The organism is Chitinophagaceae bacterium, assembly GCA_016713085.1.
Lineage (GTDB): Bacteria > Bacteroidota > Bacteroidia > Chitinophagales > Chitinophagaceae > Lacibacter.
Window position 1 is genome coordinate 288,357 of the sequence record JADJPV010000006.1, and the last position, 44,120, is coordinate 332,476.

The following is a 44,120-nucleotide window of genomic DNA, read 5'->3' on the forward strand; positions in this document are numbered from 1 at the left end:
CTGTTACCCATTTTTTAGATGTGTCTGCATCAACTGTATTCAACTTTACAAAGAACCCGGTTTCTTTCATTGCCTGAACAAAAATGGAATACTCTGGTTTTTCTTCCAGCTGCTGAGCAATTGTTTTAGTGGCAGGAAGCAGCACATTATCGATGATATGAATAATCCCGTTTCCTACCCTGATATTTGATTCCAGAACAGATGCCTGGCGGTTGATAACGTAGCTGGAAACTCCATTCTTGTTATTTACAGAAGTAACAAGATACTGACCATACATAGTTATTACCGGCAGTTTTCCATCAGTAAACGAATTGGTGTAAACCGTATCCTCCAGCAGGTGAAGACGTACCATATCCTTTAGTACATTCATATCTGCAGCATCAACTGAAGCGGCTCCAATTTTTTGCAGATAGGTTGTTACACCAGCATTGGTTGGAGCAAAAAGCGTATATGCGCCATAAGCATTCAGATAGGCAGAGTTTCCTGTTCTGTCAAGAATTTGTTTGAACAAAGAAAAAGAATCAATCCTTTTATCGAGGTAACCAACCATATTTACGTCGTCGGTAGTTGATTCATCAATTTTCAGTTTTTTGCAACCGGGAATAAAAACTAATGCCATGATTAGTGTAATCAGCCCTGATATGATAAACAGATTTTTTTTCATGTGCTGTTTTTATTATTTGTAAAAAGGATTTTGTACTAAAAGCTTATTTGTTTGCAGTTCATATAAGTAAATGGGCAGATAATGACTGTTCAAATCTTTCATTTTAGCCTGTGCCGATTGCTGCATATTTGAGGGTACGCTGATCGATACCATATTCAATAATAAATTCAACCGCTCATAATTTTTTCTTTTGGCATTTCTCAGCACATCGTACCAGCGCTTGCCTTCAAAACAAAACTCTCTTGCTCTTTCCTGCAGAATAAAATCCTGGATCATATTCTTATCAGTTGCTGATGGGCTCAGATCCGTAGCATCTAATGCATTCGCTCTTTTGCGGATGGCGTATACAATATCCAATGCGTCCTGCCCCTGTCCCAGTTCATTCAGTGCTTCTGCTTTTATCATCATGATATCTGCATAGCGGTAAAAAAACCAATGTGCAAAACTCTGATCAACAGTACGGAGACCTGTGGAATTGGCGCCAACATATTTCCATACAGTTGAAGTAGCCGCTCTTACAGAAGCTCCATCTCCACGTATGTCATAATTTTGATCATTTGTAAAATCTACTGTAAATACTCTGTCCATTAAATCGGCAACAGCAGTCCATCTTCTTGAACTTACGCTGGAAGAAAAGATACCGAAGTATGGATTCAAACGCTGAACACTGTATTGCAGTTCAAAAATGCCCTCATTTGAATTCCCGTTGAAGTAAAGTGTATTGAACCAGTTATCATTGTAATCATACACAGGAGGGTTAACGGATGCACCTTTGATTAATCCAAACTTACCTGAGTTAATTATTTTATTGCATTCTGCAACCGACTCAGTATATTTTTCCATCCACAGGTAAACATCTGCAAGGATTGCATTAATAGTGTAAACAGTAACCCTTCCTTTATCTGAAGCTGCATCACCATAGGTTGTTACCGCTTTGGATTCTGCCAGTTTCAAATCACTGACGATCTGTTCGAGAATTTTTGCCTGGGTTGATTTGGCAATCGGGTTAATATTTTCGTCGCTCAGAGTTGCATCTAATTTCAAAGGCACATCACCAAATGTTCTTGTCAGATAGAAGTACATCAATGCTCTGACTGTTAATGCTTCACTGAGATAATTGTCTAACTGCGCCTGGGTAAATGTGTTATCATTTGTAAGTACCTCCGGTGCTTTTTCAATAACTGTATTGCAGAAATTAATGGTTCTGTAAAAAGGTTTCCAGTTTGCATTTACATTGGTAGCCTGTATGTTTACATTCACCAGTGCAATATCATCTGCACTGCTTGCAGTTGCTGTTGCAATATTATCGGCCCTGCTTTCTCCCCATACAAAAAGCAATTCTGCTAAAGATGGAACATACGTTGGCTGAGAATATGAACCTGATGAATACTCCATCATGGAAGAATAAATTCCTATAACAGAAGCTTTTACCTGTTCCTTAGTTTTCCAGAATTCTTCCTTCACAATTCCATCCTGGGGTTTCAGATCAAGCCATTTTTTACATCCTGCAAATGCAAGTGTAAAAGCAATTAATAATGTGTATCGTATAACTCTCATTGTTACGCTTATTTATAATTAAAATCCTACTTGAATTCCCAATGTGATCGTTCTTGCCGGAGGTGTCATTGTGTTATCATACGACACCCTGAACGGATCTGATCCCCTGAGTGTTACTTCAGGATCCTGTCCCAGGTAATTTGTAAATGTGAACAGGTTTTCAGCGGTTATGTAAGCACTGAGTGATTTCATTTTCAATTTGGTTACTACTTTTTTGTCAACGTTGTAACGGGCCGTAATTGTTCTGAACCTTATATAAGAAGCATCCTCTACATACCTGTCACTGCCCAAATAGTTAAAACCACCTGCAATTAATGCCCTTGGCATATCTGTTACATCACCTTCTTTTTTCCATCTGCTTAAAACAGCTGTGCTCTGATTGTCGAAACCAATCATATTGGTGCTGCCCATCTTTGTACCATTGATTACATCATATCCATAACGGAAACTGAAAAACGTTGAAATCTTTAAATTCTTCCAGGTAAGTGAGGGACCAAAACCACCTGACAACTTCGGGTTACTGTTGCCGAGGTAAACTACATCCATATAATTAATATTACCATCGTGGTTAATATCTTCATACATCGCATCACCGGGCTGGAACGTATAATCAGTTCCGGGATAATTAAAGCGCATATAGATAATCTGTCCGTTTGGACCAACAATTGGCTTACCATCAGATCCTGATGCAATGGTTGCATCTTTATCTTTATAAACACCTTTAAATTTATACCCGTAAAAAGAACCAAACGGATTATCAACCTGCAGCAGGCGGAGGTACTCTCCATTCTTTGTTACATCGCCCTTACTGTTTGGATAGAATTCAGAAATTTCACGAATGATATTCTGGTTGGCAGAAATATTGAAATCAAACCCGATCGTTACATTTTTTGTTTTATAAGGTTGTGTCCACACGGCAATTTCCCATCCCTGGTTATCCATTGTACCCACATTCATGAAGATGGAGTTATAACCTGTAGAAGAAGGAATCTGTAAGCCATCAAAGAATAGATCTTTGGTTCTGTTTCTGTAAACCTCCGCATCAATACGCAGTCTTGAACTGAACATGGCAAGGTTTCCACCTACGTTTAATCCTCTCAATGTTTGCCAACGCAGATTTTTTAATTCCATATTTGATGGATAAATACCGGCTTCACCGAGGTAAGAATAATCATACGTGGTATACCTGTTGTAAAACAGGTAATCATAACGTGGTACCTCACCTGCAATACCATAACTGGCTCTTAAACTCAGATCGCCAATCTGTTTCACATCTTTTAAGAATGCTTCATCAGAAACTCTCCATCTTAAAGAAACAGACGGGAATGTACCATACCTGTAATTAGGGCCAAATCTTGAATTACCATCGGCTCTTAAACCAACGTTAATGATGTATTTATCTTTATAACCATACTGCACACCAACATTCGCACCCATAGAACGTGTTTGAGAAACTCCTGAAACTGCCCTTAATTCTGAATTCTGCGTACGGGATGCAACAGATGGATCTACCAGTAAAGAAGATGGAGTATTGGAAGTCATTACTTCCTGGTAAATAGCTTTGTATTCATTTGTCTGGAAACTTAAATAAGTTTGCAGGTCATGGTTTTCATTTTTAAACTGAGGCTGATACACCAGGTTGGTTTTTGTTCCCACACTGAAGGCATCAACATCACCATCATAAGCCCTGTTTACAACAGTTTCAGTATTTGGTCTTCCGGTTGCAATTTGCGGAAGGAAGCTCTTACTTTTTGTATTATTAATATCGAACTGAATATCAAAAGTTGCTTTTAATACTTTTTTGATGATGTCATAATCTAACTGGAATCTTGGAATTACCCGGTCACCCAGTACATCATATTTTGCTTTGGCTGCCATTGCTACCGGATTGTAAATCCTGCTGTACTGCCCCTGCACATTTGAAGCGGGTGAAAAATAATTTGTTGTAAGATTTCCGAGTTCATCATACTCAAATGCACTCATGTTGGGCATTTTAATATAGGCCATGCCACGAATCGTCTGTTCACTGCTGGATGAACTTGAACCCAGGTAATTTCTTGCCTGGTCGTAATGCGTATAGGCAAAACTTGTAAAGAACTTAATTTTTTCAGATACGTTATAATCCAGATTGATACGTGTGTTAAAGCGTTGCAGATCTGTTCCGATGGTAATACCTCTCTGATCAAAAAATCCAACAGAAGCAAAGTATTTTGCTTTCTCTCCACCACCGCTCAAACTTACAGTGTGATCCTGCAGATAGCCTGTTCTTGAAATAGCATCAATCCAGTTGGTATTGTTGCTGTAGTTATGATACCAGTAAGGATCATTGGGGTCGTAGTTAAACTCACGGTTGATGGTAGTATTTAAAGTAGTTCCTATCCTGTTCATAAATGCTTCCGGTATTAATGTAGAATACTGATCGCCGTTTAATAATGGAATTGCTCTTGGAACAAGTGAAACAGAGCCTTTGAATGAATAGGTAATAGATGGTTTACCGATGCTTCCTCTTTTGTTGTTATAACCAGTACACCGTTGGCAGCTTTAGCACCCCAGATGGCAGTGGCAGCAGCATCTTTTAATACAGTAATATCTTTAATATCAGCAGGTGATATATTTAACAGCTGTGCATATCCCTGTTCATCGGCAGTACCAAAGTTAAAATCACTTGGAATTTCTGTTTCATACGGCATACCATCCAGTACAATCATTGGAATACCTGTAGAGTTGATGGATGATACTCCCCTGATACGGATATTCATGGCCGCACCGGGATCACCACTGTTGGCTGTAATATCAACACCGGCTAAGCGCCCCTGCAAAGCCTGATCAATACTTGGCGCCTGCATTTCCTCCAGTTCTCTTCCACTGATTTTTGATACAGCAGTTGTAAGATTTTTTTCAGGAACATTAATCATCCCGTTCGACGAGGATGGCCGTGCAATGATCACCACTTCACCCAGATCAGACGAAAGATCATCGATACTGAAATTAATGACTGTGCGGCTGTTGATCCTTTGTGTAATTGATTTATACCCGATACTGGATACAGAAATCCGGTTTTTGGGGTTTACTCTCTTTAAGATAAAATTTCCTTCAATATCGCTGAGTGTACCATTTACAATACGGTTATCGGCATCCATTTCAGATACTGAAACACCCTGAACAGCTTTACCGTCTTTATCTGTAATTTTTCCTTTTACAACAATCTGTGCTGAAGCTGAAAGCCCAACAATTGTAAAGAATGCTGTAACGGAAAATAGCATCAGTAATTTATTCCACATACGTTGCATTGTTTGGGTGAATATTTAATTATTTTTTAAATAGTTATCTATCAGGTGAATGGTACACCTTGTGCTTAAATTATTACTTGAAGTTGTAATTACATTGGCAGTTCTGCTGAGCATATCATTCAGTGTAATAATATTCGGCACAGTGTTATTCACAAAAATGGTTGAAGGATCGCCATTGGAGAATTTGAATAATGTTTCAAATGTTCCGCTTTCCTGTCCGTCTGTTGCAATATTTCGCTTATTGAGAATATGATAGAAAATGAAATTATTTACTTTCTCTCTATCTGCCGGCAGTGTTGGTGTAAAGTTAGGTATCATATTAGGCGCTGTACCTGTTCCAGGCAGCAGCCCGGCATTTACAGCAGCGACAATTGCTGCATTATCCGGTATTAAAAACGTGTAAAAAGAACCTGAAGCAACCTGCTGTATTTCGCCGGTGGTTTTATTATAAATAGCAGAGTTAAACATGTATTGTTTAAAATTATAAAAAGGAGAAGCAGATGTAAGTGCCAATGCTTCAATATGTTTTCCAATTGTTTTTTCGCTAAACTGCAGCAGTTTGTCAATGTAATAAACAGTACCGTTTTTAGCTGTTTTTTTATCGGTAACATTCGCTACAGTTGCTGCATCGAGATTACCCGCAGCAATTACCTGGTTAGTGCCATACTTAACAAATTCGCCTGATGTTGTTAAAGCAACACCCGGTGCTGATAAATCTGTAATATCTCTTCCCGGAACAACATGCATATTTAAAATACGCTGTAATCTTACCAGTGCAGATGAACCTGTTAATACAGTTCCCCCGCCGGGTGGTGTATAGCGCCATTGCTCATTGATTACATTGCTTACTGTTGGATCGGCAGTAAAACCGGCTGCATTAAAAGCAGCATTACTTACAAGGAACAATGTATACTTCTGATTAATATTAGACACCTGGAATTTCAAATCGAGATTCATCAGGCTGGTCATGATTGAGTAATCGGGATCGAGATATGCCTTACCATACACACTGCTGAATACGTTTGCATCCTGCACTTTGTTAGTACCGTAAAAGATACCGTTACTCAGTACTTTTTTATCAACGATATCTGTTGAGTTGTTAAATCTTGCTTCTTCACCCACTGCATTATAGGTTGAAGAAAACTTGGTAGGCCATACGGCAGTTCTCCACATGTGTGCATTTACAAAATCATAAATTACATTGATAGGTAGTTGATCCACACTGCTGTAGTGCTCCAGCAGAACTGTATTGATATAATTGGTTAAGGCTGTATTATCAGGTACAAACATGGTGTAAGTATCAGCCTGTCCGTCGTTATCCTGCAGTTTTAAAAAGTTTTCGTTATTGGGTGAAAAAGCCAGACTTGAGTTATACACTTTTGTGAAAATATCAACGGAAGTACCGTGGATATTTTTATAGTTGTTTGTAACAGTTGCATTCAGTACATACTGTACCAGGAATTTATCGAGCAGCTTTTTAAATTCACTGTAGTTTGGATTTGATCCGATATACTGATCAATACTTGGTAAAGAAGTAATGACTTTGTTTACAATATGTATCACCCCGTTTTCTGCGGCAATATCTTTTTCCACCACCTGTGCATCAACAACATTAAACCCGGTATAAACTGTGTTTGGATAAAAATAGTTATAGTCTGCAGCAGTAAGTGATTTGCCGGTCATATAACCGGTTTCAAAAATGGGGATGTGTTTATTATTATTGTCAGCATCTACATAAAAGAAGGTCCCGCTGTTATTTCTGTTGGATGCGATTGCTTTAATGGAAGCCCCTGCAAGGTTTTTATCATCATATACACCCGTATAATTGGCTGTTCTTCTTTTAAACGCTGTATTTTCAATCCAGCCGGTATTACTTTGGAAATCAGAAATACGTTCCTGCTTAAATGCATTGTAAACAAGAGAATACGTTACAATTTTACGACAGGCTGCAGAATCAAGTGCATCAACACCACTCAGGCTGTTCTGTGTAAAATATACAGTAAACGCTGAGTCATGGGGCGCAAACAAGGTCCAGTAACCTGCAGACGACAGAGTTACTTTATAACCCGCCTTATCAATTACTTTAAGAAAAGTGGTAAACTTACCTTTTGCCTGCAATTGCTGATAAATAGGATCGGCCAGGGTACTTGGGCGCTCATAGTACTCATCGAATTTCTTATTACAGGAAAAGAGGATGGCAGTTACAGCAAGTAAAAGAAGAATCTGTTTCATACGTTTGTTAATTTCTCTGCAGATCGTTTAAAATATCTTTTGTTGAATAGTTTATTGACAACCGGGTACAACCAGTATATAAATGAGCAGAATAGACAATAAATAAGTAGAAAGAAAGGAGCGTAATACTCAGTAAAAGCAGTGGAAACGTAGATAAATGGGTCATATACAGCAGCAATCTTTCAGTTAAGCAATCAAAATCAATTCCGGGGTCTGAATCAATCGTCATTTTAATTCAGAAATCTAAATTAGTGTTAAACCTACACGTTACTATCCTGTTCTATCCTGAAAGACAATAGATTTTACGCAAACGATGCCGGGTACTGTATTTATTTTAAAAAAAGAGAAAGGCTGTCATTATAGACAGCCTTTTTAGAAAATATGTGGAACTGAAGATTAGTAGCCCGGGTTTTGATAAGCTGCTTTTGCTGTATTATCGAGCAACTTACCATTCTGATCGGTTAATTGCACCAGAAATGCATTGGGCCACGGACGGAAAGTATAAAATTTCTGCACTTGTCCTTTTCCATTTCCATTTTGTCCATTTCCATTATCAATATTTGATGCAACGGGCCATAAACCGGCCTTATCAGATGCCATTTGATTCAGATATTCAATTCTGTCATATAAGATACCTGCATTGTGCTGATCTTCCCACGCAAGACCTTCTGATAAAAATTCCCTGCCTTTTTCGTTATAGATAAACTGAATAAACATTTGATCTTTTGAAATAACAGTTGGAATGTATCCTTCTGCTACAGCTTCAGGTGTACCCGGAGTGAAAATATTTTCAGTTACTGCAAGTTTACTGTACGAAGTTCCATCGGCACTGTAAGGAGGAAGAAGCTCCGCAGGTGTTAATGTTGCAGTCTGAGGTTCCCATTCAACCAGCACCTTTGGTCTTGTTTCGCCTGATTTATAAGCAGCCCTCTGCCGTAATACGTTAATATCTGCTACTGCCGATGCATAATTTCCCTTGCGGCCGTATGCTTCTGCCCTTAGCAGATAAGTTTCAGCCAGACGCATTAAAATAGCATCTCTTGTTCCTGATTCACTGTTGAAGTTTGCTTCGCTTGTACTTCCACCCCTTGATGGATCTACAAGCTTTTTAGATGACAGATAAATATTTCTTCTGGTTGTTGCCAAACCCATAGAAGACCCGTCTATATATAAACGATAATAATATTTACCGGTTACTGCCGATTTTACCCAACGTGCCATAAACTGAAAGGGTTGACTCATTACCGTGGCTGAATCAAGTGCATCATCCTTTTGGTTTTCCAAAAAGATTAATGCTCTTTTTCCATTGGTAATGCGCTTGCTGCCAGATATAACCGTTGGCTCACCAGCAGGTTTATTAGCATTCCACCAGGCTGCCGCTGCTGCACTCCATGTATAAGATGTATTGGCTCCGGTGCTGATATATTCCGGTTGAAATGTTTTATAAAAACGTGAATCATTTACCTTATCATGAAAATTATCGTAAGCCCAGTCGGTAGGTTTGTATGTTGCAAAAGGACGGCCATATGCCATTGAACGGGTAACATCTGTTTGTGCTGTATAGTCTCCTATATGATAGTTGCAGGAACGGTTACCGCCAAAACGTCCATCAAGTGTAAGGTTAATATCAAACTGTGCGGCCCACAGTACTTCTTTATGAGGAGAAGTTTCAGATACAGCCGGGTTAAATAAAGTCCAGTAATCAGGTGCAAGTCCTGAAGCACCGCCGTTACCATTAATCACCTCTGTTGTAAGAGTGATAACAGAATCAAGATCAGTAGCCACATTTCCTTTGAATAACATTTTTAAATGAGTTTCACTGCTTGCCGCAAAGCCTGCAGCCTGTGCTCTGTTTAAATAAAGTTTTGCAAGGAAATGACCTGCTGCCCATTTTGTAGCTCTTCCTCTTTCTGAAACGGTGGCAGGAAGATTTTCATACGCATACTTTACATCTCCAATAATCTGTTTATAAACATCTTCCAGTTTTGCTTTTGGATAATAATAAATACCATTGTCTTCACGCTTTGGGGTAAGTAATAACGGAACATCTCCCAATTGATTGGAGATAAGGTAATAAGCCCATGCACGCAGAAAAAGTATTTCACTCCTTCTTGTTTTACGGTAGGTTTCATCACTTCCAAATTTACCCGGCTTAATATTATCAATTACATCAAGTGCAATATTACAGTTATTAATATGCGGGTAGGTACCCATTGGTGCATAATTTGAATTAGCCCCTCCCAGAAAATTATTGGTATTCTGTGCTGCAATTGTACTCACATTTGAACCGTATGCGGCACTGTTAAAACGTGCAAAATTTGGATCACCATGCATATATGCATCGGTTTCCGGTTCAATTAACTTTGAGCCGTTTCCATCCCACTCATGTTTAACACGTGCTATTACATACAGGCCATTGATGAGAGAGTTTAATCCGCTTTCATTCTTATAATAATCCTGGGTAAGACTTGACACCTGTTTTTCTTCCAGAAATTTTTTACAGGAACTGAGACCCGAAATAATTGCCAGGATCAATCCTGTAGCCAAAAGATATTTATTGAAGCTTTGTTTCATAAAATGATTTTTAATTTTTTTTATTTTAAAAGCTTGCTCTTAAACCAAACACAAAGCTTTGTTGAAGAATGGTATTATTGTTTGTACCTCCCAGCGGGTTGGTATTGGAAGAAGCAATACTCCAGTTTGTTTCATCATCCGGATTGATTCCCCACTTTACAACACCAGGGCCGAATATAAACGGGTTGATCACCTGGAAATTCAACACCGAATCATTAGCCGAAATTTTCTGAAGCAGTTTTTTAGGTATAATATATGATAGTGAAATATTTCTTACCGCTCCAAAAGAGCCATCATTATACTGCATGGCCGCAGTAATGTTTTCTACATTTCCAGAATTTGGCATTGGCCATTTACCACTTGTATTATTCCAGGCCCATACATTATTTTCAACACGGCCATTGGGGAAAGTACCACCGTAAGAATTTGGATAACCACCAAAATAGGTTTGTCCCCAACGGAAATAAATAAATGAACTCAATGACCAGTTTTTGTAACGGAATGTATTGGTAATACCACCAGACCATTTTGGACGGGGTGTACCAAGTATCACCATATCGGAAGCATTGATTCTGTTGTCGCCGTTCTGATCAACCACTTTCACTGTTCCCGGATAAAACCTATGTCCATTGGCGTTGAACTTTGCCATCTCCGTAACATCTTTTGCATCGCTTCCCCAGATACCTGCGTTTTTATATTGATAAAATACCTGTAACGGCTGACCAATAAACCAACCGTTTGCCAGCATATCCTGTTTACCATTAATCAGCTCAACAATTTTTTCAGTATTTGCAGACCAGTTGATGTCTGAACTCCATGTAAAATCACCTTTCTGCACATTGATTGTTGACAGTGTAATTTCAATTCCTCTATTACTTGTTTTTCCAATGTTTTCAAATTTTGATACATATCCTGAAACAGCAGGAAGTGTTTTCGGCATAATCAGATCAGATGTGGTTTGCTGATAATATTCTACTGAACCTGAAACCCTGTTTCCAAGCAATCCGAAATCAAGTCCAAAGTTGATCTGTGCAGTTTCTTCCCATTTTAAATTGGGATTTTGAACAAGCTGCGGAAGATAACCTATACCAGCTGTTGAACCATACACATAAGGGTTGCGACTGAGTGGCCCTGACGTGGTATAAGGTGACACAGATGAATTACCTGTTACACCATATCCAATACGAAGTTTCATTTCATTGATCCAGTTAACGGAACGCAGAAATTTTTCTTCCTGTATTTTCCATGCTATTGCAAATGAAGGGAAGAAGTTCCATTTATTACCGGGAGCAAGTACCGATGCACCATCGTAACGGCCTGAAGCTGTAAGCAAATATTTGTCAAACAATGTATAGTTCAATCTTCCCATGAATGAACTCAATGTATTTTCTGTAAACCCTGTGCCATAACCCGAAGGGCTGCCTACCGTATTCGATCCCAGATCATACCACAAACTGAGTGGGTTGATAGTTCCCGTTACACTGGTAGACGTATTTTCTCTTCTTGATTTTTGTGATGATTGCAATAAGGTTACTCCAACAACATGATTCTTTGCAAATGTTTTATTGAAGTATAACAGGTTTTCCACCACCCATGAGAAGTTATCTTCTGTTCCATATCCTGCTGTACTTGGTCTGTTGGTTAAATGACTGGTGGCATCTGGCCCTGTCCATGTACCTGATCTGAAATACCTGTACTGACCACCCATATTAACACGGTATTTCAACCAGGGTGTAAATTTTAATTCTGTAAAAATATTTGCCAGCACAGCTACTGTTCTGCGATCATTTTTCGATTGATCAATATCAATTAATGGATTCCATAACGTAAGATTACCTCCCGGATTTTTTATCCACGCACCATTATCATCTCTTGGTAATGCATAAGGAAACTGATCAGATGCTCTTGAATACAAATCTTTTGAACCTGTGTTGGAAGTATTCGGTCCCTGTATTCCAAAATTCTGTAATGAAAGTGATGAGATAATTGAAGTACCCAGAGTCAGCCATTTATTCGGTGTCATATCACCACCAATATTGGCAGTAAAACGCTTATAATCCTGATCTTTTTGCACACCTTTCTGATCGTAATATCCAAGCGACATTGAAAACCTTGTTACATCAGTTCCGGATGTAAGTGAAATCTGGTGGTTCTGTGTTACACCTGTACGAACCGCATCTTTTAACCAATCGTAACTGCCGATATTTTTTGAATTGTAAATTGGAACCTGTGCCGGCCAACCCATTGCAATTTCCGCAGGCGTTGTATTGCGCATTTTCACGGTGCCATCCGGGTTCCATTCATATCCTTTCATTACGGAGGCAGTTGCAACCTGATCAGATGCTCCCATTTTACCTGAATCAAATAGGGGCTGGGATACCACATCGTAGCAGGAAGATTTAAATTCCCATTTTGGAATAGTATGATTAAAGGCGTCCGTTCATTAAACTTGCCCTCCACCTGTCAACATACTCGCCACCATCCATCCAGTTTGTTAATGATTTATATGAATCAAAAGAATAGGAAGCATTATAGCTCACATTCACCTTTCCTTTCTTTCCTTTTTTTGTTGTGATTAAGATAACACCATTAGCACCTCTTGACCCATAGATTGCAGTTGATGATGCATCTTTCAGAATTTCAATAGATGCAATATCATTCGGATTTAAATCACTCATTGTAAAAGAGTTTACACCCAATGAATTTACCAGCGGTATTCCATCAATTACATACAGCGGATCGTTGGATGCACCCAATGAACGGTTTCCTCTAACCCGTACAATTGGCAACTCGCCCGGCTTCATATTAGATGACACCTGTACACCGGAAGCTTTACCCTGTATTGCCTGCAGCACATTCTGTGCTGGCCTTTCCTGAATTACATCGGCAGTAATACGGCTTAATGCACCAGTTACATCACTCTTTCGTTGTGTACCATACCCTATTACAACAATATCCTGCAATGAAGATGCAGCAGTTTGTAATGTAATGGCAACTGCTGAACGGTTTTTAATTGAAAACGACTGTTCTGCATAACCAATGGATGTGATAATGATTACAGCGTTTCCATCAGGAACATTGATGGTAAAATTTCCATCAACTGATGTAATTGCAGAAACATTTGACCCTTTCAATGTAACTGTGGCACCCTGCACCAGGTTACCTGAATTGTCTGTTACCTTACCGGTAACTTTAAAATTGTTTTGTGAAAAAGATTGAAGTGAGAAAAACAGCAGGTATACAAAAAAGTATAAGCATCTGCTCAAAGCATTTTTTTTGTCATATAGCAGCAATTAAGATTATGAATACAGATACAAATTAGACAGAATGCAAAAACCAGTCATCCTGTTCTGTGCTGCTTTATTTCTTTGCGGCAAATTACTGGCCAAAAAAAGCCGCCTCATTTAATAATGAGACGGCTTCTTTACTTGTAAAAAACAATTTCACCAGAAAAAAAATAGTTTTTACTAATTAATATCCGGGGTTCTGCATCGCTTGTTTTTGTGTTCCTGTTAAGGCTACTCCGTTTAACTGAATACCATCGAGGAATGTTTGCGGTATTGGGCGAAGTAAATGCCTGTCCTGAATGTTTGGAGCCGCTTCAGGATTAAATTCTTTTGCCCTGGCCACCAATGTTTTGGTACGTGACAAATCCTGCCAGCGCAAATACTCACCTGCAAGCTCTCTGGCACGTTCATTTAATAAAAAGCATAACATACGGTCATAAGGAGTAGTATAGCCCAGTCTTGTAATAATATATTCATCTCCTGCAGGTAACGTAGCAATATCAGTTACAGCTAAACTGGTTGAAGGTGCTGTTGTTGCTGCAATATTATTTGACTCATAATAAGAATTCTCAGGGAAAAACGAAGGAGGAACGGCTTGAGGAGCACTGCTTGGTGCAGCTCCACCATCGTAATAAACAGAACGGCTTTCTCCGTTTTTATATTCTGCTCTACCTCTTAATGCATTGATGTAAACCAATGCATCGCTATAAGATCCGGTGCCCAACTTAGCTGCACGTATTTTTGCTTCTGCAGCAATTAAATAGGTTTCAGCAGAACGGGCCAGCGTAATATCCCGAATGCCTCTTACATCGTTAAAACCTGCGGTACGGGAACCATCCATAAACTTGCTCAGTGATGGAAATTTGCGGGTATCATTCCATCCGCCATCAGCCGTAACGCCATTCTTAAATGCCACATACACATGCGGTATGGTTTTACCGGTTCCGCTATATGTTACTGAATTATTTAAGAGATTTGCAGAAAACCGGGTATCACCGGGTTGGTTGATAACATACATAATACCTAAATCGCCCTGCACATAAGGAGACGTTGGCGAATTCGCATTAACCTTATGCTTTGTTCTGAAAGACTTCCAAAACCTTGAGTCGTTTTGCATGTCGTATACACGGTACATGAAAAAGGTTGGTGACAGGCGGCTGAATGGACGATCACCACTAAGATCTCTTTGCATTTGAACAACATCTTCATAGCGGGAAACATAATAAAGATGTTGTGTATTGCTGCCGCTTGCGGTTAAGTCTACTGTAAACTGCGCAGACAGGATTACTTCACGAAGGTTTTCATTGGCACCATTTGGAGCTGTATATCTCCACAAATCACCAAAGTTGGGGGCCAATGCGTGGTTGGCAATTACAGCATCACATAATGGCCCGATGGCAGCCAGATCGGCCGCTTTTGTAGAAGAATTCCAGGAATCGTTGATTTCGCTGGTACGGCTCAGGTATGCTTTTGCCAGGAAATGCGCTGCTGCATCTTTCGTAATCTTTGCAGGAGAACCTGTATTGCCGAGGAGATTATACGCCTGTGTAAAATCAGCAATTATTACGTCATACACATCTTTGGGTGAGGCACGTGTAAACTCCAATTCAACAGAAACGCTGGACTTAGTTTTTAACGGCACAGCCCCATACTGGCTAACCAACCTTAAATAATTATAAGCACGTAAAAAATAACCTTCGCCTAAGGCGGTTTTCTTAATCGCATCAGCGGTAGATGTACTGGCCGTTGCATTTTCAATAATCATGTTGGCATGACCAATACCGATATATAAATTATCCCATTGTGCATTGGCAGCTACAGTATTACCATTATTGGGAGTTATAAAAGAGCCAAATGTATTACCATAAGAATTATACATGCCGTTTGAAGGATCACCACCAACACGAAACTCATCAGTACCATAACTCATATTGGAAAAGGCCATTTCTCCATTGAAAGGTGTAGCAAATACCTGGTGATAGGCACCGTTAACCAATTGCTGGATACCGGCATCAGTTTGAAAAAAGGTCAACTCCCTTACAGTTTCCAGATTTTCATCTAAGAAAGATTTTTTGCATGAAGCGGCAACCATTGCAATGAGAATGATCGCTATACTTAGTTTAACTATTTTATTTTTCATCTGTATATTTTTTATTGCCGGATAATTGCCTCAGCAACTTACCAACAAGTAATAATCAATTAAAATCCTGCATTAATACCAATCGTGTAACCACGGTTAGAGAACATTGATGCTGCATCCATATCCATGAATTTAATTTGGGAGAACAGCATACCCGGGTTAGCAGCCTGGAAATACACACGCAGGGTAGACATGTGCATCTTAGTGAGAACTTTTGCAGGAACGTTATAGGCAGCAGAAATGTTCCTCACTTTTAAAAACGATGCTTTTTTGTACCCTAAGGCTGCTGAATAGTTATCGCCTGATCCTACAGAATAAAACGGTTTTTGATAATCGCTGTTTTGATTATTCTCTGTCCAGTAACTGATCTGGCGTTGATTTCCCCGTGCCGTTTGAGCTTCACCACCAGTATTAAACCAGTAATTCAAGCGGCCGTAGATAAAGAAAGACAACTCAAAGTTTTTATACGTGAAATTGTTTGTCATACCTACTATCCAGCGGGGCCTTGTATGACCGATAATTACACGGTCATTGTTTGCGTCAATTTTGTTATCGCCATTCTGGTCAATGGGCTTAACCTGACCTGTTGTAAAGGTGTTGCCGTTGAGGCCAAACTTACGCATACTTGCAGTATCGGCATATTGCCACATACCATTGGCTGCAAAACCATAAAGAACTTCAAGAGGCTGGCCGATAAACCAGTTATTATTAATATCATCCTGTTTGCCATTTGACAGGTTGGTTATTCTGTCTTTTTGCCAGGAGGCATTAATATTGCTTGTCCACTGGAAGTCTTTCGTAGTTACATTAACTGTATTGATATTGATATCAACACCCTTGTTGGCAGTTGCACCTACATTTTGGAATGTAAAACTATAACCTGTCACACTAGGTATGTTACGTCTCATTAACAAGTCTTTTGTTTGTGAAGTGTATACATCAATTACACCCGAAATCCTGCTTTTAAATATTGAGAAATCAACTCCCACATTATACTGTGTTGTTTTTTCCCAACGTAAATCCGGATTTGCAAACTCTGAAACCGGTAGTAAAGCAGCATTAACAGCCCCACCTATCGGATAGAAATAAGGATCGGTTCTTCCAATTGTTTTGTATGGATCAATTGCTGAATTTCCTGTAACACCTACACCAACCCGGAGTTTTAAATCATTCAGCCATCCTATGCTATGCATAAAATTCTCCTTGCTGATCCGCCATGCCAAAGCAGCGCTGGGAAATACATCAAACTTCTTTTTAGCTGAAAGCTGCGAAGCACCATCTGTACGTACAGATGCAGTCAATAAGTATTTGTCATCAAACCCGTAATTTAAGCGACCCATATAACTTAATAGTTGCCTCTCTGTAAAATCAGAAACTTTATTAATCGTAAGATTAGTAGAAGGGAGAACTCTGTTATTCAATTCATGCCATTTTTGAGAGGCAAAGGGAATCCCCGTACCCGTTACTCTATTTACAGGATCAGCAACAAACTTTGTTGCACTTTGCAATAAGGTGACGCCAAAATTGTGTCTTTTAATTTGCTTATCGTAATAGATCAAATTATCCAATGTCCATGAATATGTTTTTGCTTCCTGCAATGAGGCTCCGTTAATGCCACTGCTTGCTGCCGATTGTCCGTCAATGTAAACACCATTGGTGTAGTTAGAAAAGTCGGGGCCGAAGTTCAAACGGTATTTTAATCCTTTTAATACAGGATGAATTTTTCCGAAATCCATCTGTGCATGAAGGCTTCCAAATGCACGAAGGGTTGCTCTTTGGTCTTGTGTAAAATTCTGTTCATCTACCACAGTCTTTATGGCCACATCCCCTCCGGGGTAAATAATTCTGTTACCAGCAGAATCATAAGGTTGCGCCCATTTAAAAAGCCCCCTGGCAGAACCATAAATACTTGTAGAAGGAGAACCAACAAATGAACCAATTACAAGATTCGATTGGCCAAATTCCTGAATTCCATAAGTAAAGTTTACAGTAGCCCCCATGTTAAACCAGTCAGTAGCCTGTATATCCACACTTGCTTTGCCGGTATACCTTGTAAACTTTTGCCCGATGGATGTACCCTTATTATTTAAATAACCGAATGAACCATATGCCTTTATGTTTTTTGCACCACCGCTAACGCTGATGGTATTATCAGTAGTAATACCTGTTTGTGATACTAACCCTGTCCAGTCTGTATTGCCAACTTTTGAGCCATCCCATGTACCGGTGGCCCAGCCTTTGGCAATATTTTTCCAGGCAGTTGGGTCAGCAGTAGCCAGAAAAATATCACGATCGTTGGCAATAGTTGGTGCATCGCCTCTTGGGCGCCCTGTTGGGTTACTGTAATAAACTGCCCAACGGCGAAAATCTAAATACTCGGAAGCAGACATTATTGGTGCCCAGTCTTTCACCGTTTCAAACGTAACAGAGTTGTAAAGATTAACTTGCACTTTGCCAACCTTACCCTGTTTGGTTGTAACAATTACAACACCATTAGCTCCCCTTGAACCGAAGATAGCCGTAGCTGATGCATCTTTCAATACATCTATTGATTCAATATCATTGGGGTTAAGATAATCAATACCACCTGTGCTTAAAGGAATTCCATCAACAACAAATAACGGCGTATTAGATGCAGTTAAAGAACGTACACCACGAATGTTGATACTACCAATCTGTCCGGGGCGTTCATTAGAAGTAATATCAACACCGGCAACTTTACCTTGCATGGCCATTAAAGCATTGTCGACTGGCCTTGAGCGGATTTCCTTCTGGTTGATGCCCGCAACAGAACCTGTTACATCACTCTTTTTTCGGGTACCATAACCTACCACCACAACATCTTCGAGGTTGGATACGCCGGTTACTAAGGTTACATTAATGATTGATCGGTTGTTGATATCAATTTCCTGGTCGGTAAACCCAACGGAAGAAATGACCAATATCGATTTACCGGAGGGAACATTTAATTCAAACCCTCCATCAGTACCTGTTGTTGTACCAACAGTTTTTCCTTTTACAGTTACACTTGCACCAGATAGTGGATTGCCAGCATCATCAGTTACCTTACCGGTAATTTTAAAAGTGTTTTGCGAAAAAGAATTGAATGAAAAGAATAGAATAAATACAAGTGCAGGTACGCACCTGCGCATTAGAGTTTGGTTGGACATATGACAGCAATTGAGGTTAAAAAGTAATTCAAAATAATATTCTTCCTACTCACGGTCATCCTGTACCATCCTGTATGCCTGATTATTTTTACGCAATCGTTCCCGACATACAGTTTGACGAGAGTAACAGAAGAAAAATGATTTCCTTTTTTAAAACAGATATTTACAGAAAATAAACTGTTTTTAACATCTGCTCAGGATGCAACAGGACGCACAAAACCTTTTAATGATTTAAACTTGACACTTAAACGCTAAACATTGCTGCATATATGAAACGAATAATGTACACATTGCTGTTGCTGTCCTTAACTGTTGCTTCAACAGCACAAAAAATTCCGGCAAAAAAGAAAATCTTAAAAACACTACGGCTTACCAATCAATACTTCATGAACAAGTGGCCCGATGCCGGTAAAACGATTTTCACCAATATTGAGCGGCCCAGCAACATCTGGACAAGAGCAGTTTATTATGAAGGACTGATGGCTCTCTATCAAACAGATAAACAACAGGCCTACTATGATTATGCTTTGCAGTGGGGTGAAAAACATAAATGGGGTTTGCGTGGTGGCATCAAAACAAGAAATGCAGATAACCAGTGTTGCGGCCAAACATATATAGATATGTACCTGATTGATAACAGGCAGCACCCCGAAAGAGTAAAAGATATTAAAGCTTCTATTGATTCAATGATGATGACTGGAAAAGTAGATGACTGGAACTGGATTGATGCATTACAAATGGGCATGCCCGTATTTGTGAAACTGGGTAACCTGTATAACGATACTTCGTATTTCAGAAGAATGTATGAGATGTATGCCTTCACTAAATACAAACATGGAGGAAAGGGTTTATATAACCAGATAGAAAAATTATGGTGGAGAGATAAAGATTTTGTTCCTCCTTACAAAGAACCCAATGGCGATGATTGTTACTGGAGCCGTGGAAACGGATGGGTAGTTGCAGCATTGGCAAAAACACTGGAAGCATTGCCAAAAAGCGATCCGCATTACAATGAATACCTCCAGGATTTTAAAGATATGTGTGCAGCCTTACTTCCCCTGCAACGTACAGACGGTTACTGGAACGTAAGTTTAAACGATCCTAATCATTTTGGCGGCAAAGAAATTTCAGGCACATCCTTATTTATTTATGGTTTTGCATGGGGCATCAACAATGATATCCTCGATAAAAAAACATATAAGTCTTCCATTGCAAAAGCATGGAATGCCATGTGTAAAGAAGCAGTACATAAAGATGGCAAGCTTGGCTATGTGCAGGGAACCGGCAAAGAACCAAAAGACGGACAACCTGTTACCTACATCAGTACACCTGATTTTGAAGATTATGGTTTAGGATGTTTCCTGCTTGCAGGAACTGAGATATACAAAATGAAATAATTTACATGAAATATCCATAAAAATTATCGTACTACTTTGTATAAACAGCGACCTGCCTGCCGAACAGGCACGGTGATAATTTTTGTGGATATACTATGTGGCCAAAAAGGCAACAAAAATGAACACATGAAACGAATATTGCTGATTGCTGTTGTTCTTTTTACAACATTGAATATACATGCCCAACGAACAAAGTATAATTTCAACCCTGCATGGAAAGTATTTAAAGGTGTTGACTCATCTGCGATACTGCCCGGCTTTGATGATTCAAAATGGAAAGCTGTAACTCTTCCTTATGCCTGGAATGAAGATGATGCTTTTCAAAAAGACATCGTTAATCTCAATACAGGTATTGCCTGGTACAGGAAACATTTCAAACTTCCGCTAACTGCAAAAGGTCAAAAAGTTTTTATTGAATTTGAAGGTGTACGACAGGCTGCAAAGATTTATGTAAATGGACAGTATGTTGGTATGCATGAGAATGGCGTAACCGCATTTGGTTTCGACATCAGCAGTTTGCTGAAATATGGCAATGAAGAAAACATCATTGCTGTAAGAACTGATAACAGCTGGGATTACAGAGAAGAAGCAACCAAAACAAAATACCAATGGATCGATAAAAATTTCAATGCTAACTATGGCGGCCTCAGCAAGAATGTATTCCTGCATGTTGCAAGCACTGTTTATCAAACATTACCATTGAATTTAAATCTTGGCACTACAGGCACATACATCTACGCCAAAGATTTCAACATCAAAAAAAGAACAGCAGTTATTGTTGCTTCATCAGAAATAAAAAATGAATCTGGCAAACAGCAAAGCGTTTTATATAAAGTAACCGTTAAAGACAGGGAAGGGAAAGTTGTCAATACATTTTCATCTACTCCGGTTACCATTCCGAAGGGAGAAACAAAAACAGTTACTGCTTCTTCACTTACAAACAATTTGAATTTCTGGAGCTGGGGTTATGGTTATTTATATGATGTAGAAACTTCACTCATCATCAACGGGAAAGCCGTTGATATCGTCAATACAAAAACAGGCTTTCGTAAAACTGAATTTAAAGACGGTATGATTTATTTGAACGATCGTGTAATACAGGTGCATGGCTATGCACAACGCACTTCAAATGAATGGCCGGCAGTTGGCATGAGTATCCCTGCGTGGCTGAGCGATTACAGCAATAACCTCATGATTAAAAGCAATGGCAACCTTGTTCGCTGGATGCACATCACCCCATGGAAACAGGATATTGAAAGTTGCGACCGTGTTGGATTAATGCAGGCAATGCCGGCAGGTGATGCAGAAAAAGATGTAACAGGTGTACGTTGGGAGCAGCGCAAAGCTGTAATGCGTGATGCCATTATTTATAACCGCAATAATCCAAGCATTATCTTTTATGAATGTGGTAATGAAAGCATCAGTGAACCGCACATGAAAGAAATGAAAGCCATCCGTGATCAATATGATCCTTTTGGTGGCCGTGCAATTGGCAGCAGAGAAATGCTCGACAGTAAGGAAGCAGAGTACGGTGGTGAGATGTTATATGTAAATAAGAGTGCAACGTTTCCTGTATGGGCCATGGAATATTCAAGAGATGAAGGTTTGCGTAAATACTGGGATGATTATTCACCACCTTATCATAAGGATGGCGATGGTCCTTTGCATAATAATCAACCGGCGAAAATATACAACCGCAACCAGGAATCGCATGCTGTTGAAAATGTAATCCGTTGGTATGATTTCTGGAGAGAAAGGCCGGGCACCGGGAAAAGAGTAAGTTCAGGTGGAGTGAATATTGTTTTCTCCGAAACAAATACACATCATCGTGGTGCTGAAAATTTCAGAAGAAGTGGCGAAGTGGATGCATTACGCATCATTAAAGAAAATTTTTATGCCCACCAGGTAATGTGGAATGGATGGGTTGATGTAGAAAAGCATGGTATCCACATTATTGGTCATTGGAATTACAGCGATTCAATTGTAAAAGATATGTTTGTGATTTCATCGGCTGATAAAGTGGAGTTGTTTATAAATGGCAAGTCATTGGGGTTTGGAGAAAAAAGTCATGACTTCCTGTATACATTTAAAAAAATACAATGGCAGAAAGGAACAATCAAAGCCATTGGATATGATGAACAAGGAAAACAGCTTTGCACTACTGAGAAAAAAACCGCAGGTGTGCGGTTGCATTGCGTTTAACATCTGTTACTCATCCAAAAGGAATGCAGGCAAATGGACATGATGTTGCATTGGTAGGAGTGGAAGTGGTTGATGCAAATGGGAACCGCTGCCCCATTGCAATGAACATGATTAACTTTAAACTGGAAGGTGAAGCAGAATGGAGAGGTGGTATGGCACAGGGGGCTAACAATTATATTCTGTCGAAAGAATTACCTGTTGAGTGTGGTGTTAATCGTATTCTTATCCGCTCTACAACAAAACCGGGATTGATAAAACTTATTGCAACTGCTGATGGATTAACAGCAACATCTTTGCAATTGCATTCATCGGCCGTGGTTGTCAGTAATGGACTCAGCAAACAATTACCTTCATTTGGTTTAACAGGCAACCTTGAACGTGGTCCTACTCCACTCACACCATCATTCACACAAAAAAGAAAAGCACTTACGATTGTGAAAGCAACAGCAGGATCAAAAAGTGACAGTGCTTTTGCAAGTTATGATGACAACGAAATGACTGATTGGTACAATGATGGAAATCTTTCAACTGCATGGATTGAATATGAATTAGACAAACCGGCTGTTATCAGCGAAGTAAACTTAAAGCTGAATAATTTTCGCAGTCGCTCTTATCCCATCCGCATTTCAGTTGACGGACAGGAAGTGTTTTCAGGTAATACAGCAACAGGTCTTGGTTACTGCAATATTGTTTGCAAAAGAACAACCGGAAAAAAGGTAAGAATTGAATTACTGAAATCAAGCAGTTTAACCGGCGAAACAACTACAGAAGTATCGGGCAAAAAATTAGATGATGGTGTTACCAGAAACGACGCCAACAGCAAAGGGCGTTTAAGTATTATTGAAGTGGAGATTTATGAATCAGTGAAGCAATAAGCAGATTAAGCATTCAACTATTACCAAATGATTAACAGGTATTTCTCAAATATCCGGTTACTTTGAAAAGCCATTGTTTCAGACATATGAAAAAATATCGGTTGCTTTCTGTTTTACTGTTTTTGTGCTGCACACTCGCTTCAGCACAAAAAATACAATACAGTAAAAGTGTGTTCAGAACTCCCGGTGCCGGCACCTTGCAATTACTGGCAAACATAAACGGGTTTCATCATCTTATTTACTTCAGTAACATAAAAAAGCCGGTGGTTTATATATTCAACAACCAGCTGCAATTACAAAGTACCAAAGAATTAAACATTCGAATTACAGAAAACTGTGATATACGCCTGCTGAAATTGAAAGACTACTATGTTTTATATGCACACACATTGAAACCTTCCCGCCATCAACTCCTTAAAATAAACAGGGATGGTGTATCCAGCGACATTTCGGCACTGCTGAACAAACCAGCCGATTCCTTATGGAACAGAAGCACCGCCACCTACCAGTTATTTAATAACGAAGACAGCATGTTCCTGGTTTCGCACACCTACCTGCATCCCGTAAAAAAAATAAGAACTACTGTTGTTAAATTAAACCCTGAGTCGGGTGCTGCTATTTCAGCACAGGTGTTATTTCCTTTTAATGCATCTTATGATGAGTTAAAAGAAGTGACCCTTCAAAAAAAGCAGCTGTTGATTTTAAAAAACAGCAAGGACGAGGATTTAAAAAATACTCTTACCGTTATGAAAGCAGACCTGTTAAGAGGAACACAGCTTTCAAAACAGTTTGAAAGCGGTAAATATGTTTATTATAATCCTGCGCTCCGGTACAATATCAGCGACTCAACCATTTTCATTTACTCAATGCTTACCACTCCTGCAGGGTACAGAGGTGTAAGGCCGGGATTGTTTATGGTAAGACTCAGCAGCACATTAAATGAGCTAAGCCCGGTACAAACCATTCCAAACATCTTTCGTAACAATGCTGTAACAGCTTTTATTGTTGAGAAAGCGAATACTTATGGATGGATGAGTTTCTCGTATTCACAAAAAAACTTTGGCACAAGTACAAGTACTTTAATGCCAACAAGAGTAACCAGGCCACCTGAGTTTTATCCAATAGAAGCTTCAATTGAAAATTATTATTACTACAACAACGATTATGGCACTGCCCCAACGGCCGTTCTTATGACACTACTGAATAACCGGCTGGAAAAGGCAAAAGACAGTGTTGTAAAAAACAATGGTAACTATTACAAAATACATCCCTCCCCCCATGCACAATTCATATTGAAAAATACGGCCTGTCTTTTGGTGGTAGAGGAACTCGCAGCAAAAAAGAAAGGATTGCTTTTAGTATCGCCAGGTGACAAAGGAAATTTTAATACACTACCGATCCGGGTTTACGACCGTTTCGATTTTATGCTTTCTTTACTGCAAACTGCCGACGAAAACTCGTTCATCATTCCTTTTACAAATAAGAAGGAAATGGGATTAATGAAGGTTACATTAAGTAACTGAAATAGCTTTACATAACGATCAGTAAATAAATTACAAATGAGAACCTCTTTTTTAATAGTGTTTGCCTTCGGCCTGTTAGTTGTTTCAAATACACTTGCACAAAAACCGAATATCATTTTCATTTTTGCTGATGATCTTGGTTATGGCGAAATCGGATGCTATGGCCAACAGAAAATTGAAACACCTAATATTAATCTGCTTGCAAAAAATGGTATTAAGTTCAACCAGTTTTATGCAGGCACAACTGTATGTGGACCTTCACGTGCTTCACTGTTAACTGGTTTGCATACCGGGCACACTGTTATAAGAGGTAATAAACCATTTCCACCCGAAGGACAAATGCCATTATCAGCATCAACCATAACCTTTGCAAACTATCTGCAGCAAAATGGTTATGCAACAGCAGCATTTGGCAAATGGGGATTGGGCTTTAACCAAAACAGCGGCGATCCCAACAAAAAAGGATTCGATCTTTTTTACGGATACAATGATCAAAGTCTTGCACATGATTATTTTCCACCCTCTCTCTGGAAGAATTATGAAAAGATTGATCTGTCTGTCAATAAAACCTATGATTCTATTTATTCTGCTGCGTTGATACATCAACAGGCGATTGACTACATCAAACAGTCAGCAGGCAAACCATTCTTCATCTATCTTCCTTACACTTTACCACATGGTGATGTAATTGGTCCGCATGACACTTTATATTACTACTACAAACAGAAATTCAATGAACAGCCACTTACCGGAGAAGCATTGAAAACAAGACCACACAATATGAAACCGGAGCCATATCCGCATGCACAGTTTGCTGCAATGATTGGCCGACTCGATTTATATGTGGGTGAAATTGTAAAAACATTAAAAGAAAAAGGTCTTGCAGAAAATACACTGATCATATTCACCAGTGATAACGGGCCACATAAAGAAAATGGCGGCGATCCTGTATTTTTCAACAGCAGTGGAATTTTTAAAGGAATTAAACGTGATTTATATGAAGGCGGCATCAGAGTTCCCTTCATCGCTTACTGGCCCGGAAAAATAAAACCTGCTGTTACTGAACAACCGGCTGCACTTTGGGATATCTATCCCACATTCCTGCAACTGGCGGGAGTAAACATAAAAGATAATGTTGATGGTTTCTCACTCATTCCTTTATTGTTGAATAAAGGGAAACAAAAAACGCACAGTTATTTCTATTGGGAATTTCATGAAAACAATGGCCGGCAGGCAGTACGCTGGGGCAACTGGAAAGGTGTACGGTTAAATGTTGGTAAGGACGGGAATGCGCCAATTGAACTTTATGATTTATCTGTTGACCCATCTGAACAAAATAATGTGGCTTCTAAAAATCCGGCGGTAGTAAAAAGATTACTCAGCTTATGAAGCAGGCCCATACCGCAAATAAAGACTGGCCATTACTCAAGGCTGAGCTCGCTCAATAGATGTTTCTTAAATGATAGTGCATCTTATCGCCTATTACCGGAAATCTCAGATTGAAATCTGCGAATCCTCCTTCCTGCAGCTTTTTAAGAGCAGTATTGCCGCTAATTCTGATATGTATCAAGCCATTGCATGACAGTCTTCATTTCACAGCATTACAGATAACATAACTTTGATTTAAGACTACCAAAATGGCTTTATCTCTCACGATAAAGAAATTTCTGAATGAGACCGGTGATACATCCCGGTTTGCAGGTCGCTTCTTCTCACAGGCCTTACGGCCACGCTATGAGTTTTCAGAATTCTTCAGACAATGTTTTATTATAGGCTACAAGTCGCTGCCCCTGGTGGCTCTTACCGGCTTTATCATGGGTCTGGTATTAACCATGCAGCTGCGTCCTGCTTTATTAGACTATGGTGTAGAAAGTCAGTTACCCGAAATGGTGGGCATCGCTATTATAAGAGAAATCGGTCCTGTAATTACAGCATTGATATTTGCCGGTAAAATTGGCAGCAGTATTGGCGCAGAACTCGGCAGCATGAAAGTAACAGAGCAGATCGATGCCATGGAAGTAAGTGGTACCAATCCTTTTAAATACCTCGTTGTAACAAGAGTGCTGGCTACAACATTTATGCTGCCGGTGCTGGTTCTCTTGAGCGATGCTGTTTCATTATACGGTTCTTATATTGGAGTAAACATACGTGGCACAACAAGTTTCAGCCTTTTCTTTAAACTGGTGTTTGACGGATTATCGTTCAGCGATTTTGTTCCGGCATTGATTAAAACTTTTTTCTTTGGTTTTGCTGTTGGATTGATTGGATGTTACAAAGGTTACAATTCAAGCAAAGGAACAGAAGGTGTTGGGCGATCAGCCAATTCAGCTGTAGTATTAAGCTCTGTACTGGTGTTCATCATTGACCTGATTGTTGTACAGATAACCGATCTGTTGGGAATCAACTAAACAACATGCTGTACGAATCTGACATAAAAACAAATCAAACAAAAATCAGGACAGCTGATCCTGTTATCAGTATTTCACATCTGTACAAATCATTTGGAAAAAACAATGTGCTGATTGATTTCAATTTTACACTTTATAAAGGAGAGAATGTTGTTGTGCTGGGAAAATCAGGTTCCGGAAAATCAGTTTTAATTAAATGTATCATCGGTTTGCTGGAAGCTGACCAGGGAGAAATCACCGTGTTAGATAACAGCATTATCGAAATGAACAGTAAGGAACTTGATATTATGCGGGCTAAAGTGGGATTTCTTTTTCAGAGCAATGCCCTGTATGATTCAATGACAGTGAGAGAGAATCTTGAATTTCCACTGCGCCGGCACTGGATTCAGGTATCAGCTGAAGAAACCAATCATAAAGTAATGGAAGTATTGGGCAACGTTGGCCTTGCACATACGGTTGACATGATGCCGGCTGAACTATCGGGAGGGATGCGGAAACGGATTGCACTGGCAAGAACATTGATCCTTAATCCTGAGATTATGTTATACGATGAACCTACCACCGGTCTTGATCCCATCACCGGAAAAGAAATTAATAAGCTGATAGTTGAACTGGGAGAAAAATACAATACTTCAGCAATTATTATATCGCATGATATGAGCTGCATACACATGACAGCCGACAGAATTGTAATGCTGATTGATGGCAAATGTTATGCAGAAGGCTCCTTTGAAGAGCTGAAGAAAAACAACGATCCAAAAGTGAAACAATTTTTTGAATAATGGCAAAGCAAACGATCAACAATATTAAACTGGGCTTTTTTGTACTGGCAGGATTAGTTGCACTCATTATTGCATTGTACCTGATTGGCAGAGACACCAATCTTTTCAGCCGCAATTATACCCTCTATGCAAGATTTGAAAATACACAGGGCCTTACTCCCGGCAATAATATCCGTTACTCAGGTATCCAGGTTGGAACTGTAAAAAAAGTAAAAAATCCTGAATGATACACTGATTGAAGTAACGATGCTGATTGAAGAAAAGATGAAGAAATTCATTCATTTGAACGACCATGTAAGCATCAGCACCGATGGATTAATGGGTAACAGGCTGCTTAACATCACCCCTGCAAAAGATGGTTCTCCCTTAGCAAACGATGGCGATATGCTGGTTACAAAAAAAACAATTTCTACAGAAGAGATGCTGTCAACCCTGGATAAAACAAACAGGAATATTGCCATCATTTCAGAAGAATTGAAAAATACCGTTGAGCGGATTAACAACAGCAAAGCCTTGTGGGGGGTGCTTGAAAATGAAACCCTGCCCGCAAATCTTACCGCTTCGCTTAATAATATCCGCAGAGCAACAGTTAATGCCGATCAGATGGTGAAAAATATGCAGGGCATCATTGCAGATGTAAAAACCGGGAAGGGATCTCTTGGCAAAATAATATCCGATACAGCCATCGCTTACAATCTTAACAGTGCTATTGAAAAAATAAAACTGGTAAGCGATAATGCAGACCTGCTGGCTATTGAGTTAAACAATATTTCCCTTTCTGTGAAAAAAGAAATTAATGAAGGAAAGGGTCCGGTCAATGCAATGCTGAAAGATTCTGTTCTGGTGCTGAAACTAAACAACAGTTTAAGCAATATTGAAAAAGGCACAGCCGGCTTCAATGAAAATATGGAAGCCTTAAAAAACAATTTTCTTTTTAGGGGTTACTTCCGGCGTTTGGAACAGCAAAAGAAAGCAGAGGAAAAAAAGAAGCAGGCAAAAACAAACTGATCAGTGTTTCTCGTTATTTCTTTTATACAATCCAATCATTTCTCCAAAACCAATGATATACTCACTCATTGCTTTTTCAAGCTGAATCTTTTTCGTTTCTGAAGACAGGTTTAACAACTCATTCAGTGCATATACTTTAAAAAAGTATCGGTGTATACCGGAAGGCGGGCAGGGACCGGAATAATGATGTTGCAGAAAATCATTCAGACCTTCTGTACCCAGAACACAATTTTCCTTAATATGATGTGTAACCGGAATATTCCATACCAGCCAGTGCGACCATGTATGTATTGGCGCATCAGGGTCATCAACAATAACAGAAAGACATTTTGCTTCCTCAGGAATATCTTCAATATCTAATGGTGGATTTACATTTATTCCATCGCAGGTATAATAAGAAGGGATTAATTCATTTTCATTAAACACAGTACTGGTTACTCTTAATAATTTATAATCCACTTCTTTTGTTTCGTGTTTCATAATTTTTTATTTTTCCAGAATGTTTATGGCCCTTCGCCTGGTTCAGGCTCTTCATACAATGGTGTTTCAAACAAATCCTCATCAGGAATAATGTCAGATTCTTCTTCAGGCAATAAAGGAATTGCAGGCATAGAAGAAGGATCGGCTTCAGGCCTTATTTCGGGATGTGGAGTTGGGTTTGGTTTAATTGAAGGATCTTTCTTTGGCATGATTTACTGTTTTATCTGTTAAGAAAAAACACTGATTATTATATTCATTTCACTCCTAAACACCAAACGGATAAGTTTCCGGAACCTGATGTGTATCATGCGTAATATGCAAAGGATACAAAGCCCTTGTTTCATCGAGGTAAATAAATGCATCATATCGCAACGGTAAAATACTTGGCACATAATTTCCATACTTTTCATATTGCGGCTGATATACAACTCCAATAGCCCGGTGACCGATATGGTTTTCCATTAACTGATCATTTGAAGAAAAATCTTCCATCAGCAATAATTTATTCTCCTTCCCTGCTGCATGCAGTAAATATTCCCAGCTTCCTTTTACAGCTTCGGGCATTTGCACTGCATGCATGGGAGCGCCCCAATTTTGTCCTGCAATAACAGATCCTTTGTATGATCCAAACCCAACAAGTACAACACCTTTATCCTGATGTTGCAAACGAACAAGTTCTCCTGTATTATACATTCCTTCATCTGCCATATCTGTTGCTCTTGCATCACCGATATGTGTGTTGTGTTCCCATACAATTACTTTTGAATGTTCTCCATGAAATTTCAACAGGCGGTTCAGTGTATCTGCCATATGCCTGTCTCTTACATTCCAGCTATGAGGCCCACCCTGCACCATGGCCCTGTAATATCTTTCTGCATTTACAGCAATCATTGCATTCTGCTCAGCATTAAAAACATTTTCATGATCTGTATTGTACTGCGGCAATTTCAGCCTGATCGCTTTCAGCAGATGTACAACTTCATTTTCACATAACTCCGGGACAAAACGAACGGCGGATGCGTAAGCCCTGCCCTCATCTATCCTGTAAGGTTCAAAACAGCGAAAGGCTTCTTCAGCTATTTTATACGTGGCTATATCTGTTTTTTTTAAATACTGCATAATGCTTTCCATACTTTCCCATAAACTGTAAACATCCAATCCGTAAAAGCCTGCTTTTTTATTGGCTGGTAAATTTTCATTGTGCTTTCGAAGCCAGTCTGTCAGCGATACTGTTTCCCAGTTGGCCCACATCCAGGTAGGCCAGCGGTTGAATGCATGCAACACTTTGAAAGAAGATTTATTCTCAACATCGTAACCTTTAATGAAGCGGTTAACCCTGTAACAATCGGGCCAGTCACCCTCCACTGCAATAAAATTAAATCCCTTGTCTTCTACCAGTTTCCTGGTAATATAATTACGCCAGGTATAATATTCGTGTGTTCCGTGCGATGCTTCACCCAGCATAACAATACGTGAATCGCCAATGCGCTTAAACAGCGGCCCCAAATCATTTTCGTTGCTCAGAGAATAACTCAAATGCTTTATACTGTTAACTATTTCCGCCTCATCAAAATCAGCTTTTTTAGTAAAATAGTGTTTCATCGTTTTTTATTTATCCGTTAAACAGGCAGATTTCACGCTCATTTATACCTATTGCAGATCAGGCAAAAGGAACTTATTAAAGTAACCCCATTTCACTACCCATTCCAATGAGTTAAATCAAGCCATTGTTTGATGCAGATCATAGGAATCGGCAATGAATAAGAATAAATTTAGATAAGTAAAAAATTATCATTATGACACCCGGCACAACCATTACCACCCTGCACAACCTGCTGGATTATGAAGCCAGCAAATTCTCCAGTGCAGAAATTCAGTTAACACATGTGTTACCTGAATGGATCAGCAAAGCCAATTCCGAAATGCTGAAAAATATATTACAGAAATACCTGGATTATATTCATCAGCACCTCGAAAAACTTGAATTAATTATTGAAGAGGAGAATATTATTTCACTTGCACTCACCAATGCAGTAATGCGCACATACATTGAAGAAACCAGGGAAAAGCTGGCGATGTGCACAGATAAAGAAGTAGCAGATGCCTGCTTATTGTCAAGTATTCAAACCATCAATCATTTCAAGATCAGTGCATACGGAACTGCAGCAGCCTTTTCCAATATGCTTGAACTGGAAAAAACAGCAGCTTTCTTTCATGAAGCCGAAATAAGTGAAAAGCAGATTGATGACAGGTTGACACAATTAGCAAAATTTGAAATTAATGCTAAAGCAAAATTTCCGATTTCTTTACCCTGATAAAAAAGTAAAAATGGGTTTCCGTTTTCATCATGATGTACTTATTCCTGCGGGAAAAGTATCCCTTAATGGTGAACTGATAATTCCCAGTACAGCAGAAGGGATTGTAATTTTTTCACATGGTAGTGGCAGCAGCAGGTTCAGTGCACGCAACCGGATGGTAGCAGCCTCTCTTCACGAAAATAATTTCGGAACACTTTTATTTGATTTACTGACAAGAGAAGAAGATGCGAATTATCAAAATCGTTTCGATATTAATCTCTTAACAGAAAGATTATGTGATGCAGTAAAATGGCTGGCGAAACAACCTGCAGCAAAAAACTGCGGTATTGGATTTTTTGGGGCAAGCACAGGAGCTGCTTCTGCATTAAAAGCAGCAGTGAAATTACCTCATATAGATGCAGTGGTTTCAAGAGGTGGCAGACCTGATCTCGCTGGCAGAGACCTTCATAAAGTGAAAGCCCCAACTCTTTTCATTGTTGGCAGTCTCGATTATGAAGTATTGCTGCTCAATGAGGAAGCCTATGAAGAGTTAACCTGTGATAAGAAGTTTGAAATAGTGGAAGGCGCTACACACCTGTTTGAAGAACCCGGTAAAATGGAAATCGTATCAGGATTTGCAGCAGATTGGTTTGAAAAATATCTGCATACAGTAAATGCATAACCATTAATTGTAACATTATGATTTACTTTAAAAACAGGATAGATGCCGGATTACAGTTATCGGCCAAATTGAGAGGATTTCAGAACGATCCTGCGATCGTTTTAGCCGTACCAAGAGGTGGTGTACCCGTTGCTTTTGCTGTGGCCAGAGAATTGGGATTTCCGCTGGAACTTATTCTTACAAAAAAATTGGACACCCCATGAATAAAGAATATGCTATTGGGGCAGCAAGTATTAACGACTATTTTATTGTGCCACATGCAGATGTTTCAGATGAGTATCTCCACACAGAAATAGAACAGGTACAAACCAAGCTCAAAGAAATGTATGTAAAATTCATGGGCAACGAAAAACCGGAAGACCTGAAAGGAAAAACCGTTATTGTAATTGATGATGGTATTGCTACAGGCAACACTTTACTGGCTACTGTAAATGTGCTGCGTAAAAGTAAACCGGCAAAAATCATCATAGCTGCACCTGTTGCAACAGCTAATTCTGTTCAAAAACTTTCGCACCACGCTGACCAGGTAATAGCTGTAATAATCCCGGGAGAATTTTATGGTGTGGGTGCTTTTTATGAAGATTTTGAGCAGGTAAACGATGAGGAAGTAAAATACTATCTCGAAAAATTACGGGAATGGAAAAAAGCCGGTTAATAAACCCGCAAACAGGAAACAGGAATTTCTCAGCTCTTTAAATGGAACCTTTATGAAAAAGATAAACTTCATTGCTGTAATTCTCATTGCCATACTAATGAGTTGTACCACTACAAAAATTACCAGCACGTGGAAAGCAAATAATGTTGTTCCCAAACATTATAATAAAATACTTGTATTGGGTCTTATCAGGGATGCGGACAGGAGCCTTCAGGAAAAAATGGAAACACACCTGGTAAACGATCTGAAAGATATGGGATATAACGCCGTGAGTTCGCTGAGCGAATACGGGCCAAAAGCATTTGCTGATATGGAAGAAGCCGCAGCTATTTCAAAATTAAAGAAAGCGGAATTGAAGCGGTGATCACCATTGTACTACTTGACAAACAGAAAGAAAAAAATTATGTACCCGGACATACTTATTATTCTCCCTATGGTTTTTACTATAACCGTTTTTGGGGCTATTACGGAACCTTGAACCGAAGGATTTATGAACCCGGATATTATGTAACTGATACCAGGTATTTCTGGGAAAGTAATTTTTATGATATGAGTCAGCAAACACTGGTTTACTCAGTACAAACCCGTTCATTCGATCCTTCCAATTCAGAAAGCCTGGGTCATGAATACGGGCAGTTGATTATTGGTGATATGGTGAAGCATAATGTTTTGCTGAAATAAGCTTAACAAAAAAACAGGAATTGGAAACAAAGCAGGAAACTTGAAACGATTAAAATATTTCAAGTTTCCTGCCTTTACTTGTTCTCCTAATAATAATTGATCAGCACAATATGCAGATAGTTTTCTAAAACTCCTTCATCGGTAAACTCCACATCACCACCATTGGCCAGTACTTTTCCAGTACATCATCTACCGCATCTTTGATAACAGAAAACTGATTGGCAGAACCGGTTACGTCATACAGCACATCTTCAACACCTCCACGCTGGGCAGCATACATAAAATTCTTTTCCACTACCAGCAGCTGACCTTTATTCTGCATCGCATCACGCCATACTTCTTTGATACCAACAGCCAGTTTCTTTTTCCCGGCAGCTGCATCAATTTTATTCATCAGTTCTTTCTGTTTTCCTTTTTTCCACTCATCAACAAATGACTGCAGCAATTCTTTCAACTGAGTGATTGTGCTTTCTTCATAATTACCGTGGATATATGCTGCCACTGCTTTTTGATGCTTTGTAATCTGTTTAAACTGCCCCAGCAGTTTTTCAGCGCCCATCACAAATACAGGCAAATGATATTCATTCAGCACAACATCAAGTGAACTGTCAATATGATGAAGAAATTTATAAAGCAGGATTTCTTTACGGTCTGATACATCAGAAAAATTAGCTACCCGTTCCGGTGCTTCATTTTCATATGCATCTATTGTTTCCGGCTGATCAGAAATGATCCGCATAAAATCGCCGTTATTGCCAAAATACATCCGGCTTTCCTTACCGCTCAGCAGCAATACAAGATATTTATGCAGTTGTTTTTTGCTGTATACAAGATCCCGTATTTCAAACGATTCATCAATGATGATCTTTGCTTCCACTGCTACATCCAGGTACAAAACCCTTTCAAACACAGGAGAAACATAAACTGCAATTCCTTTTTTGTTTTTATCCACTTTTACATTTTTAATAACCCCACTCAGCTTTTGCAGTATCAGGGCAGAAATTTCTGCAGGATAATTGTCAATAATTCCTGTTCAACTTTATCCGTTGCAATTTTAAAGGCATATTTCAACTCTGTTTCCAGGTTTATTTTCGGCACAAATGGAATAATAACTGAAACAGAAGGCCTGTAGTGCAGAGCTTCCATTACTTCACGTATTTCGGAATCAATATTTGTGTTCATACAATTTCATTTATTCCCTAAGCTATCCGAATTAATGTTCTTAAACTATGACATTCATCACCGATTCCTTTGATGCTGAACATAAAGAAGCACCAAACGCTTTCAGTACTTTGTAAGAGTAAATGAACCATCCTGAAAATAATCTGAAGCTTTCGATGATCTTTCACAGTATGGCCGATTGCTACAGCTATCTTGGAAAGGAAGAACGCTTTCGTGCCATTGCTTATGAAAATGTGGCTAAAATGCTGCACAATATGACTGAGGATATTACCCTCTATGCAACAGATATCAAAACACTCGACAAACTTGGCGGCATTGGAGAAAGCATTGCAGAAAAAATCATTGAGTACCTGCGTACAGGAAAAATAAAAGCATATGAAAATTTACGGAAACAGGTTCCCTTTGACCTTCTGGAGTTAATGAATATAACCGGGTTTGGTCCGGCTACGCTGAAAAGCCTGCATGAAAATTTACAGATCAGCAGCCGTGATGAACTGATAGATGCAATAAAAAAAGGCAAACTCAAACATATCAAAGGATTTGGTTCTGCCAGAATTGAAAATATGATCAAAGCACTGAAGCTTGGAAAAGACGGGCAGAAAAGGATCTTATTGAAAGATGCAGAAGTAATTGGGAAAACAATCCTCTCGGAATTAAAGAAAATTCCGGAAATCCACAGAGCCGAACTGGCGGGCAGCTTACGCAGGAAGAAAGAAACAATCGGTGATATAGATATTGTAATTACTGCTGATGCAAAAGACCGGAGAAAAATCATCCGTAAATTCATTTCGCTCCCTCTGGTTGAAAGGGTTTTAGCTGCCGGAAGAACAAAAGCCAGCGTACTTATCAAAAAAAAACAGGTGCAGGTTGACATCCGGATTGTTGATGACCGTGAATTCGGAGCTGCTATGTTATACTTTACCGGATCAAAAGAGCACAATATAAAACTTAGAACAATGGCCAGGGAACGTGGCTTCAAAATCAATGAATACGGCATTTTTGACTCAGCAGGGAAATGGCTTGCCGGCAATACAGAAGAGGATATGTACCGGTTTTTAGACCTGCACTACATATCTCCTGAAACAAGGCTTGATAGCGGCGAAATTGAAAAAGCCCGAATTGCCTGAGTTTCAGAATTTTTTTCCTGATTTTGATCATGTCATTAACTGCTGCCTGTCATTTTCATTTATGCCATAAAGTATGAATTTTGAACTCTCAAAAGGCATTATATGAAAAAGATATTATTGGCTTTTGATGGAACTCATTTCTCAACCGGTGCTTTTGAATTTGCCCGGAAGCTAAATGAAATGGAACCTGTACTGGTTACCGGTGCCTTCTTGCCACAGGCACAAGCCGCTAACCTCTGGAGTTATGCTGACGGTATGAGTGGTCCGATGTTTATTCCACTTGTTGAAGGAACAGACACGGAACTGATGAAGGCAAACATTGCAAAGTTTGAAATGCTTTGCCAGAAACATGGAATGGAATACAGGGTGCATGAAGATGATTTTGATTTTGCACTGCCTGAGTTGAAAGAGGAAACAAGATTTGCAGATTTGCTGATTATTGGCAGTGAGGTCTTTTACAAGAATCTGGGCGGTAAGCTCAATGAATACCTGCAGGATGTGTTGCACGGTTCAGAATGCCCGGTGCTGGTTGTACCGGAAACATATGATTTCCCTGAAACAATTATTCTCAGTTATGACGGAACTGGTTCATCAGTATACGCCATTAAACAGTTTGCTTACCTGTTCCCTGAAATGAGCAAAAAGCCAGCCTTGTTGGTTTATGCACGTGAAGATGGAAAGAACGAGTTTCCCAAACAGTCGAACATTGAAGAATTGACTGCAAGGCATTACAGCGACTTAACAATGATGAAGCTGGATATGCCACCAAAGAAATTCTTTGGTACCTGGATGGGCAACAGAAAAGGAGCATTACTGGTTTCCGGAGCATTTGGCCGGTCAGGTGTTTCTCAATTGATTAAAAAAAGCTTTATATCCGATGTAATAGCAGATCATCATCTGCCTGTGTTTATCACACATCGTTAACTTTTGGTTGGTTATTGTTTCAACGGGCTGGTTTTTTAACTGGCCCTTTCTTTTTTCCCAATGATGAGGGTCATGCACCTGCTTTATATGCATCATTGGCCGGAAGCTCCTTTCCTGTTATGTTTATACTGTTTCTTACACTTAATTAAAATGTACTAAGTCATGTATCATTTTATTTCTTACTTCAGACTTCTGTAAACAACAGATTATTCTTCACAATAAAAAACTCATCTCATGAAAAAGAATATGGGTAATACTGACAGAATCATCCGCTTAAGTGTTGCAGGTATCCTGGCACTGCTTTGGTTTCAGAATATGGTTACCGGCACATGGGGTATTGTTATGCTTGCTTTTGCAACAGTATTTGCTGTAACAGGTACTGCAGGCTTTTGTCCGTTGTACACTTTGTTTGGCATCAGCAGCTGCCCGGCAAAAAGAAACTGATACAAAATAAAAGACAAGCTTCCCGTTAGTTTATATGCAAAGAAGAACGTAAATAGCCGTTTATTTAAACAAATTGCCCTGCCATGAAACTGAACAAAGAATGGCATCTGAAAAACCGTATGCCCGAAAAAGCAACTCTTGAGCAACGGATTGCCTGGCATCTTGAACATGCAAAAAATTGCAGTTGCAGAGAAATGTCTGAGAAGCTGAAAGAAGAAATGAGAAAAAGAAAAATCAAATTCTGAAGAAAATGCTCAAGTATTTGCTGGCCCTGGTTATTGCAATTCATGGGCTGATTCATTTAATAGGCTATGCCAAAACATACGGCTACGGAAATTTTCCTCAGTTAACGAAATCTGTTTCAAAACCCGTTGGCAGCTTGTGGCTAATAGCTGCCATTCATTTTATAACAGTGGCAATTTTTTATATGCTGGGAAAAGAAGGTTGGTGGATGGTTGCCATTCCTGCACTTATTATTTCGCAAACATTGATTTTTATATTTTGGAAAGTTGCAAAAATGGGTACAGTTGCAAACCTGATTATTCTGATACCTTTAATAATTGCCACAGCAAGTTGGCAAATGAAGAGGACTTATACTGCTGAAGTAAAGCAAATGTTGCCGCAACCCGGTTCAGCAAACAATACCATCCTTACACAACAAATGCTTACACCATTGCCACCAGTTGTACAAAAATGGCTCCGCCGATCAGGTGTAGTTGGCAGAGAAAACATACAACAGATTTCTTTGCAACAAACCGGTGAAATGACGACCAAACAAAATGGCAGCTTGATACCGTTTACTGCAGAACAATATTTTACCACAGACAAACCTTCATTTAACTGGCGAACAACGATTCGTCCATCTCCCGTTCTGCTGATGACTGGAAGAGATAAATATGAAAATGGCAAAGGCCATATGCTCATCAAGGCTTACAGCCTGTTCCCTGTTGTTAATGCAAAGGGAAAAGAAATTGACCAGGGATCAATGCTCAGGTACCTGGCAGAAATATGCTGGTTTCCTTCCGCAGCATTAAGCAAGCATATTCATTGGGAAGCTGTTGATTCTGTTTCAGCAAAAGCAACTATGAGTTATGGCGGCATCACAGCATCTGGTGTATTTATCTTTAACAATGATGGCGACATGCTGAGTTTTGAAGCTGACCGTTATTATGTTGCCAATAAAAATACGAGATTGGAAAAATGGCTCATCAGCTGCAAAAGCTATACAGTATTTAATGACATTCGTATTCCATCGCAATGTGAAGTAACATGGAAATTAAAGGCCGGTGATTATACATGGCTGAAAGTTACCATCACAGGCATTGTGTATAATAAGGATGTTCCTGAAAAAAAGTAAGACTGTAACAATTGAACGTATTGCAACAGAATGAATCAGTAACTTAGCAATGTATGGATTCAATTACCCACATAGCCATCGGCGCCTGCGTTGGTGAAGCATTTTTTGAAAAAGGTTTCGGAAAAAAAGCAATGCTCTGGGGAGCGTTGGCTCAAAGCATTCCTGATATTGATTTTATTTCATCCATCTGGATGAACACTTCCGAAGACCTGCTGGCCCACCGTGGTTTTACACATTCCATTTTATTTGCACTGCTCATTGTTCCTGTGTTTGCAATGACGGCCGACAGAATTCACAGGCCACATAATATCTCCTTCAAAAAATGGATTCTCTTTTTTGCAGCAGAAGTTTTTCTTCATTTATTCCTTGATGTATTTAATAAATATGGTATCGGCTGGCTAGAACAATTCACCCATCAAAGATTTTCCTTCAACACAATTTATGTAGCCGATATTTTCTTTTCTATCTGGCCGGGTATTGCACTGCTGATGCTGGCTACCCTTCATCGTTTCAATCGCACAAGAAAGTTCTGGTGGAAGTTTGGCCTGTTTCTTCCTCTTATTTATCTCGGCTATTGCAGCTTCAATAAAATAAACATCAACCGTGAGGTGAAAGAAATCTTTGCCAAACAGCATATTGCACATGCCAGGTATTTCACCACTCCTACTCCGCTTAACAACTGGTTATGGTTTGTAGTGGCTGGAAATGATACAGGATATTATGTTGGCTTCCGTTCTGTTTTTGATTCAAAGCCAACTATGAGTTTTGAATACTTTCCCAGAAATGATTCTTTGCTGAAACCTGTTAGTGATCATGAAGACCTGCAAAAACTTATCCGTTTTTCACAACAGTTTTATACAGTTGAAAATGGAATGATACACTGGTGTTCAATGATCTGCGGTTTGGACAAATCCTTGGCTGGCAAAATCCAAGAGAACGGTTTGTATTTCATTACTTCCTTCAGCATCCTGATGAGAATAAACTGGTTGTGCAGCGTGGCCGCTTTACCGGCTGGGATTGGGATGCAGCAAAATTTCTGTTCAACCGTATTAAAGGGAATTAGTTACGCTGTTTAAAATAAAAGGTAAACAGGTAAAATACAAACCTGATCATTTCATAACAGAACTTTTGCCATACACGTTTAATGAATGTATTGTGAAGCTCAAACTCTTTTTCGGTAATGAGTTTACAATCAGCAGCAATAATTTCTTCCAGTGTTTGCTCTACCTGTTTTGCAAAAGAACTGTTCTGTACATCAAGGTTCAATTCAACACTTGCATAGGCACTGATATTATTTACATTGTATGAACCAACCGTTACAAACTTCGAATCATAAGTACTTAATTTGCCATGCAGAATATTTGGCTGATACTCGTATAGTTCTATATTGTTTTTAAACATCCATCTGTATAAATACCGCTCCGCATGTTTGGCTGTAGCTACATCACTTGGTCCTGCAGCAATCACTTTTATCTTCACTCCTCTCTTTACAGCATTCGCCATATTTTTCCTGAATGGTCTTCCCGGTAAGAAATAACTTGACATCATGGTGATATGCGACTCAGCTTTCGTAAACATTTCCGAAATAACTTCTGCTGATCTGGTTTTACCTCTACCCAATCGTTACGCCCCTCACCCTTACCAAGCATTCATTTGAATGTGTTTTTACAACTTCATCTTCATTCAGCACCTGGTATTTCTTTTCCCCAACCCGATTTATTCCAGCAATCTACACAGAGATTGAACAGCTCTGCACTTACTTCACCCTCACTGTACAATGCCCAATCAAGCCATGCCTTTTCGCCGGGCATATCATTATATCGATTGCTGATATTAACACCACCAACCAGGCTATGCATTGCATCTGTTACAACTAACTTATGATGAAGTCTCCGTCCAAAATAAAAATAGGGGCTTCTGAAAATGGGTTCAAACCAGCGAAAAAAAACACCGCTGCTCTTTAACTGGTGAATAAATTCTTTGCTGAGATCCTGGGATGCATATCCATCGAGCAACAGGTACACCTTCACTCCTTTTTGTGCTGCTTTTATCAATGCCGTAGCTACCTGTTTACCGGTTTCATCCTCTTCAAAAATATAGGTTTGTAAATGGATGCTTTGCTGAGCTTTATCAATCAACTCAAGTAATAGTGAAAAATATTCGCTTCCTCCACGTATAAGCTGAACCCTGTTGTGAGAGCTGTAAGCTGAAGAAACAAAAAGTTGTTTACCGGATGACATTCATCTCAAGTTAACATTTATCTTTTTTCAAACCGTCCTGATTTTTCTTTGATCTTTATCCTGTACACAATGGGTTTAATTCGTTCTGCATCGCTGATTTCACTTTCTACATGATGCTCGTGGGTATGAACAGTAGAACTGGTTTTCATTGGAAATACACGGTTATACAAAATATGCCTGGCTTTTTCAGCTTCTTCTCCGGTTAGCTCTTCAAATACGCCCAGAACAATAACGCTTTGCCAGTTAGCCATATCTGTCATCTGATCCACCTCAAAACAAACATTCGGATTTTTTCGCAACACATCCAGTTTCATTCCTTCTTTTGTTTGCCCATAAATATATGAACCATCAAAGGTGTAGGTTAAAGGAACTAAATAAGGCTGATCACCTGCACTGCAGGCAAGTCTTCCGATAACCTGGCTCGAAAGCAGGTTATTCATCTGATGTTCATCTAAGTGACCAAGCATAATACAGGATTAATATGGTGAGCAATTGAAGTAATCTAAGCTAACCAGATAGCAAGACAATTATGCTGATGTTCATCAACCCACGGGTTGACCTTACTCATTGCAATTGAAAGAGTATACTATTAACTTCAACACATGAACACATTTGAATCACATATACACGGTAATAAACCAGTGATTATTGACTTCTTTGCAGAATGGTGCGGCCCCTGTAAAATGATGACTCCTGTGTTACAGGAAGTAAAAGCAAAAATTGGTGATCGTGTAACAATTCTGAAAATGGATATTGATAAAAATCCGGGATTTGCCCATCAATATCATATCCAGGCTGTTCCCACTTTACTGATGATAAAAAAAGGGCATGTTATCTGGCGAAAGAGCGGCGTAGTTCCGGCTCATGAAATTTTACAGCATCTCGATTCAGTCATGAGCTGACAAAACCTGCAAATGAAATAAAAGCCGGACAATTCCGGCTTTTATTATATCAGTACTTGAATAAATTTATATGAACCTTCAATTCGATATATGGAAAATGCTGGCCGGGGTTGCTGTTTTTTTATTAGGGATGAATTTTATAGAAAAATCACTGAAACAAATTGCCGGACGTTCATTTAAACTTTTTCTCAAAAAACAAACTTCACATAAACTAAGAGCAATTGGCGGAGGAGCAGTTGTAACAGCATTGCTGCAAAGCAGCAGTATTGTAAACCTGATGATCCTTGCTTTTGTCGGCAGTGGTGTACTACAGATGCAAAATGCGTTAGCTGTCATGCTGGGCAGTAATATCGGCACAACTTTAACCAGCTGGATTGTGGCAACAGCAGGTTTTCAGCTTAACATTGAAAGTTTTGCCTTACCCGTTACAGGAGTTGCGGGATTAACCATGATGCTGTCCGGTAAGCAAAGCCGGCTGCATAATTTCAGCCAGTTCCTGTTTGGTTTCAGTTTTCTTTTTGTGGGATTGAATTATATGAAAGATGCGGTGGAAGCATTGGTGAAGGAAGTTGACCTTTCGCAGTTTAATCAATACCCCTTATTTATTTTTTTGCTAATTGGCATTGCAGTAACATCATTGATACAATCCAGCTCGGCAACAATGGCCATAATACTTTCAGCATTATACGTCAATGCTATTGGCCTCTTACCTGCCATGGCCATTGCACTGGGCTCTGAAATTGGCACCACTGTTAAATTGCTGATTGCGTCATCAGGAGGGCTTCCCGCCAAAAAAAGAGTTGCATGGGGAAATTTTCTCATCAACAGTATTACATCAGTCCTTTTTTTTTTTGTGCTGAAACCAATTCATCTGTTCATTACAGAAACCGCTTCCTTAACTGATCCCGTTATAGCAATTGTCGTCTTCCAGACATTTGCCAACTTTTTTGGTATCCTTTTATTTTATCCTTTTCTGGGAGTATTTGGAAACTTTTTGGAAAAAAGATTTACCAGGGAAAAAGATGACACATTATTCATTCATAAGGTAAAACTGTCTGAGCCGGAGCTGGCAATGGCAGCCATGGAAAAAGAAACTACAGGTTTTATCTATATCGTTACTCAGTTTAGCCTGCAGGTATTTAACCTGCAGAACGATTTTTAGCAAAGGAATATGTACACATATCAGTTTTCTGAAAATGAATACTGCAGAAAATATGAGTACATCAAACATGTTCATGGCGAAATTTACTCCGCCTTTTATGTTCACCTGCAAACAGCCGACTGGCAGGAAGCGGACATTAAACACCTCAACAGACTTGTATCAGCTGTAAGAAATGGCATGTATGCAGCAAAAAACATGAAAGATGCCATGCATGATGTTGAACTGTTACGCAACTCCTCAAATGACATTAAATTTTCTGTATTCCGGGAAACCAGCGAAAAAACAAAACTGTTTTATGAAGAATTATTAGCTCTGCTTCTTCAAAAAGACGGAATGCCGCTTTTCAACAAACTGGCGGCATTGTACAAAGAGGTGATACAGAGGTATACGGAAGAGTTGAATCAGCTTTACAAAAAACATGTTTTACAAAACCTGAGTGAAACAGAGATTTCCACTATTATCAATTACAACAGAGAATTATACTCTTCTTACAAATCAATTATACTGGCTGCAAAAGATGTTTTACTCACAGAAAATGAAGCAGAATCTTTTGATGAGCTGCCGGGCAGCATCAGGTAAATATGATGTTAAAAAAGTTATATCAAAAACAATCGTGGCTGTTTCTGACATTAATCATTGTTTACCGGTGTTATGTTGAATTAACTTTATAATTGTACTTCCTGTTGCAGCTGTTACATAATTTTATTAAATGCTGGGCAAACTAAACAACGAAGAGATTGAAGAGTTGCTGCAAAACAACAACATGGGCCGTATAGGTTGCAGCAGCGGCAGGAAAACATATGTTGTTCCTGTTAATTATGTGTACGATGGGAAAAGCATTATTGCCCACTCCGTTGAAGGAATGAAAATAAAATGAT

At 39.2% G+C, this 44,120-nt stretch carries 35 protein-coding genes and 5 pseudogenes (1 of these 40 only partly in view); 23 read left to right on the forward strand and 17 right to left on the reverse strand.

Features of this window, described 5'->3' with window-relative positions:
• From IPK31_21940 to IPK31_21980, 9 genes and pseudogenes are all read right to left on the reverse strand, one after another.
• On the reverse strand, positions 1-664 hold the start of the coding sequence (locus IPK31_21940) for a fasciclin domain-containing protein (GenBank protein MBK8090334.1). It extends 1,028 nt beyond the left edge of the window; the window shows 664 of its 1,692 coding nt (coding positions 1-664); the start codon lies at positions 662-664; the stop codon falls past the left edge of the window.
• Between the two features lie 12 nt (positions 665-676).
• A complete protein-coding gene (locus IPK31_21945) occupies positions 677-2,221 on the reverse strand; it encodes a RagB/SusD family nutrient uptake outer membrane protein (protein ID MBK8090335.1) in 1,545 nt (514 codons plus the stop codon).
• A gap of 18 nt (positions 2,222-2,239) precedes the next feature.
• Positions 2,240-5,511: pseudogene (locus IPK31_21950) on the reverse strand (SusC/RagA family TonB-linked outer membrane protein).
• Positions 5,512-5,526: 15 nt separating this feature from the next.
• Positions 5,527-7,743, reverse strand: coding sequence for a fasciclin domain-containing protein (locus IPK31_21955; protein MBK8090336.1), 2,217 nt, complete (start codon positions 7,741-7,743; stop codon positions 5,527-5,529).
• A 396-nt stretch (positions 7,744-8,139) separates the two neighbouring features.
• Positions 8,140-10,317: a RagB/SusD family nutrient uptake outer membrane protein gene (locus tag IPK31_21960; GenBank protein MBK8090337.1), complete on the reverse strand. Its 2,178-nt coding sequence runs from the start codon at positions 10,315-10,317 to the stop codon at positions 8,140-8,142.
• A gap of 25 nt (positions 10,318-10,342) precedes the next feature.
• A complete protein-coding gene (locus IPK31_21965) occupies positions 10,343-12,667 on the reverse strand; it encodes a SusC/RagA family TonB-linked outer membrane protein (protein ID MBK8090338.1) in 2,325 nt (774 codons plus the stop codon).
• A gap of 76 nt (positions 12,668-12,743) precedes the next feature.
• The gene (locus IPK31_21970) at positions 12,744-13,583 is read right to left on the reverse strand and encodes a TonB-dependent receptor plug domain-containing protein (protein MBK8090339.1); all 840 of its coding nucleotides are present in this window, start codon (positions 13,581-13,583) and stop codon (positions 12,744-12,746) included.
• Between the two features lie 205 nt (positions 13,584-13,788).
• Positions 13,789-15,744 carry a RagB/SusD family nutrient uptake outer membrane protein gene (locus IPK31_21975; GenBank protein MBK8090340.1) on the reverse strand — a complete coding sequence of 652 codons (1,956 nt, stop codon included), beginning with the start codon at positions 15,742-15,744 and terminating at the stop codon, positions 13,789-13,791.
• Positions 15,745-15,803: 59 nt separating this feature from the next.
• A complete protein-coding gene (locus tag IPK31_21980) occupies positions 15,804-18,914 on the reverse strand; it encodes a SusC/RagA family TonB-linked outer membrane protein (protein ID MBK8090341.1) in 3,111 nt (1,036 codons plus the stop codon).
• A 269-nt stretch (positions 18,915-19,183) separates the two neighbouring features.
• Here IPK31_21980 and IPK31_21985 point away from each other — a divergent pair, with 269 nt between their 5' ends.
• The 8 genes and pseudogenes from IPK31_21985 (at position 19,184) to IPK31_22020 (ending at position 29,109) form a co-directional block, all read left to right on the forward strand.
• On the forward strand, positions 19,184-20,311 hold the full coding sequence (locus IPK31_21985) for a glycoside hydrolase family 88 protein (GenBank protein MBK8090342.1): 1,128 nt from the start codon (positions 19,184-19,186) through the stop codon (positions 20,309-20,311).
• A 126-nt stretch (positions 20,312-20,437) separates the two neighbouring features.
• A pseudogene (locus tag IPK31_21990) lies at positions 20,438-23,388 on the forward strand (DUF4982 domain-containing protein).
• 86 nt (positions 23,389-23,474) lie between these two features.
• Complete coding sequence (locus IPK31_21995) at positions 23,475-24,911, forward strand: hypothetical protein (protein ID MBK8090343.1); 1,437 nt, start codon at positions 23,475-23,477, stop codon at positions 24,909-24,911.
• A 36-nt stretch (positions 24,912-24,947) separates the two neighbouring features.
• Positions 24,948-26,359: pseudogene (locus IPK31_22000) on the forward strand (arylsulfatase).
• A gap of 189 nt (positions 26,360-26,548) precedes the next feature.
• A complete protein-coding gene (locus IPK31_22005; GenBank protein MBK8090344.1) occupies positions 26,549-27,319 on the forward strand; it encodes an ABC transporter permease in 771 nt (256 codons plus the stop codon).
• A gap of 5 nt (positions 27,320-27,324) precedes the next feature.
• Positions 27,325-28,101 (forward strand): ATP-binding cassette domain-containing protein, encoded by a 777-nt coding sequence (locus IPK31_22010; protein MBK8090345.1) that lies wholly within the window; start codon positions 27,325-27,327, stop codon positions 28,099-28,101.
• Complete coding sequence (locus IPK31_22015) at positions 28,101-28,328, forward strand: MCE family protein (GenBank protein MBK8090346.1); 228 nt, start codon at positions 28,101-28,103, stop codon at positions 28,326-28,328. The genes IPK31_22010 and IPK31_22015 overlap by 1 nt, the downstream gene beginning before the upstream one ends.
• 19 nt (positions 28,329-28,347) lie before the next feature.
• Complete coding sequence (locus IPK31_22020) at positions 28,348-29,109, forward strand: MCE family protein (protein ID MBK8090347.1); 762 nt, start codon at positions 28,348-28,350, stop codon at positions 29,107-29,109.
• Here IPK31_22020 and IPK31_22025 read toward each other — a convergent pair whose 3' ends face one another.
• The 3 genes from IPK31_22025 to IPK31_22035 are packed head-to-tail and all read right to left on the reverse strand — an operon-like array spanning position 29,110 to position 31,191.
• Entirely contained in the window at positions 29,110-29,589 is a 480-nt protein-coding gene (locus IPK31_22025; protein ID MBK8090348.1) for a YbhB/YbcL family Raf kinase inhibitor-like protein, read from the reverse strand.
• Positions 29,590-29,612: 23 nt separating this feature from the next.
• A complete protein-coding gene (locus IPK31_22030; protein MBK8090349.1) occupies positions 29,613-29,798 on the reverse strand; it encodes a hypothetical protein in 186 nt (61 codons plus the stop codon).
• 55 nt (positions 29,799-29,853) lie between these two features.
• A complete protein-coding gene (locus tag IPK31_22035; GenBank protein ID MBK8090350.1) occupies positions 29,854-31,191 on the reverse strand; it encodes an erythromycin esterase family protein in 1,338 nt (445 codons plus the stop codon).
• 194 nt (positions 31,192-31,385) lie between these two features.
• Between IPK31_22035 and IPK31_22040 the strand changes: the two genes are divergently transcribed.
• The 5 genes and pseudogenes from IPK31_22040 to IPK31_22060 all read left to right on the forward strand — a co-directional run bounded on the left by IPK31_22040 (position 31,386) and on the right by IPK31_22060 (position 33,904).
• On the forward strand, positions 31,386-31,904 hold the full coding sequence (locus IPK31_22040; GenBank protein ID MBK8090351.1) for a DUF892 family protein: 519 nt from the start codon (positions 31,386-31,388) through the stop codon (positions 31,902-31,904).
• A gap of 13 nt (positions 31,905-31,917) precedes the next feature.
• Positions 31,918-32,568, forward strand: a complete 651-nt coding sequence (locus tag IPK31_22045) for a dienelactone hydrolase family protein (protein ID MBK8090352.1) — start codon at positions 31,918-31,920, stop codon at positions 32,566-32,568.
• A gap of 17 nt (positions 32,569-32,585) precedes the next feature.
• Positions 32,586-33,223, forward strand: a pseudogene (locus tag IPK31_22050) (phosphoribosyltransferase).
• Positions 33,224-33,275: 52 nt separating this feature from the next.
• On the forward strand, positions 33,276-33,587 hold the full coding sequence (locus IPK31_22055) for a hypothetical protein (GenBank protein ID MBK8090353.1): 312 nt from the start codon (positions 33,276-33,278) through the stop codon (positions 33,585-33,587).
• Positions 33,584-33,904: a hypothetical protein gene (locus tag IPK31_22060; GenBank protein ID MBK8090354.1), complete on the forward strand. Its 321-nt coding sequence runs from the start codon at positions 33,584-33,586 to the stop codon at positions 33,902-33,904. The genes IPK31_22055 and IPK31_22060 overlap by 4 nt, the downstream gene beginning before the upstream one ends.
• A gap of 124 nt (positions 33,905-34,028) precedes the next feature.
• On the opposite strand, the gene IPK31_22065 is transcribed toward IPK31_22060, so the two are convergent.
• Together IPK31_22065 and IPK31_22070 are read right to left on the reverse strand one after the other, a co-directional pair.
• Positions 34,029-34,856 (reverse strand): hypothetical protein, encoded by an 828-nt coding sequence (locus IPK31_22065; GenBank protein MBK8090355.1) that lies wholly within the window; start codon positions 34,854-34,856, stop codon positions 34,029-34,031.
• 38 nt (positions 34,857-34,894) lie between these two features.
• Entirely contained in the window at positions 34,895-35,086 is a 192-nt protein-coding gene (locus IPK31_22070; protein ID MBK8090356.1) for a hypothetical protein, read from the reverse strand.
• A 122-nt stretch (positions 35,087-35,208) separates the two neighbouring features.
• Between IPK31_22070 and IPK31_22075 the strand changes: the two genes are divergently transcribed.
• The 6 genes and pseudogenes from IPK31_22075 (at position 35,209) to IPK31_22100 (ending at position 40,001) form a co-directional block, all read left to right on the forward strand.
• Positions 35,209-36,213 (forward strand): hypothetical protein, encoded by a 1,005-nt coding sequence (locus tag IPK31_22075; GenBank protein MBK8090357.1) that lies wholly within the window; start codon positions 35,209-35,211, stop codon positions 36,211-36,213.
• A 102-nt stretch (positions 36,214-36,315) separates the two neighbouring features.
• Entirely contained in the window at positions 36,316-37,137 is an 822-nt protein-coding gene (locus IPK31_22080) for a universal stress protein (GenBank protein ID MBK8090358.1), read from the forward strand.
• A 234-nt stretch (positions 37,138-37,371) separates the two neighbouring features.
• On the forward strand, positions 37,372-37,581 hold the full coding sequence (locus IPK31_22085; GenBank protein MBK8090359.1) for a DUF2892 domain-containing protein: 210 nt from the start codon (positions 37,372-37,374) through the stop codon (positions 37,579-37,581).
• A gap of 83 nt (positions 37,582-37,664) precedes the next feature.
• On the forward strand, positions 37,665-37,826 hold the full coding sequence (locus tag IPK31_22090) for a hypothetical protein (GenBank protein ID MBK8090360.1): 162 nt from the start codon (positions 37,665-37,667) through the stop codon (positions 37,824-37,826).
• Positions 37,827-37,831: 5 nt separating this feature from the next.
• A complete protein-coding gene (locus IPK31_22095; protein ID MBK8090361.1) occupies positions 37,832-38,938 on the forward strand; it encodes a hypothetical protein in 1,107 nt (368 codons plus the stop codon).
• Positions 38,939-38,991: 53 nt separating this feature from the next.
• Positions 38,992-40,001: pseudogene (locus tag IPK31_22100) on the forward strand (metal-dependent hydrolase).
• Here the strand turns inward: IPK31_22100 and IPK31_22105 are convergent.
• From IPK31_22105 to IPK31_22115, 3 genes are all read right to left on the reverse strand, one after another.
• Positions 39,998-40,516 carry a hypothetical protein gene (locus tag IPK31_22105; protein MBK8090362.1) on the reverse strand — a complete coding sequence of 173 codons (519 nt, stop codon included), beginning with the start codon at positions 40,514-40,516 and terminating at the stop codon, positions 39,998-40,000. The pseudogene IPK31_22100 and the gene IPK31_22105 sit on opposite strands and share 4 nt — an antisense overlap.
• A gap of 101 nt (positions 40,517-40,617) precedes the next feature.
• Positions 40,618-41,178, reverse strand: a complete 561-nt coding sequence (locus IPK31_22110; protein MBK8090363.1) for a hypothetical protein — start codon at positions 41,176-41,178, stop codon at positions 40,618-40,620.
• Positions 41,179-41,195: 17 nt separating this feature from the next.
• Positions 41,196-41,645 carry a pyridoxamine 5'-phosphate oxidase family protein gene (locus IPK31_22115; GenBank protein MBK8090364.1) on the reverse strand — a complete coding sequence of 150 codons (450 nt, stop codon included), beginning with the start codon at positions 41,643-41,645 and terminating at the stop codon, positions 41,196-41,198.
• Between the two features lie 135 nt (positions 41,646-41,780).
• Between IPK31_22115 and trxA the strand changes: the two genes are divergently transcribed.
• The 4 genes from trxA (at position 41,781) to IPK31_22135 (ending at position 44,119) form a co-directional block, all read left to right on the forward strand.
• Positions 41,781-42,080 (forward strand): thioredoxin, encoded by a 300-nt coding sequence (gene trxA, locus IPK31_22120; protein ID MBK8090365.1) that lies wholly within the window; start codon positions 41,781-41,783, stop codon positions 42,078-42,080.
• A 70-nt stretch (positions 42,081-42,150) separates the two neighbouring features.
• Positions 42,151-43,242, forward strand: coding sequence for a Na/Pi cotransporter family protein (locus tag IPK31_22125; protein ID MBK8090366.1), 1,092 nt, complete (start codon positions 42,151-42,153; stop codon positions 43,240-43,242).
• A 9-nt stretch (positions 43,243-43,251) separates the two neighbouring features.
• Complete coding sequence (locus IPK31_22130) at positions 43,252-43,821, forward strand: hypothetical protein (GenBank protein MBK8090367.1); 570 nt, start codon at positions 43,252-43,254, stop codon at positions 43,819-43,821.
• Between the two features lie 130 nt (positions 43,822-43,951).
• Positions 43,952-44,119, forward strand: a complete 168-nt coding sequence (locus IPK31_22135) for a pyridoxamine 5'-phosphate oxidase family protein (protein MBK8090368.1) — start codon at positions 43,952-43,954, stop codon at positions 44,117-44,119.
• Position 44,120: the final 1 nt, after the last annotated feature.

Excerpts from the sequence above, each read along its gene's own strand:
- IPK31_21955 (MBK8090336.1), bottom strand. The coding sequence starts at position 7,743 with ATGAAACAGATTCTTCTTTTACTTGCTGTAACTGCCATCCTCTTTTCC.
- IPK31_21960 (MBK8090337.1), bottom strand. The coding sequence starts at position 10,317 with ATGAAACAAAGCTTCAATAAATATCTTTTGGCTACAGGATTGATCCTG.
- IPK31_21945 (MBK8090335.1), bottom strand. The coding sequence starts at position 2,221 with ATGAGAGTTATACGATACACATTATTAATTGCTTTTACACTTGCATTT.
- IPK31_22070 (MBK8090356.1), bottom strand. The coding sequence starts at position 35,086 with ATGAACACAAATATTGATTCCGAAATACGTGAAGTAATGGAAGCTCTG.
- IPK31_22035 (MBK8090350.1), bottom strand. The coding sequence starts at position 31,191 with ATGAAACACTATTTTACTAAAAAAGCTGATTTTGATGAGGCGGAAATA.
- IPK31_22020 (MBK8090347.1), top strand. The coding sequence starts at position 28,348 with ATGCTGATTGAAGAAAAGATGAAGAAATTCATTCATTTGAACGACCAT.
- IPK31_22045 (MBK8090352.1), top strand. The coding sequence starts at position 31,918 with ATGGGTTTCCGTTTTCATCATGATGTACTTATTCCTGCGGGAAAAGTA.
- IPK31_21980 (MBK8090341.1), bottom strand. The coding sequence starts at position 18,914 with ATGTCCAACCAAACTCTAATGCGCAGGTGCGTACCTGCACTTGTATTT.
- IPK31_21995 (MBK8090343.1), top strand. The coding sequence starts at position 23,475 with ATGAAAAAATATCGGTTGCTTTCTGTTTTACTGTTTTTGTGCTGCACA.
- IPK31_22095 (MBK8090361.1), top strand. The coding sequence starts at position 37,832 with ATGCTCAAGTATTTGCTGGCCCTGGTTATTGCAATTCATGGGCTGATT.
- IPK31_22115 (MBK8090364.1), bottom strand. The coding sequence starts at position 41,645 with ATGCTTGGTCACTTAGATGAACATCAGATGAATAACCTGCTTTCGAGC.
- IPK31_22125 (MBK8090366.1), top strand. The coding sequence starts at position 42,151 with ATGAACCTTCAATTCGATATATGGAAAATGCTGGCCGGGGTTGCTGTT.
- IPK31_22130 (MBK8090367.1), top strand. The coding sequence starts at position 43,252 with ATGTACACATATCAGTTTTCTGAAAATGAATACTGCAGAAAATATGAG.
- IPK31_22085 (MBK8090359.1), top strand. The coding sequence starts at position 37,372 with ATGAAAAAGAATATGGGTAATACTGACAGAATCATCCGCTTAAGTGTT.
- trxA (MBK8090365.1), top strand. The coding sequence starts at position 41,781 with ATGAACACATTTGAATCACATATACACGGTAATAAACCAGTGATTATT.
- IPK31_22010 (MBK8090345.1), top strand. The coding sequence starts at position 27,325 with ATGCTGTACGAATCTGACATAAAAACAAATCAAACAAAAATCAGGACA.
- IPK31_22090 (MBK8090360.1), top strand. The coding sequence starts at position 37,665 with ATGAAACTGAACAAAGAATGGCATCTGAAAAACCGTATGCCCGAAAAA.
- IPK31_22080 (MBK8090358.1), top strand. The coding sequence starts at position 36,316 with ATGAAAAAGATATTATTGGCTTTTGATGGAACTCATTTCTCAACCGGT.
- IPK31_22005 (MBK8090344.1), top strand. The coding sequence starts at position 26,549 with ATGGCTTTATCTCTCACGATAAAGAAATTTCTGAATGAGACCGGTGAT.
- IPK31_22025 (MBK8090348.1), bottom strand. The coding sequence starts at position 29,589 with ATGAAACACGAAACAAAAGAAGTGGATTATAAATTATTAAGAGTAACC.
- IPK31_22030 (MBK8090349.1), bottom strand. The coding sequence starts at position 29,798 with ATGCCAAAGAAAGATCCTTCAATTAAACCAAACCCAACTCCACATCCC.
- IPK31_21975 (MBK8090340.1), bottom strand. The coding sequence starts at position 15,744 with ATGAAAAATAAAATAGTTAAACTAAGTATAGCGATCATTCTCATTGCA.
- IPK31_22075 (MBK8090357.1), top strand. The coding sequence starts at position 35,209 with ATGAACCATCCTGAAAATAATCTGAAGCTTTCGATGATCTTTCACAGT.
- IPK31_22135 (MBK8090368.1), top strand. The coding sequence starts at position 43,952 with ATGCTGGGCAAACTAAACAACGAAGAGATTGAAGAGTTGCTGCAAAAC.
- IPK31_22015 (MBK8090346.1), top strand. The coding sequence starts at position 28,101 with ATGGCAAAGCAAACGATCAACAATATTAAACTGGGCTTTTTTGTACTG.
- IPK31_21965 (MBK8090338.1), bottom strand. The coding sequence starts at position 12,667 with ATGGGAGCATCTGATCAGGTTGCAACTGCCTCCGTAATGAAAGGATAT.
- IPK31_22040 (MBK8090351.1), top strand. The coding sequence starts at position 31,386 with ATGACACCCGGCACAACCATTACCACCCTGCACAACCTGCTGGATTAT.
- IPK31_22105 (MBK8090362.1), bottom strand. The coding sequence starts at position 40,516 with ATGTTTACGAAAGCTGAGTCGCATATCACCATGATGTCAAGTTATTTC.
- IPK31_21985 (MBK8090342.1), top strand. The coding sequence starts at position 19,184 with ATGAAACGAATAATGTACACATTGCTGTTGCTGTCCTTAACTGTTGCT.
- IPK31_22110 (MBK8090363.1), bottom strand. The coding sequence starts at position 41,178 with ATGTCATCCGGTAAACAACTTTTTGTTTCTTCAGCTTACAGCTCTCAC.
- IPK31_22055 (MBK8090353.1), top strand. The coding sequence starts at position 33,276 with ATGAAAAAGATAAACTTCATTGCTGTAATTCTCATTGCCATACTAATG.